56 protein-coding genes (2 of these 56 running past the window's edge) are annotated in these 57,079 nt (G+C 64.5%); 27 read left to right on the top strand and 29 right to left on the bottom strand.

Annotation, left to right across the window (positions count from 1 at the left end):
• From urtB to ureG, 11 genes are all read left to right on the top strand, one after another.
• Positions 1-340, top strand: the end of a protein-coding gene (gene urtB, locus HWX31_RS04455) for an urea ABC transporter permease subunit UrtB (protein WP_174963318.1). Its footprint begins 1,280 nt before the window's first position; 340 of the gene's 1,620 nt are visible here — the last part of the coding sequence; its start codon lies beyond the left edge, outside the window; its stop codon occupies positions 338-340.
• A gap of 1 nt (position 341) precedes the next feature.
• A complete protein-coding gene (urtC, locus tag HWX31_RS04450; RefSeq protein WP_174963316.1) occupies positions 342-1,526 on the top strand; it encodes an urea ABC transporter permease subunit UrtC in 1,185 nt (394 codons plus the stop codon).
• Positions 1,523-2,380, top strand: a complete 858-nt coding sequence (gene urtD, locus HWX31_RS04445; RefSeq protein ID WP_059618014.1) for an urea ABC transporter ATP-binding protein UrtD — start codon at positions 1,523-1,525, stop codon at positions 2,378-2,380. The genes urtC and urtD overlap by 4 nt, the downstream gene beginning before the upstream one ends.
• 4 nt (positions 2,381-2,384) lie before the next feature.
• Positions 2,385-3,077, top strand: a complete 693-nt coding sequence (gene urtE, locus HWX31_RS04440) for an urea ABC transporter ATP-binding subunit UrtE (protein WP_174963314.1) — start codon at positions 2,385-2,387, stop codon at positions 3,075-3,077.
• A 91-nt stretch (positions 3,078-3,168) separates the two neighbouring features.
• On the top strand, positions 3,169-4,044 hold the full coding sequence (locus tag HWX31_RS04435; protein ID WP_174963312.1) for an urease accessory protein UreD: 876 nt from the start codon (positions 3,169-3,171) through the stop codon (positions 4,042-4,044).
• A gap of 237 nt (positions 4,045-4,281) precedes the next feature.
• Positions 4,282-4,584: an urease subunit gamma gene (gene ureA / locus HWX31_RS04430; protein WP_010091605.1), complete on the top strand. Its 303-nt coding sequence runs from the start codon at positions 4,282-4,284 to the stop codon at positions 4,582-4,584.
• 10 nt (positions 4,585-4,594) lie between these two features.
• Positions 4,595-4,900: an urease subunit beta gene (locus tag HWX31_RS04425; RefSeq protein WP_059836492.1), complete on the top strand. Its 306-nt coding sequence runs from the start codon at positions 4,595-4,597 to the stop codon at positions 4,898-4,900.
• Between the two features lie 26 nt (positions 4,901-4,926).
• Positions 4,927-6,633 (top strand): urease subunit alpha, encoded by a 1,707-nt coding sequence (ureC, locus tag HWX31_RS04420; RefSeq protein WP_174963310.1) that lies wholly within the window; start codon positions 4,927-4,929, stop codon positions 6,631-6,633.
• Between the two features lie 24 nt (positions 6,634-6,657).
• On the top strand, positions 6,658-7,269 hold the full coding sequence (gene ureE / locus HWX31_RS04415) for an urease accessory protein UreE (protein ID WP_174963308.1): 612 nt from the start codon (positions 6,658-6,660) through the stop codon (positions 7,267-7,269).
• Positions 7,256-7,936: an urease accessory protein UreF gene (locus tag HWX31_RS04410; protein ID WP_174963306.1), complete on the top strand. Its 681-nt coding sequence runs from the start codon at positions 7,256-7,258 to the stop codon at positions 7,934-7,936. The genes ureE and HWX31_RS04410 overlap by 14 nt, the downstream gene beginning before the upstream one ends.
• A gap of 17 nt (positions 7,937-7,953) precedes the next feature.
• A complete protein-coding gene (ureG, locus tag HWX31_RS04405; RefSeq protein ID WP_174963304.1) occupies positions 7,954-8,601 on the top strand; it encodes an urease accessory protein UreG in 648 nt (215 codons plus the stop codon).
• A 63-nt stretch (positions 8,602-8,664) separates the two neighbouring features.
• On the opposite strand, the gene waaA is transcribed toward ureG, so the two are convergent.
• The 4 genes from waaA to HWX31_RS04385 form a co-directional block, all read right to left on the bottom strand.
• On the bottom strand, positions 8,665-10,020 hold the full coding sequence (gene waaA, locus HWX31_RS04400) for a lipid IV(A) 3-deoxy-D-manno-octulosonic acid transferase (RefSeq protein WP_174963302.1): 1,356 nt from the start codon (positions 10,018-10,020) through the stop codon (positions 8,665-8,667).
• Between the two features lie 37 nt (positions 10,021-10,057).
• Entirely contained in the window at positions 10,058-10,942 is an 885-nt protein-coding gene (gene kdoO, locus HWX31_RS04395) for a Kdo hydroxylase KdoO (RefSeq protein ID WP_059491533.1), read from the bottom strand.
• Positions 10,943-10,961: 19 nt separating this feature from the next.
• The gene (gene waaC, locus HWX31_RS04390) at positions 10,962-12,035 is read right to left on the bottom strand and encodes a lipopolysaccharide heptosyltransferase I (RefSeq protein ID WP_415493289.1); all 1,074 of its coding nucleotides are present in this window, start codon (positions 12,033-12,035) and stop codon (positions 10,962-10,964) included.
• A gap of 87 nt (positions 12,036-12,122) precedes the next feature.
• Positions 12,123-13,517, bottom strand: a complete 1,395-nt coding sequence (locus HWX31_RS04385; RefSeq protein WP_059749506.1) for a phosphomannomutase/phosphoglucomutase — start codon at positions 13,515-13,517, stop codon at positions 12,123-12,125.
• Between the two features lie 241 nt (positions 13,518-13,758).
• On the opposite strand from HWX31_RS04385, the gene HWX31_RS04380 reads away from it, so the two are divergent.
• The 5 genes from HWX31_RS04380 to HWX31_RS04360 are packed head-to-tail and all read left to right on the top strand — an operon-like array spanning position 13,759 to position 19,211.
• Positions 13,759-15,015, top strand: a complete 1,257-nt coding sequence (locus tag HWX31_RS04380; protein ID WP_174963300.1) for a lipopolysaccharide biosynthesis protein — start codon at positions 13,759-13,761, stop codon at positions 15,013-15,015.
• A complete protein-coding gene (locus HWX31_RS04375) occupies positions 15,012-15,848 on the top strand; it encodes a glycosyltransferase (RefSeq protein ID WP_174963298.1) in 837 nt (278 codons plus the stop codon). Before HWX31_RS04380 ends, HWX31_RS04375 begins: the two co-directional genes overlap by 4 nt.
• A 52-nt stretch (positions 15,849-15,900) precedes the next feature.
• Positions 15,901-17,037, top strand: a complete 1,137-nt coding sequence (locus HWX31_RS04370; RefSeq protein WP_174963296.1) for a glycosyltransferase family 4 protein — start codon at positions 15,901-15,903, stop codon at positions 17,035-17,037.
• Between the two features lie 14 nt (positions 17,038-17,051).
• Positions 17,052-18,074, top strand: coding sequence for a UDP-glucose 4-epimerase GalE (gene galE, locus HWX31_RS04365; protein ID WP_174963294.1), 1,023 nt, complete (start codon positions 17,052-17,054; stop codon positions 18,072-18,074).
• A 27-nt stretch (positions 18,075-18,101) separates the two neighbouring features.
• Positions 18,102-19,211 carry an MraY family glycosyltransferase gene (locus HWX31_RS04360; protein ID WP_174963292.1) on the top strand — a complete coding sequence of 370 codons (1,110 nt, stop codon included), beginning with the start codon at positions 18,102-18,104 and terminating at the stop codon, positions 19,209-19,211.
• Between the two features lie 86 nt (positions 19,212-19,297).
• Here HWX31_RS04360 and HWX31_RS04355 read toward each other — a convergent pair whose 3' ends face one another.
• The 15 genes from HWX31_RS04355 to rfbB all read right to left on the bottom strand — a co-directional run bounded on the left by HWX31_RS04355 (position 19,298) and on the right by rfbB (position 35,703).
• Positions 19,298-21,178: a polysaccharide biosynthesis protein gene (locus tag HWX31_RS04355; protein ID WP_174963290.1), complete on the bottom strand. Its 1,881-nt coding sequence runs from the start codon at positions 21,176-21,178 to the stop codon at positions 19,298-19,300.
• 12 nt (positions 21,179-21,190) lie between these two features.
• The gene (locus HWX31_RS04350; RefSeq protein WP_174963288.1) at positions 21,191-22,207 is read right to left on the bottom strand and encodes an MraY family glycosyltransferase; all 1,017 of its coding nucleotides are present in this window, start codon (positions 22,205-22,207) and stop codon (positions 21,191-21,193) included.
• An 8-nt stretch (positions 22,208-22,215) separates the two neighbouring features.
• Positions 22,216-23,178 (bottom strand): UDP-glucose 4-epimerase family protein, encoded by a 963-nt coding sequence (locus HWX31_RS04345; protein ID WP_174963286.1) that lies wholly within the window; start codon positions 23,176-23,178, stop codon positions 22,216-22,218.
• The gene (locus tag HWX31_RS04340; RefSeq protein WP_174963283.1) at positions 23,175-24,020 is read right to left on the bottom strand and encodes a glycosyltransferase family 2 protein; all 846 of its coding nucleotides are present in this window, start codon (positions 24,018-24,020) and stop codon (positions 23,175-23,177) included. The genes HWX31_RS04345 and HWX31_RS04340 overlap by 4 nt, the downstream gene beginning before the upstream one ends.
• Before the next feature lie 112 nt (positions 24,021-24,132).
• Positions 24,133-25,428, bottom strand: a complete 1,296-nt coding sequence (locus tag HWX31_RS04335; RefSeq protein WP_174963281.1) for an ATP-grasp domain-containing protein — start codon at positions 25,426-25,428, stop codon at positions 24,133-24,135.
• Positions 25,429-25,463: 35 nt separating this feature from the next.
• On the bottom strand, positions 25,464-26,561 hold the full coding sequence (locus HWX31_RS04330; RefSeq protein WP_174963279.1) for a glycosyltransferase: 1,098 nt from the start codon (positions 26,559-26,561) through the stop codon (positions 25,464-25,466).
• 16 nt (positions 26,562-26,577) lie between these two features.
• The gene (locus tag HWX31_RS04325; protein ID WP_174963277.1) at positions 26,578-27,519 is read right to left on the bottom strand and encodes a glycosyltransferase; all 942 of its coding nucleotides are present in this window, start codon (positions 27,517-27,519) and stop codon (positions 26,578-26,580) included.
• 2 nt (positions 27,520-27,521) lie between these two features.
• Positions 27,522-28,553, bottom strand: coding sequence for a DegT/DnrJ/EryC1/StrS family aminotransferase (locus tag HWX31_RS04320; RefSeq protein ID WP_244143658.1), 1,032 nt, complete (start codon positions 28,551-28,553; stop codon positions 27,522-27,524).
• A 47-nt stretch (positions 28,554-28,600) separates the two neighbouring features.
• Complete coding sequence (locus HWX31_RS04315; RefSeq protein ID WP_174963273.1) at positions 28,601-30,511, bottom strand: ATP-binding cassette domain-containing protein; 1,911 nt, start codon at positions 30,509-30,511, stop codon at positions 28,601-28,603.
• Positions 30,465-31,307 carry an ABC transporter permease gene (locus HWX31_RS04310; RefSeq protein WP_244143657.1) on the bottom strand — a complete coding sequence of 281 codons (843 nt, stop codon included), beginning with the start codon at positions 31,305-31,307 and terminating at the stop codon, positions 30,465-30,467. Before HWX31_RS04310 ends, HWX31_RS04315 begins: the two co-directional genes overlap by 47 nt.
• 42 nt (positions 31,308-31,349) lie before the next feature.
• The gene (locus HWX31_RS04305; protein ID WP_244143656.1) at positions 31,350-32,102 is read right to left on the bottom strand and encodes a glycosyltransferase family 2 protein; all 753 of its coding nucleotides are present in this window, start codon (positions 32,100-32,102) and stop codon (positions 31,350-31,352) included.
• Between the two features lie 154 nt (positions 32,103-32,256).
• Entirely contained in the window at positions 32,257-33,189 is a 933-nt protein-coding gene (gene rfbD / locus HWX31_RS04300; protein ID WP_174963262.1) for a dTDP-4-dehydrorhamnose reductase, read from the bottom strand.
• An 11-nt stretch (positions 33,190-33,200) separates the two neighbouring features.
• On the bottom strand, positions 33,201-33,752 hold the full coding sequence (gene rfbC / locus HWX31_RS04295; RefSeq protein WP_174963260.1) for a dTDP-4-dehydrorhamnose 3,5-epimerase: 552 nt from the start codon (positions 33,750-33,752) through the stop codon (positions 33,201-33,203).
• Positions 33,737-34,630 (bottom strand): glucose-1-phosphate thymidylyltransferase RfbA, encoded by an 894-nt coding sequence (gene rfbA, locus HWX31_RS04290; protein WP_174963258.1) that lies wholly within the window; start codon positions 34,628-34,630, stop codon positions 33,737-33,739. Before rfbA ends, rfbC begins: the two co-directional genes overlap by 16 nt.
• An 11-nt stretch (positions 34,631-34,641) precedes the next feature.
• The gene (gene rfbB, locus HWX31_RS04285) at positions 34,642-35,703 is read right to left on the bottom strand and encodes a dTDP-glucose 4,6-dehydratase (protein ID WP_174963256.1); all 1,062 of its coding nucleotides are present in this window, start codon (positions 35,701-35,703) and stop codon (positions 34,642-34,644) included.
• Positions 35,704-36,047: 344 nt separating this feature from the next.
• Here rfbB and HWX31_RS04280 point away from each other — a divergent pair, with 344 nt between their 5' ends.
• A complete protein-coding gene (locus HWX31_RS04280; protein ID WP_174963365.1) occupies positions 36,048-36,884 on the top strand; it encodes a symmetrical bis(5'-nucleosyl)-tetraphosphatase in 837 nt (278 codons plus the stop codon).
• 22 nt (positions 36,885-36,906) lie between these two features.
• Here the strand turns inward: HWX31_RS04280 and HWX31_RS04275 are convergent, their stop codons facing one another.
• The 8 genes from HWX31_RS04275 to HWX31_RS04240 all read right to left on the bottom strand — a co-directional run bounded on the left by HWX31_RS04275 (position 36,907) and on the right by HWX31_RS04240 (position 43,488).
• Complete coding sequence (locus HWX31_RS04275) at positions 36,907-37,764, bottom strand: lysophospholipid acyltransferase family protein (protein WP_174963254.1); 858 nt, start codon at positions 37,762-37,764, stop codon at positions 36,907-36,909.
• A 16-nt stretch (positions 37,765-37,780) separates the two neighbouring features.
• Positions 37,781-39,055, bottom strand: coding sequence for a dihydroorotase (locus HWX31_RS04270; protein ID WP_174963251.1), 1,275 nt, complete (start codon positions 39,053-39,055; stop codon positions 37,781-37,783).
• Between the two features lie 51 nt (positions 39,056-39,106).
• Positions 39,107-40,138, bottom strand: coding sequence for an aspartate carbamoyltransferase catalytic subunit (locus tag HWX31_RS04265; RefSeq protein ID WP_059483352.1), 1,032 nt, complete (start codon positions 40,136-40,138; stop codon positions 39,107-39,109).
• A 73-nt stretch (positions 40,139-40,211) separates the two neighbouring features.
• Positions 40,212-40,727, bottom strand: coding sequence for a bifunctional pyr operon transcriptional regulator/uracil phosphoribosyltransferase PyrR (pyrR, locus tag HWX31_RS04260; protein ID WP_059611342.1), 516 nt, complete (start codon positions 40,725-40,727; stop codon positions 40,212-40,214).
• The gene (gene ruvX / locus HWX31_RS04255) at positions 40,714-41,163 is read right to left on the bottom strand and encodes a Holliday junction resolvase RuvX (RefSeq protein ID WP_059611340.1); all 450 of its coding nucleotides are present in this window, start codon (positions 41,161-41,163) and stop codon (positions 40,714-40,716) included. Before ruvX ends, pyrR begins: the two co-directional genes overlap by 14 nt.
• Positions 41,160-41,738 carry a YqgE/AlgH family protein gene (locus tag HWX31_RS04250; RefSeq protein ID WP_059611337.1) on the bottom strand — a complete coding sequence of 193 codons (579 nt, stop codon included), beginning with the start codon at positions 41,736-41,738 and terminating at the stop codon, positions 41,160-41,162. Before HWX31_RS04250 ends, ruvX begins: the two co-directional genes overlap by 4 nt.
• A gap of 166 nt (positions 41,739-41,904) precedes the next feature.
• Complete coding sequence (locus tag HWX31_RS04245; RefSeq protein ID WP_175933872.1) at positions 41,905-43,212, bottom strand: hypothetical protein; 1,308 nt, start codon at positions 43,210-43,212, stop codon at positions 41,905-41,907.
• A gap of 105 nt (positions 43,213-43,317) precedes the next feature.
• The gene (locus HWX31_RS04240) at positions 43,318-43,488 is read right to left on the bottom strand and encodes a rubredoxin (RefSeq protein ID WP_004186709.1); all 171 of its coding nucleotides are present in this window, start codon (positions 43,486-43,488) and stop codon (positions 43,318-43,320) included.
• A 218-nt stretch (positions 43,489-43,706) separates the two neighbouring features.
• Between HWX31_RS04240 and HWX31_RS04235 the strand changes: the two genes are divergently transcribed.
• From HWX31_RS04235 to HWX31_RS04220, 4 genes are all read left to right on the top strand, one after another.
• Positions 43,707-44,573: a hydroxymethylpyrimidine/phosphomethylpyrimidine kinase gene (locus HWX31_RS04235; protein ID WP_059611335.1), complete on the top strand. Its 867-nt coding sequence runs from the start codon at positions 43,707-43,709 to the stop codon at positions 44,571-44,573.
• Between the two features lie 453 nt (positions 44,574-45,026).
• Positions 45,027-45,641 carry a peptidoglycan recognition protein family protein gene (locus tag HWX31_RS04230; RefSeq protein ID WP_174965856.1) on the top strand — a complete coding sequence of 205 codons (615 nt, stop codon included), beginning with the start codon at positions 45,027-45,029 and terminating at the stop codon, positions 45,639-45,641.
• Between the two features lie 4 nt (positions 45,642-45,645).
• On the top strand, positions 45,646-46,095 hold the full coding sequence (locus tag HWX31_RS04225; protein ID WP_174965855.1) for a hypothetical protein: 450 nt from the start codon (positions 45,646-45,648) through the stop codon (positions 46,093-46,095).
• Positions 46,096-46,379: 284 nt separating this feature from the next.
• Positions 46,380-46,742 (top strand): lysozyme inhibitor LprI family protein, encoded by a 363-nt coding sequence (locus HWX31_RS04220; protein ID WP_174965858.1) that lies wholly within the window; start codon positions 46,380-46,382, stop codon positions 46,740-46,742.
• Positions 46,743-46,884: 142 nt separating this feature from the next.
• Here the strand turns inward: HWX31_RS04220 and groL are convergent, their stop codons facing one another.
• Together groL and groES are read right to left on the bottom strand one after the other, a co-directional pair.
• The gene (gene groL, locus HWX31_RS04215; protein ID WP_059611329.1) at positions 46,885-48,525 is read right to left on the bottom strand and encodes a chaperonin GroEL; all 1,641 of its coding nucleotides are present in this window, start codon (positions 48,523-48,525) and stop codon (positions 46,885-46,887) included.
• Between the two features lie 46 nt (positions 48,526-48,571).
• Complete coding sequence (gene groES / locus HWX31_RS04210; protein WP_004186661.1) at positions 48,572-48,865, bottom strand: co-chaperone GroES; 294 nt, start codon at positions 48,863-48,865, stop codon at positions 48,572-48,574.
• Between the two features lie 697 nt (positions 48,866-49,562).
• Between groES and HWX31_RS04205 the strand changes: the two genes are divergently transcribed.
• The 6 genes from HWX31_RS04205 to HWX31_RS04180 all read left to right on the top strand — a co-directional run.
• Positions 49,563-51,029: a carbohydrate porin gene (locus HWX31_RS04205; protein ID WP_059661307.1), complete on the top strand. Its 1,467-nt coding sequence runs from the start codon at positions 49,563-49,565 to the stop codon at positions 51,027-51,029.
• Between the two features lie 80 nt (positions 51,030-51,109).
• Positions 51,110-52,243, top strand: coding sequence for an NHL repeat-containing protein (locus tag HWX31_RS04200; RefSeq protein WP_059661309.1), 1,134 nt, complete (start codon positions 51,110-51,112; stop codon positions 52,241-52,243).
• Positions 52,244-52,254: 11 nt separating this feature from the next.
• Positions 52,255-53,550, top strand: coding sequence for an iron uptake transporter deferrochelatase/peroxidase subunit (efeB, locus tag HWX31_RS04195; protein WP_059661465.1), 1,296 nt, complete (start codon positions 52,255-52,257; stop codon positions 53,548-53,550).
• Positions 53,551-53,597: 47 nt separating this feature from the next.
• Complete coding sequence (locus tag HWX31_RS04190; protein WP_059661311.1) at positions 53,598-54,632, top strand: iron ABC transporter substrate-binding protein; 1,035 nt, start codon at positions 53,598-53,600, stop codon at positions 54,630-54,632.
• Between the two features lie 2 nt (positions 54,633-54,634).
• Positions 54,635-56,242: an ABC transporter permease gene (locus HWX31_RS04185; RefSeq protein WP_175933871.1), complete on the top strand. Its 1,608-nt coding sequence runs from the start codon at positions 54,635-54,637 to the stop codon at positions 56,240-56,242.
• A 37-nt stretch (positions 56,243-56,279) separates the two neighbouring features.
• A protein-coding gene (locus HWX31_RS04180) for an ABC transporter ATP-binding protein (RefSeq protein ID WP_174964756.1) crosses the window boundary here: on the top strand, positions 56,280-57,079 show its 5' portion. 250 nt of this gene lie beyond the right edge of the window; only the first 800 of its 1,050 coding nucleotides appear in the window; its start codon is at positions 56,280-56,282; its stop codon lies beyond the right edge, outside the window.

Genomic DNA, 57,079 nt, shown 5'->3' with positions numbered 1-57,079 from the left:
CGTCGGCGTGAAGACCGCGCGCGTCGACGCGTATGCGTTCGCGTTCGGCGCGGGCATCGCGGGCCTCGGCGGCTGCGCGCTGTCCCAGATCGGCAACGTCGGCCCGGATCTCGGCCAGAACTACATCATCGATTCGTTCATGGCCGTCGTGCTGGGCGGCGTCGGGCAGATCGCCGGCACCGTGCTCGGCGGCTTCGGGCTCGGCCTCGTCAGCAAGGCGATCGAGCCGTTCTGGGGCGCGGTGCTCGCGAAGATCGCGGTGCTCGTGATGATCGTGCTGTTCATCCAGAAGCGTCCGCAGGGCATGTTCGCCCTGAAGGGACGCAGCGCGGAGGCCTGACATGACCGCATTGACCGATTCGTTGCCGAACGCGTCCGCCGCGGCCACGCCGCCCGCCGCCGCGCGCGCGCAGGCCGGCTTCGCGCTCGGCCTGCCGCCCCGCCCCGCGCTGCTGTCGCGCCGCGCATGGCTCGCGCTCGTCGTGCTGTGCATCGCGATCGGCGTCGGCGTGCCGCTCGCCGCGCTCGTCGCGCCCGAGGCGAGCGCGTTCCACCTGTCCGCGTATGCGATGACGCTCGCCGGCAAGCTGATGTGCTACGCGATCGCCGCGCTCGCGCTCGATCTCGTGTGGGGCTACTGCGGCATCCTGAGTCTCGGCCACGGCCTGTTCTTCGCGCTCGGCGGCTATGCGATCGGCATGTACCTGATGCGCGAGATCGGCCGCGACGGCAAGTACGGCAGCGACCTGCCCGACTTCATGGTGTTTCTCGACTGGCACCAGTTGCCGTGGTACTGGAGCGGCACGCAGCATCTCGCGGTCGCGCTGCTGCTGGTCGTGCTCGTGCCCGCGGTGCTCGCATGGGTGTTCGGCTTCTTCACGTTCCGCTCGCGCGTGAAGGGCGTGTACCTGTCGATCATCACGCAGGCGCTGACGTTCGCCGCGATGCTGCTGTTCTATCGCAACGAGACCGGCTTCGGCGGCAACAACGGCTTCACCGATTTCAAGCGCATCGCCGGTTTCCCGATCACGTCGCCCGGCACGCGCACCGTGCTGTTCCTGCTGACGTTCGCGACGCTCGTGCTCGCGTTCGTCGCCGCGCGCGCGATCGTCACGAGCAAGCTCGGCCGCGTCGTGACCGCGGTGCGTGACGGCGAGACGCGGCTGATGTTCCTCGGCTACAGCCCGCTCGCGTACAAGCTGTTCGTGTGGACCGCGTCGGCCGCGCTGTGCGGCATCGCCGGCGCGTTGTACGTGCCGCAGGTCGGCATCATCAATCCCGGCGAGATGTCGCCCGGCAATTCGATCGAGATGGCGATCTGGGTTGCCGTCGGCGGACGCGGCACGCTGATCGGGCCGATCGTCGGCGCGTTCGCGGTGAACGGCGCAAAGAGCTTTTTCACCGCGTATTTCGCCGAATACTGGCTGTTCTTCCTCGGCCTGATCTTCGTGCTCGTGCCGCTGCTGCTGCCGCGCGGGATCATGGGTCTCGTCGAAGCCGCAATCGCGAAGGGGAAACGCGCATGAACGGAACCGCCCTCTACCAGTTCGCGCCGCCGAGCGAGGACGAGCTGCTCGCGGTCAGCGGCACGGCGTCGATGGCGCGCGTCGTGACGCCCGGCATCGATACGTCGCACGGCACGATCCTTTATCTTGAGGATATCGAAGTGAGCTTCGACGGCTTCCGTGCGCTGAAGAAACTGTCGCTGTCGATCGACGCGGGCGAGCTGCGCTGCGTGATCGGCCCGAACGGCGCGGGCAAGACGACGATGATGGACGTGATCACCGGCAAGACGCGTCCCGATGCGGGCAAGGTGTTTCTCGGCCAGACGCTCGACCTCGCGCGGATGAGCGAGCCGGAAATCGCGCGCGCGGGCATCGGCCGCAAGTTCCAGAAGCCGACCGTGTTCGAGCAGCACCCGGTATGGGAAAACCTCGAGCTCGCGATGCAGACCGACAAGGGCTGGCTCGCGTCGCTGCGCGCGCGGCTCGACAAGGCCGCGCAGGCGAAGATCGAGGAAACGCTCGCGCTGATCGGTCTCGAAGCGCACGCGTTCCGCGCGGCCGGCGAGCTGTCGCACGGGCAGAAGCAGCGGCTCGAGATCGGCATGCTGCTGATGCAGCGCCCCGCGCTGCTGCTGCTCGACGAGCCCGCGGCGGGCATGACCGATCACGAGACGATGGAGCTCGCGGACCTGCTGAACACGCTGCGCGGCACCTGCTCGATGATGGTCGTCGAGCACGACATGGAATTCGTCGCGGCGCTCGCGGGTGACGCGGGGCGCGTGACGGTGATGGCCGAAGGCGCGGTGCTCGCGCACGGCACGCTCGATCAGGTCAAGCGCGACGACGCGGTGATCGAGTCTTATCTGGGACGATGACGCGATGCTGAAGATCGACTCGCTGAACCAGTATTACGGCGGCAGCCATATCCTGCGCAACGTGACGCTTTCCGCCGACGACGGCAAGCTGACGGTGCTGCTCGGCCGCAACGGCGTCGGCAAGACGACGCTGCTGCGCTGCCTGATGGGCGTCGTCGCCGCGAAGAGCGGCACGGTGGCGTGGCGCGGCGCGCCGCTCGGCGCGCTGCCGCCGTATGCGCGCGTCGCGGCCGGGCTGGCCTACGTGCCGCAGGGCCGCGACATCTTTCCGCGGCTCACCGTCGAGGAAAACCTGCTCGTCGGCGCGGCAAGCCGGCGCGCGCCGTCGAAAGTGCCGGACCGCATCTACGATCTCTTTCCGGTGCTGAAGGACATGCGCGCGCGGCGCGGCGGCGACCTGTCGGGCGGCCAGCAGCAGCAGCTCGCGATCGGCCGCGCGCTGATGAGCGAACCGCAGTTGCTGATCCTCGACGAGCCGACCGAAGGAATCCAGCCGTCGATCATCCAGGACATCGGCCGCACGCTGCGGCAGCTCGTCGACGAAACGAAGATGACGGTGCTGCTCGTCGAGCAGTACTACGACTTCGCGCGCTCGATCGCCGACCATTACTGGGTGATGAGCCGCGGCGAGATCGTCGCGGGCGGCGATGCGCGGGACATGGAAAGCCATGGCGTGCGGGAGTTGATCGCCGTGTAGCAAGCGGCGCCGGATCGCAGGTGCGGCAGATGGATTATTGTTCCGGTAGCATCCACGTTCCGCGCGCCCGTTTCCGTTGCCCCGCCTGCCGATGTCCGCCCCCGATCTCCACGCCACGCTGTCCCGCCCCGCCGTCGCCAAGTCATGGCGCGCCCGTCTCGAACTCGGCTTCGAGCGGCACGGTGCGCGCACGACGCTCGTCCACCGCCTGCACGACGGCCCGCTGCGCGTGCAGCGGCCGCTGTATCCGGAAGGCGACGCGATCTGCCACGCGGTGATCGTCCACCCGCCGGGCGGCGTCGCGGGCGGCGACCGGCTCGACGTCGACATCGCGCTCGGCGACGGCACGCACGCGGTGCTGACGACGCCCGGCGCGACCAAGTGGTACAAGTCGAACGGCCTCGACGCGACGCAGCGCATCGGCATCGTGCTCGGCGAGAACGCGAAGCTCGACTGGCTGCCGCAGAACAACCTGCTCTTCGACGCGGCGCACGCGTCGCTCGACTTCACGCTGACGCTCGGCGCGGGCGCGAGCGCGCTCGGCTGGGACGCGACGCAGCTCGGCCGGCAGGCGGCCGGCGAAGCATGGACGACGGGCCGCGTCGCGTCGACGTCGGCCATCGTCGACGCCGCCGGCCGGCCGCTGTGGACCGAGCGCGCGCTGCTCGATGCCGGCGACGCGCTGCGCGGCGCGCCGCAGGCGCTCGCCGGCTTCCCCGTCTACGGCACGCTGTGGGCGATCGGCGCCGCGTGCGACGCCGTGCTCGCGGAATCGCTCGCCGAACGGATGCCGTTCGACGCCACGCTGCGCGCGGGCGCGACCTGCGTAACGCCCGGCGTCGTGCTGGTGCGCGCGCTCGCGGCGTCGATGGAAGCGCTGCAACGGCACTTCGTCGACTGCTGGCTGCACCTGCGCCCGATCGTGCACGGCGTCGCCGCGCAGCCGCTGCGGCTCTGGCAGACCTGACCCCGCCCGCCTGAACGCCCCATTTCGGCGCAGCACCGCACCCGGCAGCGCACGCCGCGCAGGCACCGTGCACCACGAACGCGCATCCGGCGCCGTTCCGCGTGCATGGCACGCGGCTTGCTCCTTACATACCCGATACACACGGCACGCCGGATGATGCGGTGCTACGATGAATCGCGCTTCTGCACGACGGCAGTGCGCCGAGAAATAATTACGTTTTCCTGAACGCTTGCCTTCATGAAACTGACTCCCCGCGAAAAAGACAAGCTGCTGATCTTCACGGCAGCGCTGCTGGCCGAGCGCCGCCGTGCGCGCGGCCTCAAGCTCAACTATCCGGAAGCGGTCGCGTTCATCACCGCCGCGCTGATGGAAGCCGCGCGCGACGGCAGGACCGTCGCCGAGGTGATGCACTACGGCACCACGCTGCTCACGCGCGACGACGTGATGGAAGGCGTGCCCGAGATGATCCCCGACATCCAGGTCGAAGCGACCTTCCCCGACGGCACGAAGCTCGTCACGGTCCACCATCCGATTCCGTGAGGCACCCCGCATGATTCCCGGCGAAATCCTCACCGACGACGGTGAGCACGAACTGAACGCGGGCCGCACGACGCTCACGCTGACGGTCGCGAACACCGGCGACCGCCCGGTGCAGGTCGGCTCGCACTACCACTTCCACGAAGTCAACGACGCGCTGTCGTTCGACCGCGCAGCCGCACGCGGTTTCCGGCTCAACATCGCGGCCGGCACCGCGGTGCGCTTCGAGCCGGGCCAGACCCGCACGGTCGAGCTCGTCGAGCTGGCCGGCGAACGCGCCGTCTACGGTTTTCAGGGCAAGGTGATGGGGCCGCTCTGAGCGCCCCGCTTCAGGACTACGACGACATGACACTACGCTTGAGCCGCCGCGCGTATGCGGAGATGTTCGGGCCGACGACGGGCGACCGCATCCGTCTCGCCGATACCGAGCTGCTGATCGAGATCGAACGCGACTTCACGATCTACGGCGAGGAAGTGAAGTTCGGCGGCGGGAAGGTGATCCGCGACGGGATGGGCCAGTCGCAGCGCGTCGCCGCCGACGTGCCCGATACGGTGATCACGAACGCGGTGATCCTGGATCACTGGGGCATCGTGAAGGCCGACATCGCGATCAAGCACGGCCGCATCGCCGCGATCGGCAAGGCCGGCAATCCCGACATCCAGCCGGGCGTGACGATCGCGATCGGCGCGGCGACCGAAGTGATCGCCGGCGAAGGGCTGATCGTGACCGCGGGCGGCATCGACACGCACATCCATTTCATCAGCCCGCAGCAGATCGACGAGGCGCTCGCTTCCGGCGTCACGACGATGCTCGGCGGCGGCACGGGGCCGGCGACCGGCACCAACGCGACCACCTGCACGCCGGGGCCGTGGCACATGGAGCGGATGCTGCAGGCCGCCGACGGCTGGCCGATCAACCTCGGCTTTCTCGGCAAGGGCAACGCGAGCCTGCCGCAGCCGCTCGTCGAGCAGATCGCCGCCGGCGCGATCGGGCTGAAGCTGCACGAGGACTGGGGCACGACGCCCGCCGCGATCGACAACTGCCTGTCGGTCGCCGACGACACCGACACGCAGGTCGCGATCCACACCGACACGCTGAACGAAGCCGGCTTCGTCGAATCGACGGTCGCCGCGTTCAAGGGCCGCACGATCCACACGTATCACACCGAAGGCGCGGGCGGCGGCCATGCGCCCGACATCCTGAAGGTGTGCGGCGAGGCGAACGTGCTGCCGTCGTCGACCAACCCGACCCGCCCGTACACGATCAACACGCTCGACGAGCACCTCGACATGCTGATGGTGTGCCATCACCTCGATCCGTCGATCGCCGAGGATCTCGCGTTCGCCGAATCGCGCATTCGCCGCGAGACGATCGCGGCCGAGGACATCCTGCACGACCTCGGCGCGCTGTCGATGCTGTCGTCCGACTCGCAGGCGATGGGCCGCGTCGGCGAGGTGATCATCCGCACCTGGCAGACCGCGCACAAGATGAAGGTGCAGCGCGGCGCGCTGCCCGAGGACAGCGCGCGCCACGACAACTTCCGCGCGAAGCGCTACGTCGCGAAGTACACGATCAACCCGGCGCTCACGCACGGCATCGCGCACGAGGTCGGCTCGATCGAGCCCGGCAAGTGGGCGGACCTCGTGCTGTGGGAGCCGGCGTTCTTCGGGATCAAGCCGTCGATGATCCTCAAGGGCGGAATGATCGCCGTCGCGCAGATGGGCGACCCGAACGCGTCGATCCCGACGCCGCAGCCGGTTCACTATCGCGAGATGTTCGCGACGCGCGGCGGGGCGCTCGCGCGCACGTCGCTGACCTTCGTGTCGCAGATGGCGGCCGACGCCGGCATCGCCGAGCGCTACGGGCTCGCGAAGCGCATCGTGCCGGTGCGCAACTGCCGCAACGTGACGAAGGCCGACATGATCCACAACGCGTGGCGGCCCGCGATCAGCGTCGATCCGGAAACCTACGACGTGATCGCCGACGGCCAGCTCCTCACCTGCGAGCCGGCCACGGTGCTGCCGATGGCGCAGCGCTATTTCCTGTTCTGACGATTTCCGATTCATTTCCGATCCATGCGCACCCTCGACAAACGCATTGCCCCGAACGTGAAGCTGGCCGCGTCGCTCGTCGTGCGCGCGCCGACGCTCACGCTCGCCTACGACGCCCGCTGCAAGAGCCGCCTCGCGGCCACGCTCGATACCGGCGAAGACGTCGCGCTCGTGCTGCCGCGCGGCACCGTGCTGCGCGACGGCGACGTGCTCGTCGCCGACGACGGCGCGCTGGTGCGCGTCGTCGCCGCGCCCGAAACCGTGCTGCGCGTGCGCGCGGCCGATCCGCTGACGCTGATGCGCGCCGCCTACCACCTCGGCAACCGCCACACGCCGGTCGAGATCGGCGACGGCTACCTGTTGCTCGAAGCCGATCCCGTGCTCGCGGACATGCTGCGCCGGCTCGGCACGCAGGTCGAGCAGGTCGACGCGCCGTTCCAGCCGGAAGCCGGCGCATACGGCGGCGGGCACCGGCACGGCCACGACGCGACCTTCGCCGAAGACTATGCGCTCGCGCAGCAGGTGTTCGGCGAGCACCACGGCCATTCGCATTCGCACGATCACGATCACGATCACGATCACGATCACCAGCATGGTCCCGGATGCACGCACGGCCACGGCCATGAACACCACTGAACTCGTCGCGCTGCTGCACCTCGCGTCGCCCGCGCTGCCGATCGGCGCGTTCAGCTATTCGCAGGGACTCGAAGCGGCGCTCGACGCGAACCTGATCCGCGATGCCGACAGCGCGCGCGACTGGATCGCGAGCGGCCTTGCCGACGTGCTCGCGCACGGCGAGCTGCCGTTTCTCGCGCATCAGCTCGATCGCTGGCATGCGCACGACGCCGACGCGCTCGCCCGCGAAAACGCATGGTTCGTCGCGAGCCGCGAATCGGCGGAGCTGCGCCGCGAGACCGAACAGATGGGCTGGTCGCTCGCGCAGCTGTGCACGTCGCTCGAATGGGGTGACGCCGCGCGCCGCGAAACGCTTGCGGCGATCACGCCGATCGCGCTGCCGACCGCGTTCGCGTATGCGGCGGCGGCCCACGGCGCGCACGCGGACGCGACACTCGCCGCGTATGCGTTCGGCTGGGTCGAGAACCAGACGTCCGCCGCGTTGAAGGCAGTGCCGCTCGGCCAGCTCGCCGGCCAGAAAATCATCGTCGCGCTGCGCAGCGCGATCGACGCGGCCGTGCAGCGCGCGCTCGCGACGCCGCCCGACCGGATCAACACGTTCGCGCCGCAGCTCGGCATCCTGTCCGCGCGGCACGAAACCCAGTATTCGCGGCTGTTCCGCTCCTGACCCACACGCCACCCGCCATGAACGCACCCTACTCCCCGTCCGCCCGCCGCACGAAGAAGCTGCCGCCGCTGCGCGTCGGCATCGGCGGCCCGGTCGGCTCCGGCAAGACCACACTGCTCGAAATGCTGTGCAAGGCGATGCGCGACACCTACGACCTCGTCGCGATCACCAACGACATCTATACGAAGGAAGACCAGCGCCTGCTGACGGTCGCGGGCGCACTGCCCGAGGAACGGATCATGGGCGTCGAGACGGGCGGCTGCCCGCATACGGCGATCCGCGAGGATGCGTCGATCAACCTCGAGGCCGTCGACCGGATGCTGTCTCGCTTTCCCGACGCCGACATCGTGTTCATCGAATCGGGCGGCGACAATCTCGCGGCGACGTTCAGCCCCGAACTGTCGGACCTGACGATCTACGTGATCGACGTCGCGGGCGGCGAGAAGATCCCGCGCAAAGGCGGGCCGGGCATCACGAAGTCGGACCTGCTCGTGATCAACAAGACCGATCTCGCGCCGCTGGTCGGCGCGAACCTCGACGTAATGGCCTCCGACACGAAGAAGATGCGCGGCGAGCGACCTTACGTGATGACGAACCTGAAGGCGCTCGAAGGCGTCGCGGACGTGATCGCGTTCATCGAGAAGAAGGGCTTGCTGACAGTGTGAGCGGCGCGGCGGCGGCACACGACGCCGCCACGCTTGCCCAGGGTGGCATTGCGCCGCCCTCGCCTATTCGTCGGAGGTGTCCTGCGGGTCCTGCGGCGCGCGTGCGCCATGTTCCGCGGGCGGCAGCAGCGCCGCGAGCACGTCGACCGTGCGCGCGGTCGCGCCGCGGTGACGCGACGCGAACGCCGCGCCGGCCGCGCCCATCGCGATGCGCCGTGCCTTGTCGGCGAACAGCGCGTCGAGCACGTGCGCGAGATCGAGCGGATCCTCGACCTGCATCGCCGCGCCGGCCGCGACCGCATCGGCGGTCGCCTGCGTGAAATTGAACACGTGCGGGCCGATCAGCACCGGCACGCCGACCGCGCACGCCTCGATCAGGTTCTGTCCGCCGAGCGGCAGCAGGCTGCCGCCGATGAACGCGACGTCGGCCGCCGCGTAGTACGCGCCCAGCTCGCCCATCGAATCGCCGAGCAGCACCGACACGTCGGCCGGCAACCGCGCCGCCGCCGGCTGGCCCGCCGCGAGCGCGGCGGCATCCGCCGCCCACGCCGAACGCCGCACGCACTTGAGTCCGTTGCGCGTGACGAGCGCCTCGACTTCGCCGAAGCGCTGCGGATGACGCGGCACGAGGATCAGCAGCGCGCCGGGCGTCGTCACCGCCGCGAACGCCTGCAGCACCAGCGCTTCCTCGTTCTCGCGCGTGCTCGCCGCGACCCACACCGGGCGCGCGCCGATCGCGTCGCGCCACGCATGCCCGCGCGCCGCGAGTTCGGGCGGCGTCGTCATGTCGAATTTCAGGTTGCCGAGCACCGTCACGTGCCGTGCGCCGAGCGAGCCCAGCCGCTCCGCATCGGCCGGGCTCTGCGCGAGCACGCGCGAGAAGCCGCCGAACACGTCGCGCGCCGCCGCGCCGAACTTCGCCGCGCGCTTGTACGACCGCGCGGACATCCGCGCATTGGTCAGCACGAGCGGCACGTCCGCGCGGCGGCATTCGTCGATCAGCGTCGGCCACACCTCGGTTTCCATCACGAGGCCGAGCGTCGGCCGCCATGCGCGCAGGAAGCGCCGCACCGCGCCCGGCATGTCGTACGGCAGGTAGCAGCGCAGCACGCGATCGCCGAAGATCTGCGTGCCGGTCGCACGGCCGCTCGGCGTCATGTGCGTGAGCAGGATGCGCGCGTCCGGGCGCGCCTTCATCAGCGCGTCGATCAGCGGCTGCGCGGCGCGCGTCTCGCCGACCGACACCGCATGCACCCAGATCAGCGGCGCACGCTCGTCCGGCGCGCGGCCCGGCCCGTAGCCGAAGCGCTCGCCAATATGCTCGCGGTAGCCGCGCTCCTTGCGCGAGCGCACGTAAAGGCGCACGACGGCCAGCGGTGCGACGAGCCACCACAGCGCGCGATAGATCACCCTCAGCATGAAGCGGCCACCTCTTGATTCCGATTGCGGCGCGCGTTCAAACCAGCGCCCTGCCCGTCAGGCGCTCGAGAATGCCGAGCGGCGCGCAATCGCGCCGCACCATCGCGTCGACCGGCAGGAAGAACGTTTGCTCGAGCATGAACTGGCCCGACATCACCGCGTGCGACGCCTGGTCGGAGAAGCAGATCCACACGCTGCCCGGCGGAAACGGCATCGTCTCCTGCGGGCTGTTCTTCTGGTAGTCGAGGTCGGCCTTCATGCTGTCGTGCAGGTTCAGCATCAGGTGGTCGTACGCGCTGCGCGGCGTCTTCGTCACGTGCAGCAGGTTCAGCAGCCATGCGGAACCCGGCAGCTGCGGCCGGATGCGCGGCAGGAAGCGTTTCGCGACGGCCTCGAACGGCTCGCCGACGCGCCACACGCGCGGCGCGCCGGCCGGATTGACGTTCGTGAACACGCGCAGGATCCGCTCGCCGTAGTTCGGGCGCGACGGGAACGCGTCGACGTGCAGCCGGCTGTCGTCCTTGCGCCACGACGTCTGGCGCGTCTCGACCTGCATCAGGCGCAGGCTCGTCGGCGCGACGCGCAGCTTGCCGCGGTATTCGGGAAAGAGGCCGTCGACGAGCGAGCCGGCCTGCTGCTGGAAGCGCGCGACGAGCGCGCGCACCGCCGACTGCGTGACGCCGTCGCCGAGCACGCCGGCGAGCGCGCCGCCGTTCGGCGCGAGGCTGATGTTCTTGCGTTTCGGATCGGCGAGCGCCGGATCGAGCAGCGCTTCCTCGCCGCCTTCGATCGCAAAGCGCAGGTGCGGGAAATACAGCACCTTGCCTTCTTCGACCGCGGCCAGCAGCTGCTCGCGCGGCACCGACAGATTGTGCCCGCGCCAGTCGGCGGACGAGACTTCGATGATCTGGGATTCGCTCATGGTCTTGGGATGCGTGCGGTTACAGGAGACCGAAGCCCGCGAGCGCCGACTTCACCTGTGCGATCGACGGAGGCTGCCCCGCCGTGCCCAGGTTGGCGACGTTCGGCGACCAGTAGCCGCCGGTCCGCCAGGCCGTCGCGAAATTGTACAGTTCGACCGTCGGGCGCTTCAGCGCGGCCGCGATGTGAACCAGACCTGTGTCAACCCCGACGGTGGCCGCCGCGCCGTCGATCAGCCCGACCACCGCCGGCAGCGACAGCTTCGGCGGCACGATCGCCGCCGCGCCGAACTCCTTCGCGAGCCGCTCGCTGGTCGCGCGCTCCGCGTCGTTGCCCCACGGCAGCACGAGCGACGCGCCGCGCCGCACGAGCGACTGGCCGAGCTCGATCCATGCGGCGTCCGGCCATTGCTTGTCGGCGCGCGACGTCGCATGCACGAACACCACGTACGGCACCGGCAGGTTCAGCCCGAGCGCGGCCACCGCGCGCGACGCCGCGCGCGTGTCGAGGCCGAAGTCGATCGGCTCGGCGGGCGCGGGCGCCGGGTCGCCGAGCGCGGCCGCGACGAGCTGCCGCGAACGTTCGACGACGTGCGTGCGCGGCTCGATCGGCACGCGCTTGTCGTAGAAGAAGCGCACCGGCCACTCGTAGCCGGCGCCGTCGGTGCGGTTGCCGAGCCCGACGAGCGGGCCGCGCGCCCAGCTCGCGACCCACGCGGTCTTGATGAGCCCCTGGCAGTCGATCACGAGATCGTAGCGCTCGGCGGCGAGCCGCTTGCGGAACGCGCCGATCTCGCGCCACGTCGCGCCCGAGAGCGGCTTCTTGCGCCAGCGGCGCAGCGAGAACGGCAGCACGTCGCGCACGCCGTCGACGAGCCGCACGAGGTCGACGAAGCTTTCCTCGACGAGCCAGTCGATCTGCGCATCGGGATGGCGCCGCCGGATATCGGCGATCACCGGCATGTTGTGCACGACGTCGCCCAGCGACGACACGCGCACGATCAGGATCTTTTGCACGCTGAAAAAACGCCGGCGGACGGCCGGCGACAGGCATAAAGACGCGATTTTATCGCGCCCGGCCGCCCCGACCGGCAAAAAGCGGCGCCCGCGTTGCGCGTGCGCCGCTTTTCGGGGGCGACCGTAGGCAAAAACGCCAGGCGGCGAACGCGCCGCCGCCCGCGTTCAGAACGGCAGCTTCACGTCCGGCTTCGCGGCCGTCAGCACGCGGCGGAAGTCTTCCTGGATGCGGGCCAGGCCGTCCTGCGTCTCGGCTTCGAAGCGCAGCACGACGACGGGCGTCGTGTTCGACGAACGCGCGAGACCGAAGCCGTCCGGATATTCGACGCGCAGGCCGTCGATCGTCACGACCTCGTCCGCGCCGTCGAACTTCGCTTCCTTCTGCAGTTTCTCGATCAGGCGGAAGTTCTCGCCCTCGTCGAGCCACAGCTGCAGCTCCGGCGTGCACATCGCGTCCGGCAGCGCGTTCAGCTGCGCGCTCGGGTCGGCCGACTTCGCGACGATCTCGAGCAGGCGCGCGCCCGTGTAGAGGCCGTCGTCGAAGCCGTACCAGCGGTCCTTGAAGAACACGTGGCCGCTCATCTCGCCCGCGAGCGGCGCGCCCGTCTCGCGCAGCTTCGCCTTCACGAGCGAATGGCCCGTCTTCCACATCAGCGGCTCGCCGCCCTTCTCCTTCACCCACGGCGCGAGATGGCGCGTGCACTTCACGTCGTAGATGATCTGCGCGCCCGGGTTGCGCGACAGCACTTCCTCGGCGAACAGCATCAGCTGGCGGTCCGGGAAGATGATCTGGCCGTCCTTCGTGACGACGCCGAGGCGGTCGCCGTCGCCGTCGAACGCGAAGCCGAGCTCGGCGTCGGTTTCCTTCAGCGCGCGGATCACGTCCTGCAGGTTTTCCGGGTGAGCGGGGTCCGGATGGTGATTCGGGAACGTGCCGTCGATGTCGGTGTACAGCTCGACCAGCTCGCAGCCGAGCGCCTTGAACAGGCGCGTCGCGAGCGGCCCGGCGACGCCGTTGCCGGCATCGACGACGAGCTTCATCGGCCGCGCGAGCTTGACGTCGCCGGCGATGCGGGCGATGTACTGCTCCGCGACGTCGAACTGCTCGTAGGTGCCGCTGCCCGTCTCGAAGCGCTCGTCGACGATGCGGCGGTACAGCGCCTGGATCTGCTCGCCGTAGATCGCTCCGCCGCGCAACACCATCTTGAAGCCGTTGTAATCCGGCGGATTGTGGCTGCCGGTGACGACGATGCACGAATCGACGCGGCGCTCGCCGCCCTTCAGCGCGAGCGGCACGCTGGCCGCGAAATAGCCGACCGGCGTCGGCACCATGCCGACGTCGACGACGTCGACGCCCGCCGCACGCAGGCCGTCGGCAAGCGCCCCGACGAGCTCGGGCCCCGACAGCCGGCCGTCGCGCGCGACGACGACCGCGTCGCCGCCGTGCGCGCGCACTTCGCTGCCGAACGCACGGCCGATCGCGCGCGCCGTGTCGGCGTCGAGCGTCTTGCCGATCACGCCGCGAATGTCATATGCCTTGAAGATGGATTGGGAAATCATCGATTCACTCTCGGTTGCCTGCATGGAAAACGTTGGCCGCCTCGTCGCCGGCGCCGGGCCTCGCGCCCGGGGCTTGTCCGGACGGGCCGGGATGGCGGGAGCGATCCCGAACCAACTTATAATCGCTCGTTTCGATTACGCGGATACCGCCCATTTTAATGCCTAGCCGTCCCGCCGCCGCAACGCGCCCGCCTGCCGGCGCCGTTGCGCCCTTCCGACGCGCGCGCCGGCGCGGCGCGCCATGCTGAAGCGCCTCGCCAATCCGGACGTCGCGAAAGCCGTCTCGAACCTCGTCTGGCTGGGGCTCGAACGGCTCACGCAGATCGGCGTCGCGATCGCGATCAGCGGCCTCCTGGCCCGTTATTTCGGGCCGGACGTGTTCGGCAAATGGCAGTACGCGAATACGCTGCTCCTCGTGCTGGCGCCGCTCACCTGGGTATGCGGCGCGGAAATCCTCGTTCCGACCATCGTGCAGCGCAGCGCCGGACAGCTCGGCGCGGTGCTCGGCAGCGCGTTCGCGCTGCGCATCGCCGTGTCGGCCGCCGCGCTCGCCGCGACCTGGGTCGCGATCGCCGCCGGCGCGTTCGACCCGCTCGTCGGCGCGATGCTCGCCGGCCTCGCGGTGACGATGGTCTTCCGCGAGCCGTTCGTCGGCGTCGTCAACGCGTGGCTGCAGAGCATCACCTACAGCAAGCCGCAGCTCGTCACCAGCATGGCCGCGGCGCTCGTCAAGGCGCTCCTCGTCTGGCTGCTGGTGCACGCCGCCGCCGGCCCCGCCCGCTTCGCATGGCTGTGGGCGCTCGAAGCCGCCGCGATCGGCATCGTGCTGCTGCTGTATTTCCGGCAGCACCACGGCGGCACGCTCGGCTGGCACGTCGACCGGCCGACGTTCAGGCACTTCGCGACCGCCGGCACGGTGTTCTGGCTCGGCCTCATCTGCATGTACCTGTTCCTCAAGCTCGACCGCCTGATGCTCGAGCGCCACGTGTCGTTCGCCGATCTCGGCCGCTATGCGGCTGCGCAGCAGCTCAACGAGAACTGGATCACGCTCGCGCTGATGCTCGCGCAGACGATCGCGCCCGCGTTCGTCTACCGCGTGCAGGACATCGCGCGGCTGCGCCGCAACATCGTCCGGCTGATCGCGATGACCGCCGCCCTGATGACCGCGGGCGCGCTCGTGCTCGATGCCGCCGCGCCGCTCATCATCGGCAAGGTGTTCGGACCCGGCTACGAAGCGTCGGTCGACATCTTCCGCTGGGCCGTCTGGCTGTCCGTGCCGGCCGGCATCGAGGCGATAGGCAATCTTATCGTTCTCAAATATCAAGCAAAATTCGTCCTGTTGGCGAAATGGGCGCTCGCGCTCGCGATCGCCGCGCTCGTCAACCTGCTCGCGATTCCGCGGCTCGGCCTGTACGGCGCGCTCGTCGGGCTGGCAGGCGGCTATCTTGCCGCCGCCGCGGTAAATTTTTATTACATTCGTTTCAAGCTGCGCCCATGACGTCCCCTATTTCCGCGCCGCGCGATGCCGGCCCGCTCGGCAACGTAGCCGTGCTGATGCCGGCCTACAACGCACACGACGATGTCGTCCGGACCCTCGCGTCGTTTCGCGAGGACGCGCCGGTGCACGTGCTGGTCGTCGACGACGGCAGCACGCCGCCGCTTGCCGTGCCGGACCTGCCCGGCCTCGCGGTCGAAGTGCTGCGCATGCCCCAGAACGGCGGCATCGAGCGCGCGCTCGAAGCCGGCATCGACGCGCTCGCGGCGCGCGGCTTCCGCTATGCCGCGCGCATCGACGCCGGCGATCTCGCCGCGCCCGGGCGGCTCGCGAAGCAGCGCGCGTATCTCGACGCGCATCCGCGCGTCGCCTGCGTCGGCATGTGGACGCAGGTCGTGTCGCGCGCCGGCGAGCCGCGCTTCATGCTGACGCCGCCCGCCGATCCGCGCGCGCTGCGCCGCACGCGCTTCCTGCGCTCGCCGCTCGTGCATCCGTCGGTGATGCTGCGCGTCGACGCCGTGCGCGAGGTCGGCAACTATCGCGCGAAATACCGCGCCGCCGAGGATCTCGACCTTTTTTTACGCTTAATGCAACGCTACGATTGCGCGAACCTGCCGGAGCTCGGACTCTATTACGAGCTCAACGAAGGCGGGATCAGCGCGACCAAGCGGCGCCGCCAGCTGATGTCGACGCTCGCGCTGCTGCTGCGCCATTTCAACGCGCTGAACCCGTACGACTGGGCCGGCCTCGCGAAGAACCTGCTGCATTTCGTGACGCCGTACCGCACGCTGCAGCGGATCAAGCAGATGCTGTTCGCCGCGCGGCCGTCCGCTTGACGCATATTCGGCATATTCGGCTTTTTCGACGCTTTATTTTTTGGTTTTTTTCATGGCTGCCTCTTCCCCGCTGCGCATCGTGCTGGTCTGCAACACGGCCTGGGCGATCTATACGTATCGCCACGGGCTGATCCGCATGCTCGTCGCGCGCGGCGCCGAGGTGATCGTGGCCGCGCCCGACGACCGCACGGTGCCGCTGCTCGAGCAGATGGGCTGCCGCTACGTGCCGCTGTCGGTCGCGTCGAAGGGCACGAGCCCGCGCGAGGATCTCGGCACGCTCGTCGCGCTGTATCGCCATTACCGTGCGTTGCAGCCGCACCTCGTGTTCCACTATACGATCAAGCCGAACATCTACGGCTCCGTCGCCGCGTGGCTCGCGCGCGTGCCGTCGGTCGCCGTGACGACCGGGCTCGGCTACGTGTTCATCCAGAAGAGCCGCGCGGCGAGCATCGCGAAGCGGCTCTACCGGTTCGCGTTTCGCTTCCCGCGCGAGGTCTGGTTCCTCAACCGCGACGACCTCGCGACGTTCTCCGACGAGCGGCTGCTCGCGCACCCCGAGCGTGCGCGCCTCCTGCACGGCGAAGGCGTCGATCTCGAACAGTTCGCGCCCGCACCGCTGCCGGCCGGTGACGCGCCGGTGTTCATCCTGATCGGCCGGCTGCTGTGGGACAAGGGCGTGCGCGAGTACGTCGAGGCCGCGCGCGTCGTGCGCGCGCAGCATCCGCGCGCGCGCTTCCAGCTGCTCGGCCCGCTCGGCGTCGACAACCCGAGCGCGATCGGCCGCGACGATGTCGACGCGTGGGTGCGCGAAGGTGTCGTCGAATACCTCGGCGAGGCGCACGACGTGCGCCCGCACATCGCCGCCGCCGACTGCGTCGTGCTGCCGTCGTACCGCGAAGGCGTGCCGCGCACGCTGATGGAGGCGTCCGCGATGGGCCGCCCGATCGTCGCGACCGACGTGCCGGGCTGCCGCGACGTCGTCGCCGACGGCGACACCGGCCTGCTGTGCCGGGCGCGAGACACCGCGAGCCTGGCCGAGCGCGTCATGCAGATGATCGCGCTCGGGCCCGACGGCCGCGCGGCGATGGGTCGGCGCGGCCGGCAGAAGGTCGTTGCCGAGTTCGACGAGCAGAAGGTCGTCGAACGCTACACAATCACCATACGCGCCTTGACGGGCGTCTCTCTCTGAAGGAGCACGAAGCCATGACCACGAAGGGAACGATTCTCGTGACGGGCGGTGCGGGCTATATCGGCTCGCACACCGCGGTCGAATTGCTCGATCACGGTTACGACGTCGTCATCGTCGACAACCTCGTCAACAGCAAGGCCGAGTCCGTGCGGCGCGTCGCGCAGATTACCGGCAAGACGCCCGCGTTCCATCAGGTCGACGTCTGCGACGAGGCGGCGCTCGGCAAGGTGTTCGACGCGCACCCGATCACCGGCGCGATTCATTTCGCGGCGCTGAAGTCCGTCGGCGAATCGGTCGCGAAGCCGCTCGAGTACTACCAGAACAACATCGGCGGCCTGCTGACGGTGCTCAAGGTGATGCGCGAGCGCAACGTGAAGCAGTTCGTGTTCAGCTCGTCCGCAACCGTCTACGGCGTGCCGGAGCGCTCGCCGATCGACGAATCGTTCCCGCTGTCCGCAACCAATCCTTACGGCCAGTCGAAGCTGATCGCCGAGCAGGTGCTGCGCGATCTCGAACTGTCCGATCCGTCGTGGCGGATCGCGACGCTGCGCTACTTCAACCCCGTCGGCGCGCACGCGAGCGGCCTGATCGGCGAGGATCCGGCCGGCATCCCGAACAACCTGATGCCGTATGTCGCGCAGGTCGCGGTCGGCAAGCTGGCGAAGCTGCGCGTGTTCGGCTCCGACTATCCGACGCCGGACGGCACCGGTGTGCGCGACTACATCCACGTCGTCGATCTCGCGCAAGGACACATCGCCGCGCTCGACGCGCTGGTGAAGCGCGACGCGAGCTTCGTCGTGAACCTCGGCACGGGCCGGGGCTACAGCGTGCTGGAAGTCGTGCGCGCGTTCGAGAAGGCATCCGGCCGGCCGGTGCCGTACGAGCTCGTCGCGCGCCGTCCGGGTGACGTCGCCGAGTGCTACGCGAACCCGCGGGCCGCTGCCGACGTCATCGGCTGGCGCGCGAAGTTCGGCCTTGATGAAATGTGCGTCGACCACTGGCGCTGGCAGGAAAACAACCCGAACGGTTTTGTATAATCCGCTGTCCCATTTCCGAGCAATCCCATGCTCAGCTTCGCGTCCGGTTTCATCGTTTCCCTGCTCGTCACGCTCTTCATCGTGCGCTACGCCCATCTGCACGAGAAGTTCTCGGTCGACAGCGATCTGGCCGGCGTGCAGAAATTCCACGTCCGGCCCGTGCCGCGCGTCGGCGGCATCGGGATTCTCGCCGGGGTCGTCGCGTCGGCGCTGCTGCTCACGCAGCGCTACCCGACGATCGCCGGCAGCATCCTCGGGCTGGTCGGCTGCGGGATGCCGGCCTTCCTGTCCGGACTCGTCGAAGACCTGACCAAGCGCGTGTCGCCGCGCGCGCGGCTGCTGTGCACGATGGGCGCTGCCGCGCTCGCGTTCGGGGTGCTGCACATCGCGGTCACGCGCATCAGCGTGCCGCCCCTCGACTTCCTGCTCGGCTACGTCGCGATTTCCGCGTTCGTGACGGTGCTCGCCGTCGCGGCGCTCGCGAATGCGGTCAACATCATCGACGGCTTCAACGGGCTCGCGTCGATGGTCAGCTTCATGATGTTCGCGTCGCTCGCGTACGTCGCCTTCCAGGTCGGCGACCCGGTCGTGATGTCGGCGTCGTTCATCTTGATGGGCGCGGTACTCGGCTTCTTCTTGTGGAATTTCCCGGCCGGGCTGATCTTTCTCGGCGACGGCGGCGCGTACTTCATCGGCTTCATGCTCGCCGAGCTCGCGATCCTGCTGGTGATGCGCAACCGCGAGGTGTCCGCGTGGTATCCGGTGCTGCTGTTCATGTATCCGATCTTCGAGACCTGCTTCTCGATCTACCGGAAGAAGTTCGTGCGCGGGATGTCGCCGGGGATTCCGGACGGCGTGCACCTGCACATGCTCGTCTACAAGCGACTGATGCGCTGGGCGGTCGGCGCGAAGACCGCGCACGACCTGACGCGGCGCAATTCGCTGACGTCGCCGTATCTGTGGCTGCTTTGCCTCGTCGCGGTGATTCCGGCGACGCTGTTCTGGCGGCATACGGTGCATCTGTTCACGTTCGTCGTGCTGTTCGCGGTTACTTATGTTTGGCTTTATGTGAGCATCATAAGGTTTCGGGTGCCGCGGTGGATGGTGGTGCGGAAGGGGCGGCGGCATAACCATTGAGCGGCCTGCCGGTTGCAACAAAAAAGCGCCTGACGAGGCGCTTTTTTGTTGCCGCGTCCCGTCCCGCCAACCGGCGGGTTCGGGATTTAGCCGTTCGACGCCGCACGCACCGGCACGCTGTGCAGCACGGGCGCGACGGTCGACTGATACTCGGGCACCCAGCGCCGCAGGTCGCGCCGCACCTCGTCGTCGCTGAGCACGCGATGCTGCATCAGCCACGGCAGCAACTCGTCGAGCAGATGGTCCGGCACCTCACGGGCCCGCGCGATCCGGAGTTTCGGGTGCGGCGTGCGGGTCGTCGTCTCGTCGTCGGCAAGCAGTTCCTCGTAGAGTTTCTCGCCCGGGCGCAACCCGGTGAACTCGATGCGGATCTGGTCCTCGGAAAACCCGTACAAGCGGATCAGGTCGCGCGCGAGATCGACGATCTTGACGGGCTCGCCCATGTCGAGAATGAAGATTTCGCCGCCCTGCCCCATGCTCGACGCCTGCAGCACGAGCTGCGACGCTTCCGGAATCGTCATGAAGAAGCGCGTGATCTCCGGGTGCGTGACCGTCACCGGCCCGCCCTTCGAGATCTGCTGCTGGAACTTCGGGATCACACTGCCCGCGCTGCCGAGCACGTTGCCGAAGCGCACAGTCTCGAACTGCGTGTGCTCGCTCGTCTGCTGCAGCGCTTGGCACGCCATTTCCGCCAAGCGCTTGCTCGCGCCCATCACGTTGGTCGGGTTGACGGCCTTGTCCGTCGAGATCAGCACGAAATGGCTGACGTCGTGACGAATCGCCGCGCGCGCGACGCGGTACGTGCCGAGCACGTTGTTGCGCAGCGCCTGCCAGGCGTTGAGCTCTTCCATCAGCGGCACGTGCTTGTATGCGGCCGCATGGAACACGATGTGCGGCGCGTGGCGCGACATCACTTGGTCGAGCAGCAGCGAATCCTTCGCATCGCCGATGATCGGCACGACCGGCTGCTCCGGGAAGCGTTCGCGCAGCTCCTCGGTGAGTCGGTAGATCGCATATTCGGAAATGTCGAATACGACGACCTGCGCAGGCGCGAAACGCAGGATCTGCCGGCACAGCTCCGAGCCGATCGAGCCGCCGGCGCCCGTCACCATCACGACGCGGCCGTGCAGCAGCGCTTCGACGTGCGGGGTGTCGATGGTCACGGCGTCGCGGCCGAGGAGGTCTTCGAGGTCGATCTGGCGGACCTGGGACAGGAACGCCTGGCCCGGCATCAGCGAGGTCAGCGACGGGAGCACCATCGCCTTGACGCCGGCACGCACGCACAACGTCGCGACGCGACGCTGCGTTTCGACAGACGCGGACGGGATCGCGATGATCGCGTACTCGACTTTCATCGCTTCGGTCCAGTGTTTCAGATCGTCGAACGACCCAAGCACCTTGTAACCGTATATCTCGCGCCCCTGCTTCGTGACGTCATCGTCCAGCAACCCGACGAGGCGCCATTCGCCCGAGCGCGACAGTTCGCGCGCAAGGCTGGCGCCCGCCGTGCCGGCGCCGAGCACCAGCACCGGCTTGCCCTGGCCGACGAGGCCGCCGTACAGGTAGAACTCCTTCGTCGCGCGATAGAGCGCACGAGCACCGCCCATGATCAGGAACAGCATCAGCGGCGAGACGAGCAGCACGGAGCGCGGGATAATCGGCGCCGGCTGGAGCATCACTGCGCCGATCATCACGATCATGCCGCCACCCGCTATCGCCTTCGAGATTCGCATTAGGTCCGGCAGACTCGCAAACACCCACAGGCCGCGATATAGGCCGAACATACGGAACATCAAAGCGTAGACAGGCAGCACCCAGACCAGCGAGGTCATCGCGCCACTCAGGAAATCGGTCGGAATGCTGCCGTTGAAGCGGACGAGATAAGCAAACAACCACGCGGCAACGACCGCGACCACGTCGAATAGGAAAGCACTGAGCGACAGCCATGATGCTTTGGATCGCAACATCGGCGAGATACCTCAAGAGTTGTTTTCGGCGGCAGACTGAATTCGGTGCCAGCGCATGTCGATCAAGACTCCAATGCATGCGAGGACGCCGTACCATGCGACAAACAGCAACCACTGTTGAAACTCAGGACGGCTCAGTGCCCACAAGGCGACGACTATGCCCGTGAGCATAATGAGGTACCAGTAAGCGGCGGTACGTCCGTGGTCGATGCCGGAACGCACCATTCTTTGATAGTAATGCTCCCGATGCGCTTGCCAGAACTTTTCCCCACGTAACAAGCGTCTCAGAAGTGTTACAGACGCATCGGCGATAAAGGGCGAAAACACCATTGCTGGAAACCACAAGGGCCAGATCGCTTCACGCCACCCCCAGTATCCAAGCGCACCGGCCAGAAAGCCGAGGGGAATCGAGCCGGCGTCGCCGAGAAACAGCCTCGCCGGATGGAAATTCAGCAGAAGAAAGCCCAGCGCCGCGCCTGCGATCGCCGCGCCGCTGGTCATGAGATCCGCCGACGGATGCACTTCGCCTAGCGCTGCGGCCGCGTATGCACCAAATCCGAATAGCGCCATGCCGCCGGCAAGGCCATCCGCGCCATCCATGAAGTTGTAGAGATTGGTCAGCCAGACCATCATGAAACCGACGCCCGCGAGGAACCACCACGGCGCAGCAGTAGGATAGGTTGCGATTAGTGAGACAACGGCCACCAGATGCGCGGCAAACCGCACACGCGCGGGCAACCCACGCCGATCGTCGATCTGTGACATGGCTGCCAGAAACAGCGTCGCAACGGCGATCAGCCACATCCGCGGCGCGAGCGCCAGCATCGCAATGACGCTTGCCGGCACAATGCCCCAGCCACCGACGCGCGGAGTTGGACGCGCATGAAGCGAACGGTCGTTCGGAACATCGGTTGCCAACCGCCACGCGAGACCGGTGACTAGCAGCATGCGCAGAATCGTCGTCGACACCACTGCGGTAACTAATGTCACCGCGAATGCCGCGAACCACGTGGTATTCACGAAATGCATATTGCCTATTATTCAGTATCGCGCGAACGATACCACATGGCAGTCGCTTCGAGACCTTGTCGGGTCGTATATAGGGGACACCATCCGAGCACGCGCTTCAAGTGGCTCGCGTCCAGTTGCAGGCTGCTCGTCAGGCGGTCAATCGCAGCACGGCGCCCAGTCACGCGGCCCAGCACGCGCAGCGCGCCAGCCGGCACTGGAAAAAGCCGCGCCGGCTTGCCGAGTGCATCGCCGACCATCTGCAGCAGCGCGGTAACCGACGGTGCATCGTCGTCTGCGACGTGGAAACAGCCGAGTGCTGCGCGAGGATCGGTCGCGCACAGCAACAGAGCATCCGCCAGGTTGTCGACATAGACGATACTGCGTCGTGCGGGAATCGCGCCGAGCGGCAGCGGCGTGCCGCGCGACACGGCGTCTAGCATTCGCAGGAAATTCGCACCGACGTCCGGCCCGTAGACGAGCGGCGGACGGACAATCACTACGTCAAGATCAATCGATTCGCCGAACTGCGCGAGTTGTCGTTCGGCGCACAGTTTCGAACGCCCGTATGCGTCTTGTGGGGCGGGCATCGCGTCTTCCGCAAGCGGCGCACCCGCATCGTGTTCGCCAATGGCCTTAATGCTGCTTGCGAAGACGATCCTGCGTACGCCGTGCGCACGCGCGGCCTCGGCGACGCGTAGGGTACCAGCGACGTTCGTCGCCTCGAACGCTGCATCCGGATCGGGTGATTCGTCGCGCATGACGTGCACGCGCGCGGCCAGATGGACGATGCAATCCGCGTCGAGATCCAGCGGCCACGCTGCATCTAACCCGTCGAAATCGGCGGCGCAGTGCACCCATTCGCGTACGCCCAGGACGCATCCGCCCGGGCGACGCACCAAAGCAGTGACCGTATGCCCTGCCGCGAGCGCCAGTCGGCATACTGCGCGACCAACGAAGCCGTTCGCACCAGTCACAACAATGCTGCTCACCACAACCTCCATCCGAAGCGATTGAAGAACTTGAACGCGGACGCCCCGAACATGCGGATGTGCGCGAACCCCTTGCGGGATGCTCCGCCGCCGTGGTGGACTACATGCACCGAAGGAACATAGGCCACGCGCGCGATTTCGTTGGTGCGCAAGCTCAGGTCGTAGTCCTCGAAATAAAGAAAATAACGAGGATCAAAGCCGCCGAGTTGCTTAAGCACACGAGTGCGAAACAGCATGAAGCAACCGCTGACGATAGGAGGATCCCAGACAATGTCTCGGTCGTTGACGACATCTTGCATCTCGTAGCTCGCAAGGCGCCGCGCGAAGAGCCTACGCAGATTCTCTGGAAAGAAACCGCGCACGAACAAATCGACCATCGTCGGATAGCGGCGACACAGGTACTGCATACGCCTTTGCTGATCATCGATGCGTGGCGTCAACAGCGCAACATCTGCATGGGCATCGAGAAAAGCGAACGCCTCGATCAATGCATCCGGATCGATATCGATGTCAGGGTTCAACACTAGGTGATAGCGACTACATGACTTCTCGATTGCCAAGTTGTGACCGCGGCCATAACCGATGTTGCCGTGTCCTGTCAGCGTCGTGCAAACGATATTGTAAGCGCGCAGTGCGTCGAGCGACGCGCCAAAGTCGGGCAGGCCACCATTGTCTACCAAGCACACTTCGACGGGCAGTTCCTGTCGAATTGTACGCAGCATCTTACATGCAGCTGCAAGCGTACCAAGCGTGCCTGTCAGCCGCTCAAGATCTGGCCGGTACACGACGATGGAAACCGACAAACCACGGATTTCAGAACCCGACACAACTTCAATGTTCATTTGACCGTACCGGACTGTCATACGCCCGGTACCTTTGTAGTATTTGGAAGCGCCGAAACGGGTTTGCGCAGAGCATTAGGCCCGGTAGAGACCGGGACCAAGCCATTGCGCCCTAGACCAGATATCCGGACAAGACCCGCTGAGCCTCCGGTCCGAAACAAAGTGCAGTCGGGTTTGCCTCCGAGACAGCACGACGCTCGGCATGCGAATCGTCCACAAACGCGACGTTCTCCCCAACCACATAAGGCGCTTTACTCTCGACCTTGTCAAGGTGAACGATCTTGTCGAATTGCTCAGCAATACCCAACTTAGCCAATGTTTCGTCAACGCTCCGATCATGGCGGGTTATCAAGGTAACCTTCGTCCCACGATTCAACCTGAGCCCGACGATATAGCCTATGAGTTCGTAATTCACCGATCCGTCGGCAAACAGCAGCGTATCGTCCAGATCGACGTACAAGTGTTCAAGCCTGCCCTCAAACTTGATGCCCTCGTACAATGCCCGATCATAGATGAAGGAAGCCGCCGGAACCTTAGGCAGCGACACGGATTTGCCCAAAGCCTCCCAAAGTGCCGCCTGAACAAGATTGACCCCCTTTAGTCGCTCATACCCCATAGTTCCCGCAATCCGATTCGCAACTTCCATCAGCTTGAGTGCCCCTTGGCTATCGCGCTTGACCTGAAAAAACCACGGTCCGCGAACAGGAATCCGCTTCGCGATTTCTTCAGCAATCGGCAAGAATTCGGCAGGATCTTGTTCTTCTGCTCTCACGCATATCCCATTTCGAATACGTTGCCTTTCTCGCGCGCAAAGATACTGCAGGCTTCCGTCACGTGCGGTATAGCAATCGACCGTGTACTCGGCGCCAGGAAGGAATTCGGTTACGATGTACTTCTGGTCATCGCCCCAGCATTCCGTCAGCTGCTCCTTCGAGTTGATCTTGAATACGCCAACCGAACCTTGCCCTCTGTCTGGGCGAGCAAACAGAGGCAAAACGGCGTCCTGAGCATTCAGTTCATCGAACACTTTTGGCAGAAACGATGTGTCTGCCAGGGCCTCGTAAGTTGTGCTCTTGTATCGCATGATGGCAGCCGCTTCACGAGTTGGAGCAATAACCACCGCCCCCGTGAACGCAACCGTAGAGAACAACTCCATCACTTCGTCGTGCGCAGGAAACACCAAATCAATTTGATGCCCCTCAACTATCTCCGAGATTCGCGATAGAAGTGCATCTTTATTCCGCACATCCGGAAGATCACAAATCAGCGTCGGAAACAGTATATCTGAGTGGTCACGAATGGAATTCGCCCCAACCAAGTTAAAATGCTTGGAGAAACTCAGCGAACGCGCAATCTCCAATCCTATTTCCGTACCCGCAGGGTAAACCAATACATTCCACTTTTTCATAATCCGAACCCCTACCCTATTCCATCAGAGCGTCTTTAACGACGTCGCGCAAATCGCCGCACAATCCGATATTTAACCCGCTTGACAAATTCGTCCTTAATCAGATGATCAGGCACCGTAGCCAACGGAATATTCGGTCGAAACGCGTCAAAACCGGCCGACATTTTTTGAAACTCACGATCGTCAATACCATAGTCGCGTTCGAGAATTTCCCTTTGCCGCTCGTCACACAAATGATCGAACAGCCGACGCAGTCCCACCGCCTTGTAGACACCGCCAAGCCATTGATTATGAACGAAATATTGCAAAGTCTTCTCGATCTCCATCACCTCGCGCGATGCACCTTCGCTGCATTTGATTCGATCACGAAATGCATTCACAAACAGATTCGAGCCGACATTGTCAAAAAAATGCGCGGCAATTAGATAATGCTCATTAATTGTACGAATAGAATTTTCCGACGTGTGCGCACTGGCGTTCTCCCCCGGCAACACACGAAAATCAATTAGCGGAGCGTCATCGATATGAATTTTGTACGATTTTATAAATCGCACCCACATATCATAGTCCGGCAATTGACGCATGCGATTGTTGTAGCCCCCCAACTCCACATAGCATTCTCGCCTAATGAGGCTAGTCGGATGACACAGACAATTACCGATATCAAAGAAAAATCTCAGCCAATCACCCTGCGACCTGTTTGACTGATCAAATACCCGCCCGAACGCGACGTCACTCTTCGACAGCGCCCCCCCATCTTTATCGATGTAAGATGCACGCCCAAAGTGACCACCTATTTCAGGATGGCTTTCCATATAATTCACTTGCAAAGCAAGTTTCCCGGGCTTCCACATGTCATCCGAATTGATCAACGCGACATATTTCCCTCGCGCCATATCAAGCAGCTCATTATGGACGACGCATGCACCTCTATTGATCCGATTTGCCTTCAATTTTATTCTTGGATCATCAAAGCGCTCGATTACCTCTACCGTATCATCCTTAGACCCATCGTCAGAGATAAGAAATTCATAATCGCCGAATGATTGCGACAACACGCTACCAATCGCATCGGCAACAAACAGGCCGTGATTGTAGCTCGGCATAATCACTGAAACGAGAGGATTTGTCACATAAACTCCAGGCAAATTAAAGACGAGTCAGCATTACAAAAAACGCCGGGGGCAATACCAAACGCGCCAAATGAATCATTACTGGCGGCGTCAACATCTTTACTGCGCGCTTGACACCTCTCAACCCCGCCTTCACGCCTACGGCCGACGATCCTTTTTCGAGCAGTTGTCGTTGTTTTAAATTTCGACGCAACGTGCCAAATTCGTGCGCAAAGATTCCATTCGTAAACTTGTCGTATGCGTCCACAGCATCAAGCTGCTCCTGAATCTTATCCGCAGAGCTTAGTCCGCTCCACGCACCACCTCCATGAACGCGATAAATTGACAACGGTTCATGCGCATATGCAATTAGCCCCTGCATACCAATGCAGATGTTTACCGCCCAATCATATGCCTTCAGATCAAAAAGCCGTTGATCAATTCTACGAAGAGCGCTCGTACGATACATGCATGCCGAGAAATTCCCTGGCAAATTATCCCCGATAATATAGCGACTATCGATATACATAAATCCAAGCGAATCTACAGACGTGCGCGAAGTAAATCGTGCACCGCCCTCGTCCCAGATAAAGTAATTCGACGCACACATCACACATTCCGAGCAATCATCCATAATGCCAATCTGCTTGGTGAGTTTTTTGCGATGCGTCCACAGATCGTCACCCTCGAGAACGGCCACATATTCGGTTTCACATTCTGCGAAGGCGCGTTGGTAATTTCGCGTAATCCCTCGATTCTTTGTCGAATCCAAGTACTTAAATGAAAATCGCGAATCGATTCCTTCATACCCCTTGATCACGGCCAACGTGCCGTCGGTTGACGCGTCATCCGCCACGACAATCTGAATAAACCCGTCGTAGTTCTGATTGATGATGCTCTTCAATGCGTCGGCGACATATTCTTCATGATTATAGGTAACCAGAAGCACTGAAATCCGCGGTTTGTTTGAATCCTTCATGTCTACCTCTGCCCCCGAAGGACCAACTGGCTAATCATATCGACCTCAGAATCCGAAATCGTGTAGTACGTCGGAAGACACAAAACTCTCCGCGAAATATCTTCCGACACCGGCACGTCGAACGGCTCAACATAGGACAGCTGAGACAGTGACGGGTAAAAGTAGCGTCGCGGAACGATGCCATGTTCGTTCAGGAGCGTCAGAGTACGAAGCAGATCGGTTTCACTCGGAAAGATAACCGCATAGTACGCGTCATTAAACGCGCACCCTTTCGTAATGACAGGGCGCGTCAATTTCGAGCCTGCAAAATTGCGATCATAGCGTGCAGCAACGGACTGGCGTTTTGCAAGAACCGAGTCGATTCTTTTAAGATTCAGCAACCCCATTGCTGCATGCAGCTCACTGTTCTTCCCATTTATGCCCGGTGGGCCGAACGAAGTTGGACTCAAGTGTCCAAAATTCCGCAGCAGCGCCATCCGCTCGAGAAGTGCGGGATCCTCACAAAATACACCGCCACCTTCCACCGTATGGAACAATTTCGTTGCATGATAGCTGGTCGTCGAAATATCGCCATAGTGCAAGATTGATTTGCCCTTATACTGCGTCCCGAACGCGTGTGCAGCATCGTAGACAACTTTCAAATTGTGCTTATCGGCGATTTCCTGAATTGCGCTGATTTCGCATGCATTGCCGAACACATGTGTTGCCAGTATTGCGGTCGTTCGTTCCGTGATGGCAGCTTCAATCTTTTCCGGATCAATAGTCAGACTGGTAGGCAGAATGTCAACCATTACCGGTTTGCAACCCTCCCACACGATGCTCGACGTAGTCGCCACATAGCTAAACGGAGTGGTAATAATCTCGCCCTTCAGCTCAAGTGCCTTGATTGCGATTTGAAGCGCTATCGTACCGTTCGAGAGAAACAAAGTATTTGGAACCCCAAGCAATTCCTTCAACTTCGCCTCAAGCTCGTTTACCAACGGGCCGTGATTGGTCAGCCACTCTCTGCGCCAAATCCCCTCGAGCAATTCCACGTATTCATCAAGGTCTGGCAATGTAGGCTTAGTCACCGTAATTATCATTACTTGCTTCCTTCAAAAATTAGATCTTGATGAAATGGTCTGCATTCTAAGCCTTTCAGTGATACGTGATCACTTTCACGCCATGGGACGACGGAAATATTTACAAATCCGGCCTGTTTCATTGCCGAGGAAAGCGCGGCGGCATCATACATGTATTGATGCCCCCAATTACGAAGACTCTCATTAATGAGGTCCGCCCCTTCTTGAACGACCCAACCGACGTCTGCCCATTCGTCCAATTTCCCTTCTGCATATCGACTGACGAGATACTCTAGCGACGGTGTCGAAAGTCGAAGAATCCCCCCCGGCTTGAGAACTCGACGAGCCTCGCCGAGAAACGCCAGCCCGCTAGCCTTCGGAAGATGCTCAATAAAATGCTCGGTAAAAATATAGTCGACCGAACCGTCAGGAAACGGCAATCCCTTCGCAAGATCCCATCGGTACACGTCGGCTCCGCCATACGCGTCGATGTTTATCCAGCCCGGTATAACGTTGTGCCCGCACGCGATGTGCAGCATCAACGGCGACATGCCGGGATCGACGTCAGTCAACACCTTGGGAGGAACGTCGAGCGCAAGAACATTGTCTTCTTCTGTTTCCTGCGTCAGAAACTGGATTTCCTCCAACGCACCGAAACGCAAATTCCCGTAGATGTTCCACTCGCCTATCACACCAAATTGCGTAGCGACGGCCACGAAATCGGCGATCACGTAATCTTCGGCAATCTGACTCATCGGGTCAGCGTCAGGACCCGGCCTGGAAACCACTGCTGCGATGTCATAGCGCCCTCGCACAAACGCACACGGGATCCGCCACTTGGCTTTGTATACTTCGCCCGCTTTGACATTTGTAAGAAATTGGCTCTCGAGCAAGTTATCAAGGTAGGCGACGTCTGCTCCCGTTCTGTCTCTCACATGAATGCCGATACCGACCATCGAGATATCGACATTCATCTTGAACGAGGCAACCACGTACACGTCTTGACCGTGTTCGAAGGTTTCTTTGGGGCGGCCATACTCGTCGACGGTCTCTACTGATAGGTATGTCGCTGCACCGTCGCCGACGCGCTCGATGGCCGCCGTCTTTTCGAATCCGGTCTCATCCTGAGCCTTCTTTTCGTGCACGATCCCCGTATACAGGTTTGCGACATGTGCAGTGTCGGCAAATGCGACCATTTGTCCTTGCTCAAGCAACACGGCTTTTGAGCAAAGCGACTTGACGGCGCTGATGTCGTGGCTCACAAAAAGCAATGACAGCCCGTCGTCCATCATCCGGCGAATGCGATTCATGCATTTCGCCTGAAACACGGAGTCACCCACTGCCAAGGCCTCATCAACGATCAGCAGTTCCGGCTCAACGTGGCACGCCACTGAAAAAGCCAGGCGGACGTACATCCCGCTCGAATAGGTCTTAACCGGCTGATCAATAAACTGCCCAATGTCAGCAAACGCAGCAATGTCGTCGAATTTGCTGAGAATCTCCTCGCGTTCTAAGCCCAGAATTGCACCACTGAGCATGACGTTGTCACGCCCGGTAAACTCGGGGTTGAACCCGGCACCTAGTTCGAGCAATGCAGAAATCTTGCCGCGCGCCGTCACGTGTCCGTGGGTTGGTAGCAGAGTCCCGCAGATTATCTGCAGTAAAGTCGACTTGCCTGCACCATTCCTACCGATCACGCCAACGGTTTCTCCGCGAGCCACGTCAAAATCAACGCCCTTGAGCGCCCAGAACTCTTTATGATAACTCCGATCGCCCACTCGCCCTTTCCACAACCGGGACATAATAGATTGCTTGAGACGGTCAACCGGTGCGTCATAAATATGAAACACCTTGGAGACGTCTCTTACTTGCAAGATAGCGTCATCACATGACATCAGCAAATCCCCGGCGAGTTTTTTGGAACCAGACAAAGCACAAAAATGCAAAAATCAGAGATATAGCAAGGTAAACAACGTACTCAACCCCACTTGGGACCACACCAAAAAAAAGCACACTCCGCACCTGATCAATAACGACAGTCAGCGGATTAATGTACATAAGCACCTGAAAATTCTCAGGCAATGCCGTAATAGGAAAGAAAATAGGCGACGTAAATGGCAACACGGCGGTCAAAATAGTCACAAACTGACCAATGTCACGCAGATAAACCCCAAATGAAGATAAAAGCCACGAAAAACCCGCAGCAAAGAAAATGATCGGAAGGAGCACAACCGGAAGCAGCATCGATGTCCAGTGCAAATATCCCTTCACAACAACAAAGAAGGAAAACCACACACCAAAACCGATGACAGCATGAAAGAGAGCTGACCCGACGACCACCCACGGAAGAACTTCTAGCGGGAAAACAACTTTTTTAACGTAGTTCGAGTTTGACAAAATCAGCGCGGGCGACCGATTCAAGCACTCGCCAAGAAAATTGAACACCAGCAAACCGCAAAACAGCAGCATCGCGAAATCACCTTTTGAGTCGCCTGCCGTGCTCCAACGCGCCTTGAATACGACGCTAAAGAAGAACGTATAGACAACCAACATCAAAAGCGGGTTCACGACCGCCCACATTATCCCCATCAAAGAACCACGATATCGGATCGAAATGTCGCGCTTGATCAGCTCCGTCAATAGATAACGGTTTTTAAACGGCACCCTCAAAAAAGAAAGAATATGCATCCCAGGTTCGCCTATAATCTCAATCGAGATAATATCCATTTCACAAAAATTCCAATAGGATATTATCAAACACCAAATCATTTAATTCCGAAACGGCCCTAGCCGCCCGGCAAATCCATCGCGAATTCCTCGCCAGACCATGGACGCATTCGCCCTGATGGAGCGACCACCTTTGCATACATAAATCACTACTCTAACTGGCAAGCGCAACACCTCGCGGGATTTCCATATCCAAGAAACGTCGCCTCTCGAAAGTAAAACCAGCAGATTCCGAACCTGGTAATACCGACGAATTGGGCTATGCAACGGATAGGGGCGATTGAGCAGACGTACTGGCTGTTCACCCAACGAATGCGTCAGGACGAGCCACGGCAGCCCTACAATTCGAAACCCTTTTCGTTTTGCACGAAGACACCACTCGACATCAACAAAATCGATAAATAAATCATCTTCCATCGGCCCGATATCACGCCAAAATTTCAAATTCAGGCATGACCCTGACGAGATTAGAAAATCGACCTCGACAGGAGATGTTCCGTATGGTGGTATCCGCCTGAGGCGGAACGGCAAAAACTGGACAAATGGCGTGACTGCGCCAAACCTCGCATCGAAGTATGCAGGACCAATCAGAGCTACGTTTTCGCTCTTTGCTGACAAGCAAGCAGCATATTCCATGAGCCCTTGAAGCAGCGTCGCAGGCGCATCGCTATCCTGATCGAAAAGAAACGCAAATTCGATCCCTTGCGCAAGCAGCTCGGCAACACCCTGATTCTGAGCAGTCGCAATACCAAGATTCGCGAAATTGCGCACCTGCAACACCCTCGAGTTCAGCATCGAGACACGCGCTATCGACTCGCCCGCAGGCGTGTTGTCAACGACAACGCACGTCATGAATTCGGATAGCCGATTCGCTCGTGCAATACATTGGTCATCGGGATAGAACAGCACAACGACCGCGCCAAAGCGCCTCGGATCTGCCGAAGGACCGTTAGACGCCGCCAATCGTCCCCTCTCTCAGACACAGCGCCAAAGCTGTTTGCCAGGCAGGCGGATCGAGGAAAAATTGCGATCGAAGCTTGTCGTTACACAAGACAGAGTTCGCCGGTCGAGCCACCGGAGTCGGGTATTCCGATGATGAGATTCGCATCACTTTCGGGCGCTTCGCCTCTTCAGAAATTGCGAGCCGGAAGATTTCAGCAGCGAAATCTGCCCATGTGGTAACTCCCGCCGCAGTCAGATGATAAATACCGGATTTTTCTGTCCACCAATCATCTGCATCGATCCCGATCGCGGCTTTCTGTGCCAGCACATGACCAGTCAAAGTTGCAATCGTACGACTCCAGGTTGGAGCACCGTACTGGTCGGCAACGACCTTCAACTCATCTCGTTCGCGAGCCAGCCGCAACATGGTCAATAGGAAATTCTTTCCGCGCATGCCGTAGACCCAGCTGGTGCGAAATACAAGGTGACGCTTGGCTATTGCTACTACGGCCTGCTCACCCAAAAGCTTGGTCTCCCCGTAAACATTCAACGGCCCAGTTGCGTCGCTTTCTCTATACCCCGCGTCTTGGCCGCTGCAATTGCGACCACCACTGAAAACATAGTCAGTCGAGTAATGAATCAGCCCGGCGTCAACGCTATTCGCGCACTCCGCCAACAAAGCGGGGGCGTCCGCATTCACCGCCTTCGCCGCCTCGGCGTCCGTCTCTGCGCGATCAACGGCCGTATATGCAGCCGCATTGACGATGACAGACGGTCGGACTTCCACAGCAACCTTGCGCACGGCTGCCGGGTCATCCAGCGACAACGCTGCGCGATCGAGAGAAATGATGGTCCCTAGCCCACTCAGCGTGCGTGCCAATTCGAACCCGACTTGACCGCTGGCGCCGAGAATCAAAATGGGTCCGTTTGTGCGCGACATCGGTGCTACGTTCAATTGAATACCTCTGCGTCCAGAAGCATCGGAGCCGCGGCGTCCTTCGCAGCCAAGACAGGCTGATCCAGCAATGGCCATTCAATGCCAATTGCCGGATCCGACCAATGAATGGAACGCTCCCACTCCGGATACCAGTAGTCGGTCGTCTTGTATAGGAAATCCGCCGACTCGGAGACCACCAGGAAGCCATGGGCAAATCCCGGCGGAATCCACATTTGCCGCCGGTTTTCTTCGGAAAGCCTTACCCCGACCCAAGCGCCAAAGTTCGTTGATCCCTTTCGAATATCTACCGCGACGTCGAACACCTCGCCTTTGGTAACACGCACCAACTTCCCCTGCGCGTGCTGCACCTGATAGTGCAAGCCACGCAGCACCCCCCTTGCCGAGCGAGAATGGTTGTCTTGAACGAAGACGGCGCTTGCATCCACCTTTTCGGCAAATTCTCGTGCATTAAAGCTCTCGAAGAAGAATCCGCGAGCATCGCCAAACACCTTCGGCTCGATGATCTTTACTTCGGGAAGCGCGGTAGCGGTTACTTGGATGGCCATGCGACTTGATCTGTAAGAATGTTCTTGAGATATTGGCCGTAGCCGTTCTTGGCAAGCGGCTGCGCAAGTTTCAACAGTTGCTCGCCGTCGATCCAGTGTCGGCGGTATGCAATTTCCTCGGGACATGCCACGACAAGTCCCTGCCGCTTCTGCAGCGTCGCAATGAAACTCGCGGCTTCAATCAGCGAATCGTGCGTACCGGTATCGAGCCATGCGTAGCCACGGCCCATGATTTCGACGTTCAACGTGCCGTCTTCAAGATAGCGCGAGTTAACATCGGTAATCTCCAGCTCGCCGCGCGGCGACGGCTTGATGTCAGCCGCAATGTCACATACTCGATTGTCGTAAAAGTACAGGCCCGTCACAGCGTAGTTCGAACGCGGCTTCGCAGGCTTTTCCTCGATCGACAGCGCACGGAATTCCCGGTCGAACTCGACTACCCCGTAGCGCTCCGGATCGTGCACGTGATACGCGAACACCGTGGCACCAGCTTCCTGCGCATGCGCCCGTTCGAGCTGTTTCGCAAGATCGTGCCCGTAGAAGATGTTGTCGCCGAGGATCAGCGCCGACGGATCGTTGCCGACGAAGTCCTCGCCGATGATGAACGCCTGCGCAAGGCCGTCCGGCGACGGCTGCACTGCGTACTGGATGTTCATGCCCCATTGGCTGCCGTCGCCGAGCATCGTCTCGAAGCGCGGCGTATCCTGCGGCGTCGAGATGATCAGGACATCGCGGATCCCCGCCACCATCAACGTGGACAGCGGGTAATAGATCATCGGCTTGTCGTACACCGGCAGGAGCTGCTTCGACACGACGTGCGTGATCGGATACAGCCGCGTACCGGACCCGCCGGCGAGAATGATGCCTTTACGTGCCATCGCGTCAGTCCTCAAGCGCGCTGCGAATAGTTGGTCTCGACCCAGTTTCGGTATTCGCCCGACGCCACTTCGTCGGCCCACACCTGATTGTCGAGATACCAGTCGACGGTCTTCGCGAGCCCCGTCTCGAACGTCTCGGCCGGCTTCCAGCCCAACTCGCGCTCGAGCTTGCGCGCATCGATCGCGTAGCGGCGGTCGTGGCCAGGACGATCCTTCACATAGGTAATCTGGTCGCGATACGAGCCGGCAGCCTTCGGGCGGGCCTTGTCGAGCAGATCGCACAGCGTGTGGACGACGTCGAGATTCTTCTTCTCGTTCCAGCCACCGACGTTATACGTCTCGCCCGGCACACCGCGCGCGAGCACTTCGCGAATCGCGCTGCAATGATCGCCGACATACAGCCAGTCGCGCACGTTCTGGCCGTCGCCGTAAACCGGCAGCGACTTGCCCGCGAGCGCATTCGCTATCATTAGCGGAATCAGCTTTTCGGGGAACTGGTACGGACCGTAGTTGTTCGAACAGTTCGTCGTCAGCGTCGGAAGACCATACGTGTGATGATATGCGCGCACGAGATGGTCAGAGCCCGCCTTCGTCGCGGAATACGGGCTGTTCGGCGCGTATGGCGTCGTTTCGGAAAACTGCGGATCGGTCGCGGACAGCGAGCCGAACACTTCGTCGGTCGACACGTGCAGGAAGCGGAACGCAGCCTTGTCGGCATCGTCCAGGCCATTCCAGTAAGTACGCGCTGCCTCGAGCAGCGTGAACGTGCCGACGACATTGGTCTGGACGAAATCTGCGGGCCCATGGATCGAGCGGTCGACGTGGCTTTCGGCGGCGAAGTGCAGGACGGCGCGCGGCTTGTGCTCGGCGAACAACGCATCGAGTGCGGCGCGATCGCAGATGTCGACGCGCGCAAACACGTGTTTCGGATTCCCTTCCAGCGACTGAAGCGTGCGAAGATTGCCGGCGTAGGTCAGCTTGTCGACGTTGAGCACGGCTTCATCAGATTGACGCAGCCAGTCGAGTACAAAATTGGCGCCGATAAAACCTGCGCCGCCCGTAACCAGGATCATGAGGCTCCCTCTAGAAATTCACGACAAGCATCGCTCAGGACCTTGCCACGTCGGTATTGCAAGTGGCGACATCATCCGAGCCGCCTCAGGCCCGGCATTTTACCCGGTCGCCATGCCCGCCAAAGTCATCTGATGTTAATTTTCACGGGGAAAGCAACAATTATAAGAAGCTCCCTGATGCAAAAGCCATGCCGCTAACAACTTGAAACAGCGGTGCGAACCCGCATCGCCCACGAAAATGCTTGTCAGATCAATCACTTGGGGTGGCGCAGCGATTGCGTGACCAAGCGATTTTGCCGAACTTTTCTCTACCTAACCGCCCAGCCTTGCAACCACCCACCCCCATGCCCCCTCCCCCCATCGCCATCGGCGACATCCAAGGCTGTCATTCCGCCTTCGCCTCGCTGACGGAAAAGCTTGCCGCCCCGCCCGACACCCCGTTCTGGATTGCCGGCGACGTCGTCAACCGCGGCCCGGCCTCCCTTGCCGCCCTGCGCGCGCTCGTCGATCTCGGCCCCCGCGCCACCGTCGTCCTCGGCAACCACGACCTCCACCTGCTCTCTGCCGCAGCGGGCATCCGCTCCGAACGCCCCGGCGACACGATCGGCGAAATCCTCGACGCGCCCGACGCCGAAGCGTTGCTGGAATGGGTTCGCCATCTCCCGTTCGCGCATTTCGAGCACGGGATGCTGCTCGTCCACGCGGGCGTCCTGCCGCAATGGGACGTCACGCTCGCGCTGGAGCTCGCCGACGAACTGCAGCGCGCGCTGCGCGCGCCGGACTGGCGCGACACGCTCTCGCACCTGTACGGGAACGAACCGAACCAATGGCATCCGAACCTGAAAAAGCGCGACCGGATGCGCGTCGCATTCAACGCGTTCACGCGCATCCGCTTCTGCACGGCGGACGGTGCGATGGAGTTCCGCGCGAGCGGCGGCCCCGCCAGCGCGCCGCCCGGCTACCTGCCGTGGTTCGACGTGCCCGGCCGCCGCACCGAAGACGTGACGGTCGTGTTCGGACATTGGGCCGCGCTCGGCCTGATGCTGCGCGACAACGTCATCGCGCTCGATTCGGGGTGCGTATGGGGAAATCAGCTGTCGGCCGTGCGCCTGACGGCCGATCCGGCCGGACGCACGGTCACGCAGGTGCAATGCGAGGCGTGCCGCACGCCCGGAGAGTGAGGAGAGTAAGCGCGCGCCGGCCCTAGCCTTCGCGGCCCGGCACCGGCTCGTCGGCCGCGCCGTCGGCGGCCGCACCGGCGCCGACTTCGGTCGCCGGGTAGGCATCCCGGGCAAGCTGCGCGAGCGCATCGGCCGTGGGCCGGCCGATGCCGGCCTGCATCGTTTCGAGCGCCGCAGCAATCGACTCGCGTGCAGCCGCGGACGTCGCGCGCCGGTCGCCACCGGGCTCGATCGGATCGCACACGTACAGGTGCGCAACGAGCGGACCGCCGCCCAGCACCATATCGAGCGACTTGCCGAGCGACAGCTCGCCGATGTACGCCGGCGCGACCGACTGGCGCCCCTGCGCATCCTCGTACATCAGGCAGACCGGCTGCACCGCACAGCCGGCGGACACCGCGGCCTGGAACAGGTTCGCATGGAACGGCAGCAGCCCCTGCCCGTCGGAGGTCGTCCCTTCCGGGAACACGCACATCAACCCGCCGTTGCGCAGGCGGTCGGCCATCTCGTGCATGATCCGCATCGCCTCGGTGCGCTTCTCGCGCTGCAGGAACACGGTGTCGAGCTGCGCCGCGAGCCAGCCGACGACCGGCCACTGGCGCACCTCCGCCTTCGACACGAACGGCGTCGGCCGCCACGCGTTGATCGCGTAGATGTCGAGCCACGAGATGTGATTGCCGACGACGAGCGCGCTCGAATCGAGGCGCGCGCCGTCGTTGTGGACCACGAGACGCATCCCGCAGATCCGCAGCAGCTTGACGGACCAGCGCCGGGTCATCTCGATGCGTTGCGCAGGCGCGAGGCGCGGAAAGCGCAGCGCGACGATCGTCATGCCGCGCAGCAGGTGAAAGACGAGGCGCAACTTGCGAAGGGCTGTCATGGCGCGGTCCGGCGATTCAGTTCTCGAACGCAATCTGCCCGGCGACGAGCGTCGCGCGCACGCGGGCCGGCAGTTCGTAGCCGAGGAACGGCGAGTTGTGGCCCTGGCTCTTCAATCCGCGCGGCTCGACGCGCCAGTGCGCGCGTGAATCGAACACGCACAGGTCGGCCGCACCGCCTTCGGTCACGCGGCCGGCCGGCAACTTCAGCACGTCGGCGGGCGCGGACGTGATGCGCCTGAGCGCCTGCGCGAGCGGCGTGCCCGTCTCGTCGGCCCACTTCACCGTCAGCGACAGCAGCAGTTCGAGGCCGGTCGCGCCGGGCGTCGCCTCGCCGAACGGCAGCAGCTTCTCGTCATCGTCGACGGGCGTATGGTCGGAGCAGATCGCGTCGATCGTGCCGTCGGCCAGCGCCGCGCGGATCGCCTCGCGGTCGCGTTCGCTGCGCAGCGGCGGATCGAGGCGGAACTGCGAATCGAAATAGCCGATGTCGACGTCGATCAGGTGCAGGTGGTTCGAGCTGACATCACACGTCACCGGCAAGCCTTCCGCCTTCGCCTCGCGCACGAGCGCGAGACCGGCTGCCGACGACAGCCGCGCGAGGTGCACGCGCGCGCCCGTCACGCGCATCAGCTCGAAGATCGTGTGCAGCGCGATCGTCTCGGCCGCGACCGGCACGCCGGACAGCCCGAGCCGCGACGCGAGCGGGCCGCTCGCCGCGACGCCGCCACGGCCGATGAACGCGTCGAGCGGGCGCAGCCACGTGGTGAAGCCGTACGTGCTCGCGTACTGCAGCGCGCGCAGCAGCACCTGCGTGTCGCGCACCGGCACGTTCGCGTGCGTAAAGCCGACGCAGCCCGATTCGGTCAGCGCGACCATCTCGGTGATCACTTCGCCCTTGAGGCCGACCGTCAGCGCGCCGAGCGGATAGACGTTCGCCTGGCGCAGGTTGCTCGCGCGGAATTTCAGCATCTCGACGAGGCCCGGCTCGTCGAGCACGGGGTCGGTGTCCGGCGGGCACACGAGGCTCGTCACGCCGCCCGCGACGGCCGCGGCCATCTCGGACTGGAGCGTCGCCTTGTGCTCGTAGCCGGGCTCGCGCAGCCGCGCGCACAGGTCGACGAGGCCGGGCGCGACGATCATGCCGGTTGCATCGATCGTCTTCGCGGCGTTGAAATCGGCCGGCGCCGTGCCGACCGCGGCGATCTTGCCGGCCGCGACGAAAACGTCGGCCTGCCGTTCGGTGCCGGCGACCGGGTCGATCAGCGTGCCGCCTTTGATATGAATCTTCATGCGCTGTCTGTGAATGCGTTGAATGCGTGTAAGGGTGCGCGGCGCGCGGGCTCAGTCGTTGTTGCCGGCGACGATGCCCATCACCGCCATCCGCACGGCGATGCCGAACGTGACCTGGTTGAGGATCACCGACTGCGGGCCGTCCGCGACCTGCGAGTCGATCTCGACGCCGCGGTTCATCGGGCCGGGGTGCATCACGATCGCGTCCGGCGCGGCGAGCGCGAGGCGCTCGGGCGTCAGGCCCCAGGTCTTGAAGTACTCCTGCGCGGACGGCAGCAGCGCGCCGCTCATCCGCTCGTTCTGCAGGCGCAGCATGATGATCACGTCGACGTCCTTGAGCCCCTCGTCGAGGTTGTGGAACACGCGCACGCCCATCTGCTCGAGCCCGCCCGGCAGCAGCGTGCGCGGGCCGATCGCGCGCACTTCCGGCACGCCGAGCGTGGTCAGCGCGTGGATGTCCGAGCGCGCGACGCGCGAGTGCAGGATGTCGCCGACGATCGCCACGCGCAGCTTCGTGAAGTCGCGCTTGTAGTGGCGGATCGTGTACATGTCGAGCAGGCCCTGCGTCGGGTGCGCGTGACGGCCGTCGCCGGCGTTGATCACATGCACGTGCGGCGCACAGTGCTCGGCGATCAGGTACGGCGCGCCGCTCGACGCATGACGCACGACGAACAGGTCCGCATGCATCGCCGACAGGTTGTTGATCGTGTCGAGCAGCGACTCGCCCTTGCTCGTCGACGAAGCGTTGATGTTCAGGTTCAGCACGTCGGCCGACAGTCGCGTCGCGGCGATCTCGAAGGTCGTGCGGGTACGCGTCGAGTTCTCGAAGAACAGGTTGAACACGGACTTGCCGCGCAACAGCGGCACCTTCTTCACTTCGCGATCCGTCACGCTGACGAACTGCTCGGCAGTATCGAGAATGTGCGTGACGATCGAGCGCGGCAGCCCTTCGATCGACAGCAGGTGCTTCAGCTCGCCGTTTTTCGTGAGCTGCGGGTTGCCCTTCAGGAAGCCGTAGCGGAATCGCTCGGGGCTCGCGGCCGCAGCGGGATTGCCGGTGCGGCCAGTCGTGTCGGTGGTCATGATGTGCGTGAGTCCAACGTATGCAAACGGGCCGCGGCGCGAACCGGCGGCCCGGGATCCTGGTTCGGGGCGCTCAGCCGCCGTGCGCCTCGACGCGCAGCGTGAACTGCGCCGCGTCGTCGCGTGCGAGCACGAGGGTCGCGTCGGCCGGCACGCCGATCGTGCCGCCGGCGAAACGCGCGGCGACCGGCAGCTCGCGGCCGCCGCGGTCCGCCAGCACCGCCAGCTCGACCGCGGCCGGACGGCCGTAGTCGAACAGCTCGTTGAGCGCCGCGCGGACGGTGCGGCCCGTGTACAGCACGTCGTCGACGAGCACGATGCGCGCGCCGTCGACGTCGAACGGCAGCGAGGTCGGGCTCGCCTGGCTGTGCAGCCCCTTCTTCGCGTAGTCGTCGCGGTGCAGCGCGACGTTCACCACGCCGAAGCCGGGCGCGCCGAGATCGCGCGCGAGCCGCTCGGCCAGCCATGCGCCGCCGCTGTGGATGCCGGCGAGCCGGGGGCCGCCCGCGTCGGCGAAGGCCGCGCCGTACGCGTCGCGGATCTGGTCCAGCAGGACGCGGTATAGCGCCTCGGCGTCAATGGTGCTCATGGTCGGACAATTGGTCGAGATACTGTTGAAGGATGACGCGCGCGGCCTCGGCATCGAGCATCCCGGCGCGCGCGCGGCCGCGGACGTCCCGCTCGCGCAGCGCGGCCTCGGCCTCGACCGACGAATAGCGCTCGTCGACCCAGGTCACCGGCAGGCCGAAGCGGCCGTTCAGCTGGTTGCCGAAACGCTTCGCCTGCTGCGTCATGTCGTGCGGGGTGCCGTCCGGATGCATCGGCAGGCCGACGACGAGCGCGTCCGGCCGCCATTCGGCCAGCAGGTCGCCGACCGCCTTGAAGCGGTGCTCGCGGTTCAAGTTGGAAATCACGACGAGCGCGCGGGCCGAGCGCGTCAGCGCATTGCCGATCGCGACGCCGATGCGTTTCTCGCCGTAGTCGAACGCCATGAGCGTCGCGTCACGCGCGCTCGTGCCGTTCATGCGTGCCCTGCTTCGCCGGACAGCATCGACGAGCTGACGCCGAGCAGGCCGAGCGCGGCCTCGAAGCGCTCCTCGGCCGGCGTGTCGAACACGATCCGCGGATCGGCGGCGACGGTCAGCCAGCCGTTGCGGGAGATTTCCTCCTCGAGCTGCCCCGCGCCCCAGCCCGCATGGCCGAGCGTCAGCAGGAAGCGCTTCGGGCCCGTGCCCGTCGCGACCGCCTCGAGCACGTCCTTCGACGTCGTCATCTCCAGCCCGCCCTCGACGGACATCGACGAGTTGTAGCTCGCGCCCTCGACCGGCTCGTGCAGCACGAAGCCGCGCTCCGTCTGCACCGGGCCGCCGAAATACACGGGGATGTGCAGGAGCGGCTCGATCTCGAGCTTCAGGTCGATGCGGTTGAACAGGGATTCGAGGTCGATGTCGGTCGGACGATTGATGACGAGGCCGAGCGCGCCGCGCTCGCTGTGATCGCAAAGGTAGACCACCGTTCCCGAGAACGTCGGATCGGCCATGTTCGGCATGGCGATCAGGAACTGGTTGGTAAGGTTGATGCGATCGGAAGGCTTTGACATGGTTTGGATTTTAGCAAAGACACCGCGGCCTGTTGGCGGCCGCGATCAACAAGCAACGCCGCGCCGCGCTGGCAACGGCGCGCACGGATCACACGGCACTCTAACATGCACACGGGAGCCGGCGGCAGCGCGTTGCCGGGCGCGCGGCACGGGCGCCCGCGACGCATCAACCGTGCCCGGTCCGGCCGAGCGCGGCGCCGAGAGCTTCGCCGGCCGCGCTCAGGTCCGGCGGCGCCACGCCGGCCGCGATCTTGAGCAGCGCCGCGCGCAGCATGTCCGACGCGTGCCGGTGCGCCGCGAGGCCGCCTTCGGCCGCCGGCACGCCGTGCGCGGCGCGGCGCCACGCGAGGCCGAGCGCGTCGGCCAGCAGCGCCGCATGACCAAGGCCGAGCGCACAGGCCGCCGCGCCCACGCGGTACGCGGCTTCGGCCGCGCGCCATGCGGCGCTCGCGTCGGCCGTCGCCGGATCAGCCGCGAGGTCGGCCATCGACGCGTCGGCGGTCTGCAGGAAATCCTCGTAAGCATGCGCGTTGACGGTCACGACGCCGAGCTCGCGGGTCGGCGCCGCCGCGATCGCGTCCTGCTCGGCGCGCGCGGCGTCGGCCTCCCACAGCGCTTCGGACGCCGGCGTGCCCGCCACGTGCCAGTCGACCGTCAATCCGTAGTCGTGCAGCACGTCGACGAGCGCGACGTCCTCGGCCGCCGCGCCGAACAGCGCGAAGTCCCGCCACAGCAGCGCCACCGTCTCGCGCACGAGGTCGGGCGGCGCGGCCCGGCGGCCCTGCGCGTGCTCGCCGAGCAGCAGGTTGGTGCGCGCGAGGAAGCGTTTCAGTTCGATCGCGCCGCTTGCGCGCAGCGCACGCATGCACGCGGCCGCGAGCCGCCAGAAGTCATAGGGCGCGTCGGCGGCGAGTTCGGTCATGCAGGCGTCGAGCGCGTCGAGCGCCGCATCGGGCGGCACCTGGTGCGCCCGCAGCGCGGCGAGCAGCGCCTGCTCGTAGCGTGCGCGCGTGCGCGCGACGGCCGCGGCGGGCAGCACGCGCAGCGAGGCGGGCGGCACCGCGCGGCCGGCGAGCGCGAGCGTGTCGTACGGCACCTGCACGCGCAGGTCGGCCGCGCTCTGCGTGCGCAGCGTGCGGAAGTGGTCGAACAGGATCGGCGAGCAGGCGAGCTCGCGCAGGTTGTGCCGTGCGACCGCGGCCCGGAAATCGCGCAGCGCGGCCCGGCATCCGGCGGAAGTCGGCTCGGTGGCGACGAGCGCGGCGGCCTGCGCCAGCTGGCCCGCGAAGCGGGCCGCGGGCAGCCAGCCGGCTTCGGCGAGCACGGCCGCAGCCGCGGACAACGGCGCGGCCGCATCATCGCGGCGATCGAACGCCGCCTCGGCCGCCGCGAGCCACGCGTCGGCCGCCCGCACCGCCCCGCCGCGCGGGTTGGGCAGTGCATCAATAACGGGTATTACCGCCTGATCGGACATCGAGGGCACTCGCGCTGGTCATGGCCAAGCTGCTCGCGTTGCCGCCGCGCCAAAGCGCCGGCGGCACGGAGGCCGGAGCGGAATGTCCTGAGGGCGACGGTCCGGTCAGATCTGGACCATCTCGAAGTCTTCCTTGCGCGCGCCGCATTCCGGACACGTCCAGTTGATCGGGACGTCTTCCCAGCGCGTGCCCGGGGCGATGCCCTCTTCGGGCAGCCCGGCTTCTTCGTCGTAAATCCAGCCACAAATCAGGCACATCCAGCTCTTGTATTCCATCTTAAGCCGCGTAGGGAAGGTCGGTAAATTCGGGAGCCATGATGGTACCGTGTCGGGGCCGGACTGCCTAGCGATCGCGCTCCACGCGCGCGCCTTCGTTGCGTCGCGCTAAAAAATCCGTTCTGCGTGCCGGTTTTCCGCCGCATAATGGCTGCAAAGGGCGCACGCCGCTGGTGCAGCCCGCCCCGCTTGACCGTTTCTTCTTGCCCCATTTGTCCATGTCCAGCAACGCCCCTCCGATCGTCCTTACCTTCGGCTTGTCCGATCCCACCGGCGGCTCCGGCCTCCAAGCCGATCTGATGACCCTGGCGAGCATGGGCTGTCACGGCGTGTCCGTCCTGACGGGCTATACCGTGCGTGACTCGGCTGCCTGCGACGAGGTGACGGGCCTCGATCCCGACGTCGTCGCCGCGCAGGCGCGCATGCTGCTCGAGGACATGCCGGTCGCCGCGTTCAAGATCGGCGCGACCACGCGCGCGGAAGTCGTGAGCGCGATCGCCGAGGTGGTCGCCGACTATGACGGCGTGCCGCTCGTGCTCGCGCCCGATTTCACGCTCGACGACGAGCACGTGCTTGCCGCCGACGACCTGCGCGAATCGATTGCCGACCTGCTTGCACCGCAGACGACGCTGCTGGTCGCCGACCATGCGACGCTGATCGCGCTCGCGCAGCCGGACGGCGACGCGGAAGCGCCGAATCTCGACGCCGCGCTGTCGCATCTGCTGTCGCAGGGCTGCGAGTACATTCTCGCGTCCGAAGCCGGCTCGCATCGGCTCGTCAATACGCTGTACGGCGAGGAAGGCCAGATCCGCGAAGACATGTGGGATCGCACGCCGCACCGGCTGATGGGCCTCACCGATACGCTCGGCGCGGCGATCGCGGCGCTGCTCGCGAACGGGCAGGAGCCGCCCGAAGCGGTGCGCGAGGCGCAGGAATACCTGTACCAGGCCGTGCGCGACGCGTTCCGGCCGGGCATGGGCGCGTACCTGCCGGACCGGTTCTTCTGGGCGCGCAGCAACGACGAGGATGCTTCGCCGCCCGCGATGACGCCGGACGCGCTGCCGAGGACGACGCACCGGCATTGAGTCGTCGGGGGCTCACCCATGTGAACAAGCGACGTCGCTCCCCTCCTCCTCAGGCCATTTGCCTTCATCCGGTAACCAGCATCTGGATATCGACACGGAATCGAGAGTGCGAAATCTCTCGCTCCGTGCGATGCCCGTCACGCTTGCAGTCCACCCCTAAGTGGCACCACGGACACTCGACTCATCGGGGGGGCCATGCCAATCCCCGCATCCTAACGATTGCTGTCAATTCACTGCTCGTCGATTTCTGGCTCGCATCGTATCGACCGTCGGCAAGCTGACGATCGTCAAATAGTACTTTTCATCTGCGCAACGAACCGGAAATCGAAGCAGTCCGATAGATCAGGACTATCCGGCATGTTACGTTCATAACTCTCAGGGCGGAAGTGGCGGAATAGTAGGCATGGGATACGACATCCAGGCCAACAAAGCGATCTGAAAATCGGAGAAATCATGCTGTTTATTTCGAAGCAAGGACACGTGGATGCAGAGCACGTCATCGTAAAGATCTTTCCGTCTATTGAGCGAGGACCAATGGAGAAAGTCAACGGAATTGTCGTTCATCAGACGGGAGGAACGACAACATCGAGCACCTTCAATAGCTACAGCAATAACACGCACGTACCCAATGGCGCACACTTCCTGATCGACAAAGACGGGACCATTTATCAAACTGCATCCTTGTGCAGAATTACCAATCATGTTGGCAAATTGCAGTCCCGCTGCATCAGAACCCTAAAGTGCTCCCCAACCGACATCCAGGCAGCAAGACGAGCATACAAAGCCGGCCCCACGGTATTTCATCGTCACGAATCCCAAAAACCATTTCCGGACCGCTACCCCTCGAATTCGGACTCGATCGGAATCGAGCTAGTCGGCATGTACTATATGGACGAGAAGACCGGCGAACCTGTTTACGAGGACGTAACCAACGAACAAAATGCATCTCTCAGATGGTTGATACGGGAATTGTCCGAAACACTGGACGTCCAGATGAGCGAGGTATATCGGCATCCGGAAGTCGGTCGCAAAAACGCGACCGAGGCAAGCACGGCGAGATGGGAGTGACGAAATGAGCTTGCATGGATATGTCGCCGTCGTCGCCTTGTGCGTCCCCCTGTCCATTTGCCACGCTCGAGAAGTCAGCGCCGTGACGATTACTGAATCCGGCGAGTCCTCTGACAGGCATGACCCGCTGACCAGGGAGGCATGCAGGAAATTCACACCGACCGTTGCACAGCTGAAGCAGTTCTTTTCCAGAGCCGTGCCGATTGACGGCAAGTTCGTCGCACACGATTACTATTCGCCCTGCCGTGCGAGCGGCACCGTGTCCTTTCCGGATGGCAGCTCCGGCAAATGGCGCATCTACTCCAGCGGCACGGCGTCACTCACTTGGGCATCGAGCGGAAACACGGTCTATCTCTACAACGGTCGTCACAACGGCTGGCATGATCCGTTTGCGTGCAGCTATGGGCTTCATGACGCAGATGACGAAGCGTCGTGCTATCTGCCGGGTTTCTGAAGATGGGCTACGCGCTGAAGAAGCTCAATCCGACGACTACCGTTCTGCGACCGGGGCAAGTATTGAAGTACCAGAAAGCATCGGTTCAACGCGTCATCACAAGCTGGAGACGGATATCCACGACATCGATCGCACAACGCTATAACGGGGGCGGCGATCCCAATTACGCTACGAAACTCGACTACGTGCTGCTAACGCTTCGTCAAGGAAAGGCTGCAACATGCGAACAATAGTTCTCGTAGCCTTTTTTACCACCGGGCTCCTTCGCCGCATCAAATAGTGTTATTCCGAGTGAGCGAGAGCTTCGCGCCGAATGCTCATACGAAATAACCGGCGTAAAGGAATGTTTGCAGAAGAAACAGCAAGACAGTGAAGCTAATTTGAAGCGCGCCGAAAACACGGCAGAGAATTATTTCGACAGGTGGGATGAAGACTCCAAGTACATCCGAATTACGAAGGCGAGGTTTGTCGCTTCAAAAAAGGCATTTGTCAAATATCGCGAAGCACAATGCGCATTTTCTTCATCTTTGGGCGGCGGAGCAATTGGCAACGCTCTCGAAATGCAGCGTTTGGCTTGCGTCGCGGAGCTCAACAATCGACGAGCCGATCAACTACGCAACGCAGTGTCCGGCTTGCCGTTGAAGTAGGCGGCGAAGCTTCGTGCTGCCCGTCGGGCTTCCGATTCCGCCCGCCATCGCACAAACAAAAAAAGACCCGCATCGCTGCGGGTCTCTTCCTTGGCTGGAACGCGCGTCGCCGCGCGTTCCGGACACCATCGACCGAAGTCGATTACATGTCCATGCCCATGCCGCCCATGCCGCCCGGCATGCCGCCCGGCATCGGAGCGTCTTCCTTCGGCAGTTCTGCGACAGCTGCGTCCGTCGTCAGCAGCAGGCCAGCAACCGACGCTGCGTTCTGCAGTGCGGTGCGCGTGACCTTGGTCGGGTCGACGACGCCGGCTTCGACCATGTCGACGTACTCGCCCGTCGCTGCGTTGTAGCCGTAGTTGCCCTTGCCTGCAGCAACCGCTGCCACCACGACGCTCGCTTCTTCGCCGCCGTTCGTGACGATCTGGCGCAGCGGCTCTTCCATTGCGCGCAGCACGATCTTGATGCCGGCGTTCTGGTCGGCGTTCGCGCCGGTCACGCCTGCGATCGCGGTGCGTGCGCGGATCAGCGCAACGCCGCCGCCCGGGACGATGCCTTCTTCAACGGCAGCGCGGGTTGCGTGCAGCGCATCTTCGACGCGTGCCTTCTTTTCCTTCATTTCGACTTCGGTCGCAGCACCGACCTTGATCACTGCCACGCCGCCGGCCAGCTTCGCCACGCGCTCTTGCAGCTTCTCACGGTCGTAGTCCGACGTCGCTTCTTCGATCTGCGTGCGGATTTGCTTGACGCGCGCTTCGATGTTCACGGCTTCGCCTGCGCCGTCGATGATCGTCGTGTTTTCCTTGCCCACTTCGATACGCTTCGCCTGGCCCAGTTCTGCCAGCGTTGCCTTCTCGAGCGTGAGGCCGGTTTCTTCCGCGACGACTTGACCGCCGGTCAGGATCGCGATGTCTTCCAGCATGGCCTTGCGGCGATCGCCGAAGCCCGGCGCCTTGACCGCAACGGTCTTCAGGATGCCGCGGATGTTGTTGACGACCAGCGTTGCGAGCGCTTCGCCTTCGACGTCTTCAGCGATGATCAGCAGCGGACGGCCTGCCTTCGCGACTTGTTCGAGCACCGGCAGCAGATCGCGGATGTTCGACACCTTCTTGTCGTGCAGCAGCACGAACGGGTTCTCGAGAACGGCGACTTGCTTGTCCGGGTTGTTGATGAAGTACGGCGACAGGTAGCCGCGGTCGAACTGCATGCCTTCGACGACGTCCAGCTCGTCGGCCAGCGACTTGCCGTCTTCGACGGTGATCACGCCTTCCTTGCCGACCTTGTCCATCGCTTCAGCGATGCGATCGCCGATCGACGAGTCGCTGTTCGCCGAGATCGAGCCGACCTGTGCGATTTCCTTGTTCGTCGTGCACGGCTTGCTGATCTTCTTCAGCTCTTCGACAGCCGCTGCGACTGCCTTGTCGATGCCGCGCTTCAGGTCCATCGGGTTCATGCCCGATGCGACGTACTTCATGCCTTCGCGAACGATCGATTGCGCGAGGACGGTTGCCGTCGTCGTGCCGTCGCCTGCGTTGTCACTGGTCTTGGAAGCGACTTCCTTGACCATTTGCGCGCCCATGTTCTGGAGCTTGTCCTTCAGCTCGATTTCCTTCGCGACCGACACGCCGTCCTTGGTGACCGTCGGGCCGCCGAAGCTGCGCTCGAGCACCACGTTGCGGCCCTTCGGACCCAGCGTGACCTTCACTGCGTTGGCGAGAATGTTCACGCCTTCGACCATCTTCGAGCGGGCGGAATCGCCGAATACGACGTCTTTAGCTGCCATCTTCTAACTCCTTGGATTCTTGGGAATATGTACCGTTAGTGGACGCTTACTTGGCGTTGACCACGGCCATGATGTCTTCTTCGCGCATCACCAGCAGTTCCTGGCCGTCGACCTTGACGGTCTGGCCGGCGTACTTGCCGAACAGGACGCGATCGCCGACCTTCACGTCGAGCGCGATCGGCGCGCCCTTGTCGTCGCGCTTGCCCGGGCCGATGGCCAGGACTTCGCCTTGGTCCGGCTTCTCAGCGGCTGCGTCGGGGATCACGATGCCCGAGGCGGTCTTGGTTTCCTGATCGAGGCGCTTGACGATCACGCGATCGTGCAAAGGACGAAGGTTCATATTCACTCCTCTCTTGACTGAGATTGAAGAACGCTTGGGAATCTGCCCGGCGGGACGCCCGGCAGAAAATTGTTAGCACTCTCGTGCAGCGAGTGCTAATTATATGGACGGGTTTTGACAAATTCAAGAAGGGGGGAAGCACGATTTTTACGCGCGTCCGAACGGCCCGAAGCGCACCGCAAAACCCAAACAATATGATTTAAAAACATAGACTTACAGAAAATCCCCAGACTCGTCGCGGCGCCTTCACGCCAACTTGCGGGCGATCCGCCCCTGTTGGATACCGGGTAAGCACGGGGTGTCCGAACACGCTGCCCACCCACCTTGCCGGCCGCGCGATGCCGCGAATTTCGTCGGTCGAACGTCGCCCCTGCCTGGATCGTGTCGTGAGTCGTCCGGCTCCTGACGCCGCCCCCCTCCCCGAACACATCGACACTGATCAATTCATTCATTTTCATTACGCCGATATTTACATTTCCGATGCTTTGGAAACATGCGTCAGGCCCTATCCGTAAGACCGGCAATTACATCCAGTAATTTAGATGCGAATCATTCTCGTTTGCATTGACTTTATTGTTTGATGCTCCTACGATGCGCCGCGTTGCGTTCATCTTCATGCCTTGGCCACCCGTCGCCGAGCGTTCGAAGAGCGCCGGAAAAGCAGGACTCCAGATCAAATGGAACCAGGGGGTTAGACATGAAGTTTGCATCGTCCAATGGAGACGGCATCCGCGCGCGGCTGCGCCCGGCCGCGCGCGCGGCCCTCTTCGTCTGCGGCTCGCTCGTCAGCGCCGCCGCGTTCGCCGCCGCGTCCGTCGACGCGCAGCCGGGGGCTCCCGAAGCCGACCTCGCGATCCAGGCCAAGCCGACCGACATGTGGACCGGCGTCTGGACCCGCCAGAGCCTGCTCGGCGACATGGGCGGCATCCGCCCGTGGCTCGGCAAGTACGGCGCGACGCTGTTGATCACCGAAACCAGCGAATACCTCGCGAACCTGCGCGGCGGCCTGAACCGCGGCGGCACCTACGACGGGCTGACGACGGCGACGCTGACCGTCGACACCCGCAAGGCGATCGGCCTGCCGGGCGGCACGTTCAACGTCAGCGCGCTGCAGATCCACGGCCGCAACCTGAGCCAATACAACCTCGGCACGCTCAACACTGCGAGCGGCATCGAAGCGCAGGACACGACGCGACTGTGGGAGCTGTGGTACCAGCAGTCGTTCCTCGACAGGCGCGTCGACGTGAAGATCGGCCAGCAGAGCCTCGACCAGGAATTCATGGTCAGCACCTACGCGAACACGTTCGTCAACACGATGTTCGGCTGGCCCGCGCTGCCGTCCTACGACCTGCCGAACGGCGGCCCCGCGTATCCGCTCGCCGGACTCGGCGTGCGCGTGCGCGCGCAGCTCACGCCGAAGCTCACCGCGCTCGCGGGCGTGTTCGACGGCGATCCGCTCGGCAACAACCCGAACAACCTGAGCGGCACGAACTTCAACCTGCACAACGGCGCGCTCTACATCGGCGAGCTGCAGTACGCGCTGAACCAGCCGTCCGAAGGCGAGATGGACACCGGCCATTCGAACGGGCTGCCCGGCACCTACAAGATCGGCGTCTGGTATCACAACGGCCGCTTCGCCGATCCGCGCATCGGCACCGACGGTCTGTCGCTCGCCGATCCGGCATCGAACGGCAACGCGCAGCAGCGCCACGGCAACGCCAGCTTCTACGCGGTCGCGGACCAGATGATCTGGCGCCCGGACCCGACCGGCGCGAAAAGCCTCGGCGTGTTCGCGCGCGTAATGGGCGCGCCCGGCGACCGCAATCTCGTCAGCTTCGCGGCGAACGCCGGCGTCGTGCTGAAGGCGCCGTTCGAAGGCCGCGACAACGACAGCGTCGGCCTCGCGGTCACGTACATCAAGATCGGCAATCATGCGACGTCGCTCGACCGCGACCAGATCGCGTTCTCGAACGGCCCGTACGGTGTGCGCACGCAGGAGACGACGGTCGAGGCGACCTACCAGTACCAGATCAACCCGTGGTGGACGATCGCGGCGGACGCGCAGTACACGTTCAACGCAGGCGCCGGCCAGAATCCGGCCGACCCGACCCAGCCGCTGCGCAACACGTTCGTGCTCGGCGCGCGCACGGTCATCACGTTCTGATCGTCCGCGCGTCGCCACCTGCCCGCCCCGTATCCCGTTTTCGCGCGCCGGCCGCCGGCGCGCCTCCCAGGAGACTCCGCATGATCGAATCCGCCCCGCTTCGCCGCCTCGCGACGATCGCGCTGGCCGCGGCCGCGCTGGCCGCCGCTGCCTTCGCGCACGCCGAGCCGCAAGGCTTCCTCGAGACGCTGCACCGCCACGCGACGCTCGTCAACACGGTCCCGGACAACGGCGACCAGAACCCGTACGCGATCGCGGTCGCCCCCGTGTCGGCCGGCACGATCCAGCGAGGCGACGTGCTCGTCGACAACTTCAACAACGCCGCGAACCTGCAGGGCACCGGCAGCACGATCGTCAACTATCGCCCGTCGACGAAGCAGCTGAGCCTGTTCGCGTCGATCCCGCGCGACCTGAAGGCGTGCCCGGGCGGCGTCGGCCTGTCGACCGCGATGACGATGCTGAAATCCGGCTGGGTGATCGTCGGCAGCACGCCGAGCAACGACGGCACGACCAACACCAAGGGCGCCGGCTGCCTGGTCGTGCTCGATCCGCACGGCAAGATCGCGTCGACGTGGTCGACCCCGAACATCAACGACCCGTGGGGCAACATGGCCGTGGTCGACCGCGGCGACAGCGCGACGCTGTTCGTCAGCATGGCCGGATTCGGCGTCGGCGGTGCCGACGGCAACCCGCCCGTCTACAAGCAGGCGACCGTGCTGCGTCTCGACCTTGCGATCCCCAATGGCCAGCCGCCGGTGATCAAGCAGGAGACGGTGATCGCGAGCGGCCTCGGCGCGCAGGCGGACAAGAGCGTGTTCCTCGTCGGCCCGACCGGGCTCGCGTTGTCCGGCGACCAGAAGAAGCTGTACGTGTCCGATGCGATCGGCAACCGAATTGTCGAGATCGACGATCCGCTGACCCGCGACACGAGCGCGGGCGTCGGCCGACAGGTCACGGCAGACGGCTTCCTGCACCGCCCGCTTGCGCTCGCGACCGCGCCGAACGGCCATCTGCTCGCGACCAACGCGCTGAACGGCCAGGTGGTCGAGATCGACCCCGTCGCCGGCAAGCAGCTGTATGCGCGCTGGATCAACACCGACAAGGCGCAAACGCCGCCCGGCAGCGGCGACCTGTTCGGCATCGCGATGACGCCGGAAGGCGACGGCTTCTACTTCGTCGCCGACGATGTCAACACGCTGATGCTCGCGAAGTGACGGAACCGACCATGGCAGACGATCTCAACCAGCCGCCGCGCCCCGCGCGACGCGGCTTCCTGAAGGCCGGCGGCGCGGCGGTGGCCGCGGGCCTCGCGGCAGCGTCGATGCCCGCCGCGCATGCGGCCGACGCGCCGCCGCCGAACGCGCCCGCGCACGACGACGTCGAGCCGTTCTACGGCAAGCACCAGGGCGGCATCACGACGCCGCAGCAGCGCCACGCGTATTTCGCGGCGCTCGACCTGACTACGACCAAGCGCGCGGACGTGATCGCGCTGCTGAAAACCTGGACCGACGCCGCCGCGCGCATGTCGCGCGGTGAGACCGCGCAGCCGCTCGTCACGTCGGGCGGGGACGACGCGGCCCCCGTCGACGGCGGCGACGCGCTCGGCATCGGCCCCGCGCGGCTCACGATCACATTCGGCTTCGGGCCGGGGATGTTCGCGCTCGCCGGCAAGGACCGCTACGGCCTCGCGAAGCACCGCCCCGCCGCGCTCGTCGACCTGCCGCGCTTCAACGGCGACCAGCTGCTGCCCGAGAAGACCGGCGGCGACCTGTTCATCCAGGCTTGCGCGGACGATGCGCAGGTTGCGTTCCACGCGGTGCGCCAGCTCGTGCGCCTCGGCGCAAGCGCCACGCAGATGCGCTGGGGCCAGGCCGGCTTCACGTCCGGCAAGCCCGGCGAGACGCCGCGCAACCTGATGGGCTTCAAGGACGGCACGATGAATCCGCCGATGTCCGATCCGGCCGCGATGAACGAATTCGTGTGGGCCGGCAGCGAAGGCCCCGCATGGATGAACGGCGGCACCTACACGGTCGTGCGCCGCATCCGCATCACGCTCGAGCACTGGGACAACACCGAGCTCGGCTTCCAGGAGCAGGTGGTCGGCCGTCACAAGTACAGCGGCGCGCCGCTCGGCCAAAAGCACGAGTTCGAGCCGCTCGACCTCGACGCGGCCGACAAGGACGGCAACCCGGTGATTCCCGACAACTCGCACGCGCGCCTCGCGTCGCCGCAACTGAACAACGGCGCGCAGATCCTGCGCCGCGCGTATTCGTACAACGACAGCACCAACTTCTACATCGAGCGCTGGCCGCCGTGGCGCCAGCAGACCGAGTACGACGCGGGGCTGATGTTCGTCGCGCACCAGCGCGACCCGCGCCGCGGCTTCATCCCGATCAACGAGAAGCTCGCGAAGCTGGACATCATGAACCAGTTCACCACGCACGTCGGCAGCGCGATCTTCGCGTGCCCGCCGGGCGCACAGCCTGGTTCGTTCATCGGCGCGGCGCTGTTCGGCGCGTAGTTCGACACGCCAGCCGGCCTTTCCGGATTCACTACCCGATTACCGACATGAAGACTTCTCCCGTCAGCCGCCCGATGCGGCACCTCGTCGCCGCGGCCGCCGCTGCGCTGATGCTGGCCGGCGCGCTGCACGTGACGCCCGCGCATGCCGCCACGCTCACGCTGTACAACGCGCAGCACGAGCAGGTCGTCAACCAGCTCGTCAAGGACTTCGAAGCACAGAGCGGCATCAGCGTGAAGGTGCGCTCGGGCGAAGGCCCGGCGCTCGCCGCACAGCTCGTCGCCGAAGGCGACCGCACGCCGGCCGACGTGTATTTCACCGAGAACTCGCCAGAGCTGGTGCTGCTCGACCACAAGGGCCTGCTCGCGAAAGTCGACGCCGATGCGCTGAAGGCCGTGCCCGCGCGCTTCAACGCGACCGACGGCAACTGGCAGGGCGTGCTCGCGCGCGAGAGCGTGCTGATCTACAACACGGCCAAGCTCCAGCCGCCGCAGTTGCCCGCGTCGCTGCTCGATCTGGCGAAGCCGGAATGGAAGGGCAAGGTCGGCGTCGCGCCGAGCGACGCCGACTTCCTGCCGCTCGTGAGCGCGGTGCTCGCGCTGCACGGCGAAGCCGCGACGCTGCAATGGCTGAAAGGCCTGAAGACCAATGCGCAGATCTTCGACGACGAGGAAGGCGTGACGGCGGCCGTCAACCGGGGCGGCGTCGTCACCGGCATCGTCAACAACTACTACTGGGCGCGCCTGCACGCCGAGCTCGGCGACAAGTCGACGAAGAGCGCCGTGCATCACTTCGCGCATGGCGACGTCGGCGGCGTCGTCAACGTGTCGGGCGCCGCGGTGCTGAAGGCGTCGAAGCATGCGGCCGACGCGCAGAAGTTCGTCGCGTATCTCGTCAGCGAGCGCGCGCAGAAGCTGATGGCGACGAGTCACGTCAGCTTCGAGTATCCGCTGCACCCGGGCGTCGCACCCGACCCGATCCTCAAGCCGTTCAACGAGCTGAGCCCACCGTCGATGTCGTTCGAGCAACTCGGCGACGACAGCCAGGCCGGCAAGCTGCTGCGCCAGGCCGGCCTGCTCTGAGCATGCTCGACGCCGTTCCCGCCACGCCCACCGTCGCCGCCGTCGCGCCCGGCGCCGGCCGCGGCGCGGCACGGCGGCGCGCGCCGCGCGCGCTCGTCGCGGCCGCGCTGCTCGGGCCGCTCGCGATCCTGCTGCCGATCGGCTTCACGCTGTATCGCGCGGCAACGCTCGGCGCGCAGGATGCGCTCGACCTGCTGTGGCGGCCGCTCGTCGGCGAACTGCTCGTCAATACGCTGCTGATCACGCTCGCGGCAACGCTCGCCTGCGCGGTGCTCGGCACGGCGGTCGCGTGGTGCGTCGAACGCACGACGCTGCCGCTGCGGCCGCTGTGGGCCGCGCTCGCCGCCGCGCCGCTCGCGGTGCCGCCGTTCGTCACGAGCTATGCGTGGGTGTCGATCAGCCTCGACCTGCAGGACTTCCTCGGCGCGCTGATCGTGCTGAGCGCCGCGTACTTTCCGCTCGTCTACCTGCCGGTCGCCGCCGCGCTGCGCGAGCTCGACCCCGCGCTCGAGGAAAGCGCGCGCACGCTCGGCTGCTCGCCTCGGCAGATCTTCATGCGGGTCGTGCTGCCGCAGCTGCGCCCGGCGCTCTACGGCGGCATGCTGCTCGTCGCGCTCGGCGTGCTGTCCGAATTCGGCGCGTTCATGCTGCTGCGCTTTCGCACCTTCACGACCGAGATCTACGCCGAATACCGCACGTCGTTCGACGGCGGCGGCGCATCGCTGTTCGGCTGCGTGCTGATCGCGCTGTGCCTCGTCTGCGTGGCCGTCGAAGCGCGCGTGCGCGGCCGCGCGCGCTACGGGCTCACGCACCGCGCGGCGCGCCGCGCCGCGCTGCGCTACGAGCTCGGCGCATGGCGCGGCGTCGCCGTCGCGGGCTTCGTCGCCCTCACGGCCGCGACCCTCGGCGTGCCGCTCGCGACGATCGGCTACTGGCTCACGCAGCAAGGCGCCGCCGCGGTGACGCCGGCCGACGTGTCGCCCGCGCTGCTGTGGCACGCATCGCTCGTGTCCGCCGGCTACGGTCTCGCCGGCGCCGCGCTGACGACGCTGCTCGCGCTGCCGATCGCGTTCCTGCTGGCGCGCTTTCCGGGCCGCGTCGCAACGGCGTTCGAGCGCATCGCGATGACCGCGCAGGGCGTGCCGGGCATCGTGATCGCGCTCGCACTGGTCTCGCTGACGGTGCGGCTCGTCGAGCCGCTGTACCAGAGCGCGCCGATGCTGATCGGCGCGTACGCGATCCTGTTCCTGCCGCTCGCCGTCGTCAGCGTGCGCGCGGCGTTCCTGCACGTGCAGCAGCAGCTCGAGGAAACCGCGCGCGCGCTCGGGCTCGGCTGGCGGCAGACCTTCATGCGCGTCGTGCTGCCGCTCGTCGCGCCGGGGCTCGGCGCGGCCGCGACGATGGTGTTCATCTCGGTCGTCACCGAGCTGAACGCGACGCTGCTGCTGTCGCCGACCGGCACGCGCACGCTCGCGACGCAGGTGTGGAGCGACACGTCGCAGCTCGCGTTCGCGGCCGCCGCGCCGTATGCCGCGCTGCTCGTCGCGCTGTCGCTCGGCGCGTCCGTCGTCCTGTTCCTGCTGCTCGGCCGGGCCTCCGTGCGCGCGTGAGCCGCCATCCGCCCGCCCCGCCCTACCCGATCCCTCCATGAGCGAACTCCGAATCCGCGGCCTCTCCAAGTCCTTCGGCGCACACGCGGTGCTGCACGACGTCGACCTGACGGTGCGGCGCGGCACGCTCGTCGCGCTGCTCGGCCCGTCGGGCAGCGGCAAGACCACGCTGCTGCGCATCCTGTGCGGTTTCGAGCGTGCGGACCGCGGCACGGTCGACATCGACGGCCGCTGCGTCGCATCGGCCGACACGCACGTCGCACCCGAGCGGCGGCGCATCGGCTACGTGCCGCAGGAAGGGGCGCTGTTTCCGCATCTGACGGTCGCGGACAACATCGCATTCGGGCTGCCGCGCGCGGCGCGACGCGCGCAGCGGCGCGTCGGCGAACTGCTCGAGATGGTCGGCCTGCCGGCGTCGTATGCGAGCCGCGCGCCGCAACAGCTCTCCGGCGGCCAGCAGCAGCGCGTCGCACTGGCGCGCGCGCTGGCGCCCGAGCCGTCGCTCGTGATCCTCGACGAGCCGTTCTCGGCGCTCGACACGTCACTGCGGCACGAGACGCGCGGCGCGGTCGCCGTCGCGCTCGCCGCGGCCGGCGCGACGTCGGTGCTCGTCACGCACGACCAGCCCGAGGCGATGACGCTCGGCGACGAAGTCGCGGTGCTGTGGCAAGGCCGCCTTGTGCAGACGGCCGCACCGCAGACGCTCTACCGGCAGCCCGTCACGCGCGACGTCGCGTCGTTCGTCGGCCAGGCCGTGCTGCTGGCGGGACAGGTGCGCGACGGCCGCATCGTGTGCGCGCTCGGCGAGCTGCCGCTCGTCGCGCCGCTGCCCGACGG

The organism is Burkholderia ubonensis (assembly GCF_902833085.1).
In the GTDB taxonomy this organism is placed as follows: domain Bacteria; phylum Pseudomonadota; class Gammaproteobacteria; order Burkholderiales; family Burkholderiaceae; genus Burkholderia; species Burkholderia ubonensis.
This window is presented reverse-complemented; position numbering and strand designations above follow the sequence as displayed.

Bases quoted from the DNA above. Each gene is read 5' to 3' on its own strand.
- urtC (WP_174963316.1), top strand. From the start codon at position 342: ATGACCGCATTGACCGATTCGTTGCCGAACGCGTCCGCCGCGGCCACG.
- urtD (WP_059618014.1), top strand. From the start codon at position 1,523: ATGAACGGAACCGCCCTCTACCAGTTCGCGCCGCCGAGCGAGGACGAG.
- urtE (WP_174963314.1), top strand. From the start codon at position 2,385: ATGCTGAAGATCGACTCGCTGAACCAGTATTACGGCGGCAGCCATATC.
- HWX31_RS04435 (WP_174963312.1), top strand. From the start codon at position 3,169: ATGTCCGCCCCCGATCTCCACGCCACGCTGTCCCGCCCCGCCGTCGCC.
- ureA (WP_010091605.1), top strand. From the start codon at position 4,282: ATGAAACTGACTCCCCGCGAAAAAGACAAGCTGCTGATCTTCACGGCA.
- HWX31_RS04425 (WP_059836492.1), top strand. From the start codon at position 4,595: ATGATTCCCGGCGAAATCCTCACCGACGACGGTGAGCACGAACTGAAC.
- ureC (WP_174963310.1), top strand. From the start codon at position 4,927: ATGACACTACGCTTGAGCCGCCGCGCGTATGCGGAGATGTTCGGGCCG.
- ureE (WP_174963308.1), top strand. From the start codon at position 6,658: ATGCGCACCCTCGACAAACGCATTGCCCCGAACGTGAAGCTGGCCGCG.
- HWX31_RS04410 (WP_174963306.1), top strand. From the start codon at position 7,256: ATGAACACCACTGAACTCGTCGCGCTGCTGCACCTCGCGTCGCCCGCG.
- ureG (WP_174963304.1), top strand. From the start codon at position 7,954: ATGAACGCACCCTACTCCCCGTCCGCCCGCCGCACGAAGAAGCTGCCG.
- waaA (WP_174963302.1), bottom strand. From the start codon at position 10,020: ATGCTGAGGGTGATCTATCGCGCGCTGTGGTGGCTCGTCGCACCGCTG.
- kdoO (WP_059491533.1), bottom strand. From the start codon at position 10,942: ATGAGCGAATCCCAGATCATCGAAGTCTCGTCCGCCGACTGGCGCGGG.
- HWX31_RS04385 (WP_059749506.1), bottom strand. From the start codon at position 13,517: ATGATTTCCCAATCCATCTTCAAGGCATATGACATTCGCGGCGTGATC.
- HWX31_RS04380 (WP_174963300.1), top strand. From the start codon at position 13,759: ATGCTGAAGCGCCTCGCCAATCCGGACGTCGCGAAAGCCGTCTCGAAC.
- HWX31_RS04375 (WP_174963298.1), top strand. From the start codon at position 15,012: ATGACGTCCCCTATTTCCGCGCCGCGCGATGCCGGCCCGCTCGGCAAC.
- HWX31_RS04370 (WP_174963296.1), top strand. From the start codon at position 15,901: ATGGCTGCCTCTTCCCCGCTGCGCATCGTGCTGGTCTGCAACACGGCC.
- galE (WP_174963294.1), top strand. From the start codon at position 17,052: ATGACCACGAAGGGAACGATTCTCGTGACGGGCGGTGCGGGCTATATC.
- HWX31_RS04360 (WP_174963292.1), top strand. From the start codon at position 18,102: ATGCTCAGCTTCGCGTCCGGTTTCATCGTTTCCCTGCTCGTCACGCTC.
- HWX31_RS04355 (WP_174963290.1), bottom strand. From the start codon at position 21,178: ATGTTGCGATCCAAAGCATCATGGCTGTCGCTCAGTGCTTTCCTATTC.
- HWX31_RS04350 (WP_174963288.1), bottom strand. From the start codon at position 22,207: ATGCATTTCGTGAATACCACGTGGTTCGCGGCATTCGCGGTGACATTA.
- HWX31_RS04340 (WP_174963283.1), bottom strand. From the start codon at position 24,020: ATGAACATTGAAGTTGTGTCGGGTTCTGAAATCCGTGGTTTGTCGGTT.
- HWX31_RS04335 (WP_174963281.1), bottom strand. From the start codon at position 25,428: ATGAAAAAGTGGAATGTATTGGTTTACCCTGCGGGTACGGAAATAGGA.
- HWX31_RS04325 (WP_174963277.1), bottom strand. From the start codon at position 27,519: ATGAAGGATTCAAACAAACCGCGGATTTCAGTGCTTCTGGTTACCTAT.
- HWX31_RS04310 (WP_244143657.1), bottom strand. From the start codon at position 31,307: ATGGATATTATCTCGATTGAGATTATAGGCGAACCTGGGATGCATATT.
- HWX31_RS04305 (WP_244143656.1), bottom strand. From the start codon at position 32,102: ATGCTGAACTCGAGGGTGTTGCAGGTGCGCAATTTCGCGAATCTTGGT.
- rfbD (WP_174963262.1), bottom strand. From the start codon at position 33,189: ATGTCGCGCACAAACGGACCCATTTTGATTCTCGGCGCCAGCGGTCAA.
- rfbC (WP_174963260.1), bottom strand. From the start codon at position 33,752: ATGGCCATCCAAGTAACCGCTACCGCGCTTCCCGAAGTAAAGATCATC.
- rfbA (WP_174963258.1), bottom strand. From the start codon at position 34,630: ATGGCACGTAAAGGCATCATTCTCGCCGGCGGGTCCGGTACGCGGCTG.
- rfbB (WP_174963256.1), bottom strand. From the start codon at position 35,703: ATGATCCTGGTTACGGGCGGCGCAGGTTTTATCGGCGCCAATTTTGTA.
- HWX31_RS04280 (WP_174963365.1), top strand. From the start codon at position 36,048: ATGCCCCCTCCCCCCATCGCCATCGGCGACATCCAAGGCTGTCATTCC.
- HWX31_RS04275 (WP_174963254.1), bottom strand. From the start codon at position 37,764: ATGACAGCCCTTCGCAAGTTGCGCCTCGTCTTTCACCTGCTGCGCGGC.
- HWX31_RS04270 (WP_174963251.1), bottom strand. From the start codon at position 39,055: ATGAAGATTCATATCAAAGGCGGCACGCTGATCGACCCGGTCGCCGGC.
- HWX31_RS04265 (WP_059483352.1), bottom strand. From the start codon at position 40,138: ATGACCACCGACACGACTGGCCGCACCGGCAATCCCGCTGCGGCCGCG.
- pyrR (WP_059611342.1), bottom strand. From the start codon at position 40,727: ATGAGCACCATTGACGCCGAGGCGCTATACCGCGTCCTGCTGGACCAG.
- ruvX (WP_059611340.1), bottom strand. From the start codon at position 41,163: ATGAACGGCACGAGCGCGCGTGACGCGACGCTCATGGCGTTCGACTAC.
- HWX31_RS04250 (WP_059611337.1), bottom strand. From the start codon at position 41,738: ATGTCAAAGCCTTCCGATCGCATCAACCTTACCAACCAGTTCCTGATC.
- HWX31_RS04245 (WP_175933872.1), bottom strand. From the start codon at position 43,212: ATGTCCGATCAGGCGGTAATACCCGTTATTGATGCACTGCCCAACCCG.
- HWX31_RS04240 (WP_004186709.1), bottom strand. From the start codon at position 43,488: ATGGAATACAAGAGCTGGATGTGCCTGATTTGTGGCTGGATTTACGAC.
- HWX31_RS04235 (WP_059611335.1), top strand. From the start codon at position 43,707: ATGTCCAGCAACGCCCCTCCGATCGTCCTTACCTTCGGCTTGTCCGAT.
- HWX31_RS04230 (WP_174965856.1), top strand. From the start codon at position 45,027: ATGCTGTTTATTTCGAAGCAAGGACACGTGGATGCAGAGCACGTCATC.
- HWX31_RS04225 (WP_174965855.1), top strand. From the start codon at position 45,646: ATGAGCTTGCATGGATATGTCGCCGTCGTCGCCTTGTGCGTCCCCCTG.
- groL (WP_059611329.1), bottom strand. From the start codon at position 48,525: ATGGCAGCTAAAGACGTCGTATTCGGCGATTCCGCCCGCTCGAAGATG.
- groES (WP_004186661.1), bottom strand. From the start codon at position 48,865: ATGAACCTTCGTCCTTTGCACGATCGCGTGATCGTCAAGCGCCTCGAT.
- HWX31_RS04205 (WP_059661307.1), top strand. From the start codon at position 49,563: ATGAAGTTTGCATCGTCCAATGGAGACGGCATCCGCGCGCGGCTGCGC.
- HWX31_RS04200 (WP_059661309.1), top strand. From the start codon at position 51,110: ATGATCGAATCCGCCCCGCTTCGCCGCCTCGCGACGATCGCGCTGGCC.
- efeB (WP_059661465.1), top strand. From the start codon at position 52,255: ATGGCAGACGATCTCAACCAGCCGCCGCGCCCCGCGCGACGCGGCTTC.
- HWX31_RS04190 (WP_059661311.1), top strand. From the start codon at position 53,598: ATGAAGACTTCTCCCGTCAGCCGCCCGATGCGGCACCTCGTCGCCGCG.
- HWX31_RS04185 (WP_175933871.1), top strand. From the start codon at position 54,635: ATGCTCGACGCCGTTCCCGCCACGCCCACCGTCGCCGCCGTCGCGCCC.